This window comes from Klebsiella sp. 2-CIP_Kleb. (assembly GCF_050378715.1).
GTDB classification, from domain to species: domain Bacteria; phylum Pseudomonadota; class Gammaproteobacteria; order Enterobacterales; family Enterobacteriaceae; genus Klebsiella; species Klebsiella quasipneumoniae.
On record NZ_JBNRLG010000004.1, the window covers coordinates 282,417 to 340,087 of the forward strand.

A 57,671-nucleotide genomic window follows, 5' to 3' on the forward strand; every position below is an offset into this window, starting at 1 on the left:
GGATGAAGTCATGTCCCGGCTTGCGCTATGGTTGAAGGTAGTTCATTCACTAAGGACAGCGTTATGACTCTGCACTGCGCATTTATTGGCTTCGGCAAAAGCACCACCCGCTACCATCTTCCTTACGTATTACACCGCCAGGACCGCTGGCAGGTGGCGCACATCTACCGCCGTCGGGCGAAGCCCGAAGAGCAGGCGCCGCAGTATTCCCACATCCATTTCACCAGCGATCTCGATGAAGTATTAAACGACCCGCAGGTCAGGCTGGTGGTGGTCTGCACCCATGCCGACAGCCATTTTGAATATGCGAAAAAGGCGCTGGAGGCGGGGAAAAATGTGCTGGTGGAAAAGCCGTTCACCCCGACGCTGGAGGAAGCCAAAACCCTGTTTGCGCTGGCGAACAGCAAAGGCCTGACGGTGACGCCCTACCAGAACCGCCGCTTCGATTCCTGCTTCCTGACCACCAAGAAGGTGATTGAGAGCGGCAAGCTTGGCGAACTGGTGGAGATCGAAAGCCATTTTGACAACTACCGCCCGCTGGCGGAGACCAACCCTGGCGGTCCGCAAAACGGCGAGTTCTATGGCCTTGGCGTACATACCCTGGACCAGATTATTTCGCTGTTCGGCCGCCCGGACCATGTTGCTTACGATCTGCGCTCGCTGCGCAACAAAGCTAACCCGGACGATACCTTTGAGGCCCAGCTGTTCTACGGCGATCTGAAGGCTATCGTTAAGACCAGCCATCTGGTGCAGATCGACTACCCGAAATTCATCGTCCACGGCCATAAAGGCTCGTTTGTGAAATATGGTATCGACCAGCAGGAAACCAGCCTGAAAGCCAATATCATGCCGGGCGAGCCGGGCTTTGGCGCGGATGACAGCGTCGGCGAGCTGGTGTATGTCAACGACGCGGGGGAGACGGTGCGCGAAGCGGTCCCGCTGGAGAGCGGCGACTATGGCCGGGTATACGACGCGCTGTACGATACCCTCGTCAACGGCCAGCCAAATTACGTCAAGGAATCTGACGTTCTTACCAATATGGAGATCCTGCAGCGCGGCTTTGAGCAGCCATCACCGGCCACTATTACCCTGGTGAAATAAGCCCAATCGGCTCCTCTGCGCTTGTTCATATTTTTTGAACAGAGGAGTCAATTTTCACCCTCTATGATCGTTGGCGAAATGGGTCCACACTGACTCCATCGAAAACATATGGGGGTGCAACATGATCTACTTACGCAAAGCGAACGAACGTGGCCATGCTAACCATGGCTGGCTGGATTCCTGGCATACTTTCTCTTTCGCCAACTATTACGACCCGAACTTTATGGGCTTCTCCGCCCTGCGGGTGATTAACGATGACGTCATCGACGCCGGTCAGGGCTTCGGTACCCACCCGCACAAAGACATGGAGATCCTGACCTATGTGCTGGAAGGGGCGGTGGAGCACCAGGACAGCATGGGCAACAAAGAGCAGGTGCCGGCGGGCGAGTTTCAGATCATGAGCGCGGGTACCGGGGTGCGTCACTCTGAGTACAATCCGAGCAAAACCGATCGTCTGCGTCTGTACCAGATCTGGATTATTCCGGAAGAAACCGGCATTACCCCGCGCTACGAGCAGCGCCGCTTCGACGCCGCCCAGGGCAAACAGCTGGTGCTGTCGCCGGATGCGCGAGATGGCTCGCTGAAGGTGTACCAGGATATGGAACTGTATCGCTGGGCGCTGCTGAAAGATGAGCAGTCGGTTCACCAGATTGCTGCGGAACGCCGCGTCTGGATCCAGGTCGTCAAAGGCGAAGTGACCATCAACGGTACCAAAGCTACCACCAGCGATGGTCTGGCCATCTGGGATGAGCAGGCGATTTCGGTTCATGCCGACAGCGATAGCGAAATCCTGCTGTTCGATCTGCCGCCGGTTTGATAGTTATCTGAGGTAGTCTATACCCAAAATAATGCGAGTTGCAGGAAGGCGGCGACGCAGCGAATCCCCAGGAGCTTACATAAGTAAGTGACTGGGGTGAGCGAGGAAAGCCAACGCGCATGCAACTTGAACTATGATGGGTATAAATAAATTGCGCAACCTTCCCTAACATGAGGGAAGGTTGCGCTTTGTCCGTGATAAACTGAGAAAATGTTTCCCCGTTGATCACAGTCAGGACGATGAAAAAGAAAAGACCCGTACTTCAGGATGTAGCCGATCTTGTCGGCGTGACCAAAATGACGGTCAGTCGCTATTTACGCAACCCGGAGCAGGTCTCCGAAGCGCTGCGTGGCAAGATTGCCGTTGCCCTCGATGAACTGGGTTATATTCCCAATCGCGCCCCTGACATTCTCTCCAACGCCACCAGCCGCGCGATTGGCGTGCTGCTGCCATCGTTAACCAACCAGGTGTTCTCGGAAGTGCTGCGCGGTATTGAAAGCGTCACCGACGCCTTCGGCTATCAAACCATGCTGGCGCACTACGGCTACAAGCCGGAAATGGAAGAGAAACGCCTCGAATCAATGCTCTCCTGGAACATTGACGGCCTGATCCTCACCGAACGCACCCATACGCCCCGCACCCTGAAGATGATTGAAGTCGCCGGCATTCCGGTGGTGGAGCTGATGGACAGCCGGTCGCCATGCCTCGATATTGCGGTCGGGTTTGATAACTTTGAAGCTGCCCGGCAGATGACCGCGGCGATCATCGCCCGCGGCCACCGCCACGTCGCCTATCTGGGGGCGCGTCTTGATGAACGTACTATCATCAAACAGAAGGGGTACGAGCAGGCGATGCTCGACGCCGGTATGACGCCCTACAGCGTGATGGTGGAGCAGTCCTCGTCCTATTCATCCGGGATTGAGCTGATGCGCCAGGCGCGTCGCGAATACCCGCAGCTTGACGGCATCTTTTGCACCAACGATGACCTCGCGGTCGGCGCGGCCTTTGAGTGCCAGCGCCTGGGGCTGAAGATCCCCGATGATATGGCAATTGCCGGTTTCCACGGCCACGATATCGGCCAGGTGATGGAGCCGCGGCTGGCCAGCGTCCTGACTCCGCGTGAGCGGATGGGGCGCATCGGCGCCGAACGTCTGCTGGCGCGCATTCGTGGCGAAGCGATTACCCCTAAGATGTTAGATTTAGGTTTCACATTGTCACCGGGCGGATCAATTTAAACTGACAAGTTTGAAGTAGATCACACATATTCACATCTGGCACGAATGGATATTGCTTCTCCACAGGTCCGGCATGACAATGTTACCGATAACAGTTACCCGTAACAATTAACCGATACGCCGCCTTCGCGCTCAATGAGTCTCAGCCACGGCGCGGCGTACCTGTCCGGTGGGAGGATGCTTTGAGCACGACTAATCATGATCACCACGTCTACGTTCTGATGGGCGTTTCCGGCAGCGGAAAATCCGCTGTCGCCAGCGAAGTGGCGCATCAGCTGCATGCCGCGTTTCTCGACGGCGACTTTCTGCATCCGCGCAGCAATATCACCAAGATGGCTTCCGGTGAGCCGCTCAACGATGACGACCGTACCCCGTGGCTGCAGGCGTTAAATGACGCCGCGTTTGCCATGCAGCGTACCAATAAGGTGTCGCTGATCGTCTGCTCGGCGCTGAAGAAGAGCTATCGCGACATTCTGCGCAAGGGCAACCCGAACCTCTCCTTCATCTACCTGAAAGGCGACTTCGAGGTGATCGAAAACCGTCTGAAGGCGCGTAAAGGGCACTTCTTCAAAACCCAAATGTTGGTGACGCAGTTTGAAACGCTGCAGGAACCAGGCGCCGACGAGAGCGATGTGCTTATCGTCGATATCGACCAGCCGCTGGAAGGCGTGGTGGCCAGCACCATTGAGGTGATCAACAAAGGCAGTCACTAGTGAGTACTTTAACGCTTGTTTTAACAGCTGTCGGCTCGGTATTGCTGCTGCTGTTTTTAGTCATGAAGGCGCGGATGCACGCCTTCGTGGCTTTGATGGTGGTTTCTATTGGTGCAGGTCTCTTCTCCGGCATGCCGCTGGATAAAATCGCGGCGACGATGGAGAAGGGGATGGGCGGTACGCTGGGCTTCCTGGCGATCGTCGTCGCGCTGGGCGCGATGTTCGGTAAGATCCTGCATGAAACGGGGGCGGTCGATCAGATTGCCGTCAAGATGCTCAAATCCTTCGGCCACAATCGCGCGCACTATGCGATTGGTCTCGCCGGCCTCATCTGCGCGCTGCCGCTGTTTTTCGAAGTGGCGATCGTACTACTGATCAGCGTCGCCTTCTCGATGGCGCGCCATACCGGCACTAACCTCGTGAAGCTGGTGATCCCGCTGTTTGCCGGGGTGGCCGCCGCCGCAGCGTTCCTGCTGCCGGGACCGGCGCCGATGCTGCTGGCGTCGCAAATGCACGCCGACTTTGGCTGGATGATCCTGATTGGCCTGTGCGCGGCAATTCCGGGGATGATTATCGCCGGGCCGCTGTGGGGCAACTTCATCAGCCGCTACGTTGAGCTGCATATTCCTGACGACGTGACCGAGCCGCATCTCGGCGAAGGCAAAATGCCCTCCTTCGGCTTCAGCCTGTCGCTGATCCTGCTACCGCTGGTGCTGGTAGGCCTGAAAACCATCGCCGCGCGCTTTGTACCGGTGGGGTCTACCGCTTACGAATGGTTCGAATTTATCGGTCACCCGTTCACCGCGATCCTGGTGGCCTGCCTGGTGGCGATCTACGGCCTGGCGGTACGTCAGGGGATGGCGAAAGACCGGGTAATGGAGATCTGCGGCCATGCGCTGCAGCCGGCGGGAATTATCCTGCTGGTGATCGGGGCTGGCGGCGTCTTCAAGCAGGTGCTGGTTGACTCCGGCGTCGGCCCGGCGCTTGGTGAAGCGCTGACCGGCATGGGGCTGCCGATCGCCATTACCTGCTTCGTGCTGGCGGCGGCGGTGCGTATCATCCAGGGATCTGCCACCGTGGCGTGCCTGACGGCTGTCGGCCTGGTGATGCCGGTGATTGAGCAGCTGAACTACAGCGGCGCGCAGATGGCGGCATTATCTATCTGTATCGCCGGCGGCTCGATTGTGGTGAGCCACGTGAACGACGCCGGCTTCTGGTTGTTCGGTAAATTTACCGGCGCCACCGAAGCCCAGACGCTGAAAACCTGGACGATGATGGAAACCATCCTCGGCACCACCGGGGCGATTGTCGGCATGATTGCCTTCCAGCTGCTGAGCTAAGTCTGTTCGTCACCCGCTCGCGGGAGACCAAAAGCCAGGGTAACGCCGTTTACCCTGGCTTCCCGGCAATAAGCCGCGCTTTTTCCCTCTTTTCTCTTCCGGCTCCTCGCCCTTATTAGCGCTACGACGATGCTCGTATCCTTCAGCAAGCCTTGCTGCACCTGGGTTTGTTGCTTCTTTTTGGCAAGGGGAAAATCAGCCGATTTCGTGCTTAATCCATAATCAGGATCAATAAAATCGCAACGGAAAATGTTCCATTCCCTGGGTGATTTCCCCGATAATCATTGCGATTTTGACGACTACCAGCGACGGTGGACAATGCGCAGGATAAGTTGCTTTTCTGATTGTTCAGCAATCATTGATTAATTTCACTTGCGACTTTAGCTGCATTTTGTAAGGTGAGGGATAATCCAGTTGGAAACTGGTCAGGCACAAACAGCACACACCTCGCAGGAATACGTTATGAAAAATGTTGGTTTTATCGGCTGGCGCGGAATGGTCGGCTCTGTTCTCATGCAACGCATGGTTGAAGAGCGCGATTTCGACGCCATTCGCCCGGTGTTCTTCTCTACCTCCCAGCTGGGACAGCCAGCGCCGTCATTCGGCGGTAGCACCGGTGGCACGCTTCAGGATGCGTTCGATCTGGACGCGCTGAAGGCACTGGACATTATTGTCACGTGCCAGGGCGGCGATTACACCAACGAGATTTACCCGAAGCTGCGCGAAAGCGGCTGGCAGGGTTACTGGATTGACGCGGCCTCTTCGCTGCGCATGAAGGACGATGCGATCATTATCCTCGACCCGGTTAACCAGGACGTGATCACCGCCGGCCTGAACAACGGCGTAAAAACCTTTGTCGGCGGCAACTGTACCGTCAGCCTGATGCTGATGTCCCTCGGCGGCCTGTTTGCCCAGGATCTGGTGGAGTGGGTCAGCGTGGCGACATACCAGGCGGCTTCCGGCGGCGGCGCGCGTCATATGCGCGAACTGCTGAGCCAGATGGGCCAGCTGCACAACCACGTCGCGACAGAGCTGGCGGACCCGGCTTCCGCCATTCTGGAAATCGAGCGCAAAGTGACGTCGCTGACCCGCAGCGGCGAGCTGCCGGTGGATAACTTCGGCGTTCCGCTGGCGGGCAGCCTGATCCCGTGGATCGACAAACAACTGGATAACGGCCAGAGCCGCGAAGAGTGGAAAGGCCAGGCGGAGACCAACAAGATCCTCGCCACCTCGTCCGTTATCCCTGTAGACGGCCTGTGCGTCCGCGTTGGCGCGCTGCGCTGCCACAGCCAGGCGTTCACCATCAAGCTGAAAAAAGATGTCTCTATCCCGACCGTTGAGGAGCTACTGGCCGCGCACAACCCGTGGGCCAAAGTGGTACCGAACGATCGCGACATTACCATGCGCGAGCTGACCCCAGCCGCGGTGACTGGCACCCTGACCACCCCGGTCGGACGCCTGCGTAAACTGAATATGGGACCGGAATACCTGTCGGCCTTTACCGTTGGCGACCAGCTGCTGTGGGGCGCCGCCGAGCCGCTGCGCCGGATGCTTCGCCAGCTGGCGTAAGCGCAGGATGAACAGAAAGGGGGTCTTCGAGCCCCCTTTTTTTTTGCGTAATACAAGGAGTAAACGCGGATGTTAGATTTTTCCCCACGGAGGTAACTCAGCCTTGGCTATGCTTTAAGTAAGGAATTCCTTACCTGAAGGTGGGACGGAGCAGAAGGATGCAAAAAGCGCTGCGCCGTTCAGGTCAAAAAAGTCGCCAGTTACAGGAATGAGCGACACTTACAACAGGATGAAAGCATGTCTAATCATATCGATAGAGACGTGATTAATGCGCTAATCGCCGGTCATTTCGCGGACCCTTTTTCCGTGCTCGGCATGCACCGTACCGACGCCGGGCTGGAAGTGCGCGCATTATTACCCGATGCCACCGATGTGTGGGTTATTGAACCAAAAACCGGACGCAAAGTCGGCAAGCTCGAATGCCTCGACTCGCGTGGTTTTTTCAGCGGCGTTCTGCCGCGGCGTAAAAACGCCTTTCGCTATCAGCTGGCCGTCACCTGGCACGGACAGCAGAATCTGATTGATGACCCTTATCGCTTTGGTCCGCTGCTGCAGGATCTTGACGTCTGGCTGCTGTCGGAAGGGACCCACCTGCGCCCTTACGAAACGCTGGGCGCGCATGCCGCCACCATGGACGGCGTTACCGGCACCCGTTTCTCGGTGTGGGCGCCGAACGCCCGCCGTGTCTCGGTGGTGGGGCAGTTTAACTACTGGGACGGTCGACGCCACCCGATGCGATTCCGCAAAGAGTCCGGGATCTGGGAGCTGTTCGTTCCCGGCGCGCACAATGGCCAGCTGTATAAATTCGAACTGATTGACGCCCATGGCCACCTGCGGGTCAAAGCCGACCCTTACGCCTTTGAGTCGCAAATGCGTCCGGAAAGCGCCTCGCTTATCTGCGACCTGCCGCCCAAAGTGGAACAGCCGGCGGACCGCAGAGCGGCGAACCAGTTTGATGCCCCGATCTCTATCTATGAAGTGCATCTCGGCTCCTGGCGTCGCCATACCGACAATAATTTCTGGCTGAGCTACCGCGAGCTGGCCGACCAGCTGGTCCCCTACGCGAAATGGATGGGCTTCACCCATCTCGAGCTGCTGCCGGTTAACGAGCACCCGTTCGACGGCAGCTGGGGCTATCAACCTACCGGCCTCTATGCACCGACCCGCCGTTTCGGCACTCGTGACGATTTCCGTTACTTTATCAACGCCGCGCACGCCGCCGGGCTGAACGTCATTCTTGACTGGGTGCCCGGCCACTTTCCGGCGGATGATTTTGCCCTTGCCTCGTTTGACGGCACTTCGCTGTATGAGCACAGCGATCCGCGCGAGGGATATCACCAGGACTGGAATACCCTGATCTACAACTACGGACGTCGGGAAGTCAGCAACTACCTGGTGGGTAACGCGCTGTACTGGATCGAACGCTTCGGCATCGATGCGCTGCGCGTCGACGCGGTGGCCTCGATGATCTATCGCGACTACAGCCGCAAGGCGGGGGAGTGGATCCCTAACGAATACGGCGGCCGGGAAAATCTGGAAGCCATTGAGTTTCTGCGCAACACCAACCGCATCCTTGGCGAACAGACGCCGGGCGCGGTCACCATGGCGGAAGAGTCCACCGATTTCGCCGGGGTAACCCGTCCGCCAGCCGGCGGCGGCCTCGGTTTCTGGTTCAAATGGAACCTCGGCTGGATGCATGACACCCTGGATTACATGAAGCTCGATCCGGTGCATCGCCGCTACCATCACGACAAAATGACCTTCGGCATGCTCTACAACTACACCGAGAACTTTGTGCTGCCGCTCTCCCACGATGAAGTGGTGCACGGCAAAAAATCGATTCTCGACCGCATGCCGGGGGATGCCTGGCAGAAGTTCGCTAACCTGCGCGCCTACTACGGCTGGCTGTTCGCCTTCCCGGGGAAAAAGCTGCTGTTTATGGGCAATGAGTTCGCTCAGGGCCGCGAGTGGAACCACGACGGCAGCCTCGACTGGCATCTGCTGGAGGGCGGCGACAACTGGCACCACGGCGTTCAGCGGCTGGTGCGCGACCTGAACCATACCTATCGCCACCATAAGGCGCTGCACGAGCTGGATTTCGACCCGTACGGCTTCGAATGGCTGGTGGTCGACGACCATGAGCGCTCGGTGTTTGTCTTTGTGCGCCGCGACCGGGCCGGGAACGAGATTATCGTCGCCAGCAACTTCACGCCGGTACCGCGCCATGACTACCGCTTCGGCATCAACCAGCCGGGCCGCTGGCGCGAGGCGTTGAATACCGACTCAATGCACTATCACGGCAGCAACCAGGGCAACGGCGGCGTGGTGGAAAGCGATGCTATCCCCAGCCACGGTCGCGAACATTCGCTGTCCCTGACCCTGCCGCCGCTGGCGACGATCTGGCTGGTCCGGGAGGCGCAATGACCACCCTCGCGGCAGGCAAACCTGCGCCGTTGGGCGCCAGCTATGACGGCAAAGGGGTGAACTTCGCCCTCTTCTCCGCCCACGCGGAGCGGGTGGAGCTGTGCGTGTTCGACGAGCAGGGCAACGAGCAACGCTTCGATCTCCCGGCGCGCAGCGGCGACATCTGGCACGGCTGGCTGGCTGGCGTCGGGCCGGGCCTGCGCTACGGCTACCGGGTGCATGGTCCCTGGGATCCGGCGCAGGGACACCGCTTTAACCCGGCCAAGCTGCTGCTCGATCCCTGCGCGCACCGGGTGGAAGGCGAGCTGCCGGACGACGAACGCCTGCACGGCGGAATGTGGCAGCCGGATCATCGCGACAGCGCCGCGATAGCGCCAAAATCGCAGGTCGTGGATCTGCATTACGACTGGCTGGGCGATCAACCGCCGCGTACCCCGTGGGGGGAAACGGTGATTTATGAAGCGCACGTGAAAGGGCTCACCCTGCTTAATCCGCAGCTGCCGGAAGCTATTCGCGGAACTTATAAGGCGCTGGGCCACCCGGTAATGATCGCTTACTTCAAATCGCTGGGCATTAGCGCCCTTGAGCTGTTGCCGGTGGCGCAGTTCGCCAGCGAGCCGCGACTGCAGCGGATGGGGTTGAGTAACTACTGGGGCTACAACCCGCTGGCATGGTTCGCGCTGGATCCGCGCTATGCCAGCGACCCGACGCGCGCCCTGGATGAGTTTCGCGATGCGGTTAAGGCGCTGCACGCCGCCGGTATCGAAGTGATACTGGATATCGTGCTCAACCATAGCGCGGAAATCGATCTTGAAGGTCCCACCGTCTCCCTGCGCGGAATCGACAACCGTAGCTATTATTGGGTAAGGGAAGATGGTGATTATCACAACTGGACCGGGTGCGGGAATACGCTCAATCTCAGCCACCCGGGGGTAGTGGAACTGGCGCGCCAGTGTTTGCGCTTCTGGGTGGATGAGTGCCATGTCGACGGTTTTCGCTTCGATCTCGCCTCAGTGATGGGGCGGACACCGGAATTCCGCCAGGATGCGCCACTGTTCGAGGCTATCCGCCACGACAGCGTGCTGTCGCAGGTGAAACTGATCGCCGAACCCTGGGATATCGGCCCGGGGGGCTACCAGGTGGGCAATTTTCCCCCGCTGTTCGCCGAGTGGAACGACCATTTTCGCGATAGCGCCCGCCGCTTCTGGCTGCAGCAAAACGTCTCCCTGGGGGATTTCGCGCAACGCTTCGCGGCCTCCAGCGATCTCTTTGCCCGTGATGGCAAGCCGCCATCGGCGACGGTCAACCTGGTGACGGCCCACGATGGCTTCACGCTGCGCGACTGCGTTTGTTTCAATCAGAAACACAATGAGGCAAACGGGGAGGAGAATCGCGATGGGACTAACAATAACTACAGCAACAATCATGGTATAGAAGGATTAGAAGCTAATTTTGCGGTGATTGAACGGCGACGCGCCAGCGTGCATGCGCTGCTGACGACGCTGCTGCTGGCTCAGGGGACGCCGATGCTGCTGGCGGGCGATGAGCAAGGCCACAGCCAGCACGGCAACAATAATGCTTACTGCCAGGACAATGCCCTGACGTGGCTGGACTGGCGCCAGGCGAACCCGGGATTAACCGCCTTTACCGCGGCGCTGATCCACCTGCGCCGGCGCATTCCGGCGCTCACCCGCAACCGCTGGTGGCAGGAGGGGGATGGTAGCGTCCGTTGGCTTAATCGCAATGCCCAGCCGCTGACTGCCGGGGAGTGGCAGCAGGGGGCAGCGTGTATGCAAATCCAGTTGTCGGATCGCTGGCTGCTCACGCTGAACGCCACCGCAGAGGTGGTCGATATGGTTTTACCCGAGGGGGAATGGCGCGCCGTTCCTCCATTCGCCGGAGAGGATAATCCGGTCATCATGGCTGTCTGGCATGGGCCCGCGCACGGAGTGTGCGTATTTCAAAGGTCGTAAGCCCTGAAGCTTCCGGTAAACCCGTGGCGGCGGCGCGGCGGGATGAGCAGGAAAGCGGGGGTGTAAAAAGGAGTTAATCATGGTTAGGCTTGAAAAAAACGATCCGCTGATGCTGGCGCGTCAATTACCCATCAAATCCGTGGCGTTGATCCTCGCGGGCGGCCGTGGCACCCGGCTTAAGGATCTCACCATTAAGCGTGCGAAACCTGCCGTTCACTTCGGCGGCAAGTTCCGTATTATCGATTTCGCATTATCTAACTGCATTAACTCAGGGATCCGCCGCATCGGCGTTATTACCCAGTATCAGTCGCATACGCTGGTGCAGCACATCCAGCGCGGCTGGTCTTTCTTCAGCGAAGAGATGAACGAGTTTGTCGATCTGCTGCCGGCTCAACAGCGCGTACACGGCGAAAACTGGTATCGCGGCACGGCGGATGCGGTGACGCAGAACCTGGATATCATCAGCCGCTACAAGGCCGAGTACGTGGTGATCCTCGCGGGCGACCATATTTATAAGCAGGACTACTCGCGCATGCTGATCGACCATGTCGAAAAAGGGGCGCGTTGCACCGTGGCCTGCATGCCGGTGCCCATTGAAGAGGCATCCGCCTTCGGCGTCATGGCGGTCGACGAAAACGAAAAGATCATTGAGTTTGTCGAGAAACCCGCCAACCCGCCGGCGATGCCGACCGACCCGACCAAATCGCTGGCCAGCATGGGCATTTATGTCTTTGACGCCGCCTATCTTTATGAGCTGCTGGAAGAAGACGATCGCAACGAGAACTCCAGCCATGATTTCGGCAAAGACATCATTCCGAAGATCACTGAAGCTGGCATGGCTTATGCACATCCTTTCCCGCTCTCCTGCGTGCAGTCCGACCCGAACGCCGAGCCGTACTGGCGCGACGTGGGGACGCTGGAAGCCTACTGGAAGGCCAACCTCGATCTGGCGTCAGTCACGCCGGAGCTGGATATGTACGACCAGAACTGGCCGATCCGTACCCATATGGAATCGCTGCCGCCGGCGAAGTTCGTGCAGGACCGCTCCGGTAGCCACGGCATGACCCTGAACTCGCTGGTTTCCGGGGGGTGCATTATCTCCGGGTCGGTGGTGGTGCAGTCGGTGCTGTTCCCGCGCGTGCGGGTGAACTCATTCTGTAACATTGATTCGGCAGTCTTGTTGCCAGATGTCTGGGTGGGGCGCTCATGCCGCCTGCGTCGCTGCGTGATTGACCGCGCCTGCGTCATCCCGGAAGGTATGGTGATTGGTGAGAACGCGGAAGAGGATGCACGCCGCTTCTATCGCGCAGAGGAAGGTATCGTGCTGGTGACCCGCGACATGCTGCGGAAATTGGGGCACAAACAGGAGCGCTAATGCAGGTCTTACATGTATGTTCTGAGATGTTCCCGCTGTTAAAGACGGGCGGTCTGGCGGACGTCATCGGCGCGCTGCCGGCGGCGCAAATCGCGGAGGGTATCGATACGCGCGTGCTGTTGCCGGCGTTTCCTGATATCCGCCGCGGCGTGGTGGATGCCCAGGTGGTGACCCGCCGGGATACGTTCGCCGGGCGGATCACGCTGCTGTACGGCCACTTTAACGGCGTGGGGATCTATCTGATAGACGCCCCGCATCTCTATGACCGGCCGGGGAGCCCTTACCACGATACCAACCAGCACGCTTATACCGACAACGTTCTGCGCTTTGCGCTGCTGGGCTGGGTGGGAAGCGAAATGGCCAGCGGACTGGATCCATTCTGGCGACCGGATGTGGTCCATGCCCACGACTGGCACGCCGGCCTGACGCCGGCCTACCTGGCGGCGCGCGGCCGCCCGGCTAAATCGGTCTTTACCGTGCATAACCTGGCGTACCAGGGGATGTTTTACTCCTGGCATATGAATGATATCGAACTGCCGTGGTCGTTTTACAACATGCATGGCCTCGAGTTTAACGGCCAGATCTCGTTTCTGAAGGCCGGTCTTTACTACGCCGATCATATTACGGCGGTGAGCCCGACCTACGCGCGCGAGATCACCGAGCCGCAGTACGCCTACGGCATGGAGGGGCTGCTGCGTCAGCGCCATCATGAAGGACGGCTGTCGGGAATTCTCAACGGCGTTGACGACGGTATCTGGAGCCCGCAAAACGACCTCCTGCTGCCGATGCGCTACGATCGCGACACGCTGGAGGAGAAGGCGGAGAACAAGCGTCAGCTGCAGATCGCCATGGGCCTGAAGGTCGATGATAAAGCGCCGCTGTTTGCTGTCGTCAGCCGTCTCACCAGCCAGAAAGGGCTGGATCTGGTGCTCGAAGCGCTGCCGGGCCTGCTTGAGCAGGGCGGCCAGCTGGCGCTGCTGGGCGCCGGCGATCCGGTGCTGCAGGAAGGGTTCCTCGCCGCCGCCGCCGAACATCCAGGCAAAGTGGGCGTGCAGATTGGCTACCATGAGGCCTTCTCCCACCGCATTATGGGGGGCGCCGACGTCATTCTGGTCCCGAGCCGCTTTGAACCCTGCGGCCTGACCCAGCTGTACGGTCTGAAGTACGGTACGCTGCCGCTGGTGCGCCGCACCGGCGGTCTGGCGGACACGGTCTCAGACAGTTCGCTGGAGAACCTTGCCGATGGTCTGGCGACAGGTTTTGTCTTTGAGGACAGCAATGCGCTGTCATTGCTGCGCGCTATTCGTCGCGCCTTTGTCCTCTGGTCGCGCCCATCGCTCTGGCGCTATGTGCAGCGTCAGGCGATGAATATGGATTTTAGCTGGCAGGTTGCCGCGAACTCCTATCGCGAACTTTATCAACGCTTGATGTAACCACTGGAGTCATTGTTATGAATGTACCCTTTAGCTATGCATCACCGACGCTGAGCGTTGAGGCGTTAAAGCATTCTATTGCCTATAAGCTGATGTTTATCATCGGCAAAGATCCGGCCATCGCCAACAAGCATGAATGGCTTAACGCCACGCTGTTTGCCGTTCGCGATCGCATGGTGGAGCGCTGGTTGCGCTCCAACCGCGCGCAGCTCTCGCAGGAAGTGCGCCAGGTATACTATCTGTCGATGGAGTTCCTGATCGGCCGTACCCTCTCGAATGCCCTGCTGTCGCTCGGCATCTATGACGATGTGAGCAGCGCGCTGGCGGAGATGGGGCTCGATCTCGAAGAGCTGATCGATGAAGAGAACGACCCCGGGCTTGGCAACGGCGGTCTGGGCCGCCTGGCGGCCTGCTTCCTTGACTCCCTGGCGGCGCTAGGCCTGCCGGGACGCGGCTATGGGATCCGCTACGACTACGGGATGTTTAAACAGAATATCGTCGATGGCCGGCAAAAAGAGTCCCCTGACTATTGGCTGGAGTACGGTAACCCGTGGGAGTTTGAGCGCCACAATACCCGCTATAAAGTGCGCTTCGGCGGCCGCATTCAGCAGGAGGGGAAGAAAACCCGTTGGATTGAGACGGAAGAGATCATCGCTGAAGCCTACGACCAGATTATCCCCGGCTTTGACACTGACGCCACCAACACGCTGCGTCTATGGAGCGCACAGGCCAGTAGCGAAATAAACCTCGGTAAGTTCAATCAGGGTGACTATTTCGCCGCGGTAGAGGATAAGAACCACTCCGAAAACGTCTCCCGCGTGCTCTATCCGGACGACTCAACCTACTCCGGCCGCGAGCTGCGCCTACGCCAGGAGTATTTCCTCGTCTCGGCCACGGTGCAGGATATCCTGAGCCGCCATTACATGTTGCATAAGACCTATGACAACCTGGCGGACAAGATTGCCATTCACCTGAATGATACCCACCCGGTGCTATCGATACCGGAGCTGATGCGCCTGCTTATCGATGAGCATAAATTCAGCTGGGACGAGGCGTTCGAGGTGACCTGCCAGGTCTTCTCCTATACTAACCATACCCTGATGAGCGAAGCGCTCGAGACCTGGCCGGTGGATATGCTGGGTAAAATTCTCCCGCGCCATCTGCAGATTATCTTTGAGATTAACGACTACTTTCTCAAGACTCTGCAGGAGCAGTATCCCAACGATACCGCGCTGCTCAGCCGTACCTCGATCATTGACGAGTCCAACGGCCGTCGCGTGCGGATGGCCTGGCTGGCGGTGGTGGTCAGCCACAAAGTCAACGGGGTGTCGGAGCTCCATTCCCGGTTGATGGTGGAGTCGCTGTTTGCCGAATTCGCTAAAATTTTCCCGATGCGCTTTACCAACGTGACCAACGGCGTCACGCCGCGCCGCTGGCTGGCGCTGGCCAACCCGCCGCTGTCGAAAGTGCTGGATGAGCATATCGGCCGCACCTGGCGGACCGATCTGAGCCAGCTTGACGAGCTGAAGCAGCATATCGACTATCCGACGGTCAACCAGGCGGTGCGTCAGGCTAAACTGGAAAACAAACAGCGGCTGGCCAGCTATATTGCGCAGCAGCTCAATGTGGTGGTGAATCCGAAGGCGCTGTTTGATGTGCAGATCAAACGCATTCACGAGTACAAACGCCAGCTGATGAATGTGCTGCACGTTATTACCCGCTATAACCGGATCAAAGCCGATCCGCAGGCCGAGTGGGTGCCGCGGGTGAATATTTTCGCCGGTAAGGCGGCTTCAGCCTACTACATGGCCAAGCATATTATTCACCTGATCAACGATGTGGCAGCGGTAATCAATAACGATCCGCAGATTGGCGACAAGCTGAAGGTGGTCTTTATCCCCAACTACAGCGTCAGCCTGGCGCAGCTGATCATTCCGGCAGCAGACCTGTCGGAACAGATCTCCCTCGCAGGCACGGAAGCTTCCGGCACCAGTAATATGAAGTTTGCCCTTAACGGCGCGCTGACTATCGGCACCCTCGACGGGGCGAACGTGGAGATGCAGGAGCACGTGGGCGAAGAGAATATCTTTATCTTCGGTAACACCGCGGAAGAGGTGGAGGAGCTGCGTCGCAGTGGCTATAAACCGCGCGAATACTACGAGCAGGATGAAGAGCTTCACCAGGCGCTGACGCAGATCGGTACCGGCGTTTTCAGCCCGTCGGAACCGGGGCGCTACCGCGACCTGCTGGATTCGCTGATTAACTTTGGCGACCACTACCAGGTGCTGGCGGACTATCGCAGCTATGTGGACTGCCAGGATCGCGTCGACGAGCTGTATCAACATCCGGAAGAGTGGGCCTATAAGGCGATGCTGAATATTGCCAACATGGGCTACTTCTCTTCCGACCGGACGATCCAGGAGTACGCGAAATATATCTGGCATATCGACCCGGTAAGGCTGTAAGCCAGTCAACGCAACACAACGGGGCCATTTGGCCCCGTTGTTTCATTATTGCGGTTGAACCTGGCCTCAGGCGTTTCCGCCGGGCAGCGTTACGACGCTAACGACAGCTCAGACTTTCCCGCATGCTGCGCCAGCCATTCGCTGATGCGCGCCTGCTGCTCGCCATTCAGCCACATGCCCTGTTTGGTACGGCGCCAGATGGCGTCATCCAGGCTGCGCACCCATTCATGCTCAACCAGATACTTCAGCTCGGCTTCATAAAACTCATGGCCAAAATCTTCTCCCAGATCGCTCAGGGCGCTGGCTTCCTTCAGGATCCACTCGCTGTTGCTCCCGTAGGTGCGGGCATAATGGCGGGCCAGTGATTCGCTGATGAACGGGAAGCGACGGCGCAGTTTTGCCGCGTAGTCGTCGCGGTCGCCGCCGATATCGCCGCCGGGGAGCACCGCGGTTTTGGTCCATGCCGGGCCGATCCCTTTGTAATAAGGGGTCAGTTTTTCCAGCGCGTGCTCGGCCAGTTTGCGATAGGTGGTCAGCTTCCCGCCGAAGACGGAGAGCAGCGGCGCCTGGCCGTTCTCATCGTGAATATTCAGCGTGTAGTCGCGGGTGATCGCCTGCGGCGAATCCGACTCGTCGTCGCACAGCGGACGGACGCCGGAGTAGGTCCAGACGATATCGTCCCGGCTGAGGGTCTTTTTAAAGTGCGCGTTATAGACGTTCAGCAGGTAGTTAATCTCTTTATCATCAATGGCCACCGCTTTCGGATCGCCCTTATACTCGACGTCCGTCGTGCCGATGATGGAGAACTCATCCATCCACGGGATAACAAACACAATACGTTTATCTTCGTTTTGCAGAATGTAGGCCTGCTTCTGGGTATGTACCCGCGGCACCACGATGTGGCTGCCCTTAATCAGGCGGATACCGTAAGGCGAGCGCAGATGCATCCCTTCGTCGAAGAACTGTTTGACCCATGGACCGGTGGCATTAACCAGACCGCGCGCCTTCCAGGTAAACTTCTCGCCGCTATCAATATCTTCCGCTTCCACCACCCACAGGCCATTCTCTCGTTTTGCCGAGATGGCGCGAGTGCGGGTGCGTACTTCGCCGCCTTTGCGGACGACCATCTGCGCGTTGGCCAGCACCAGGCGGGCATCGTCGACCCAGCAGTCGGAATATTCGAAACCGCGCACAATTTCCGGCTTAAGTACCGACTCTGCGCCAAAACGCAAGCCGGTGGATCCCGGCAGGCTGGTGCGTTTGCCCAGATGATCGTACATAAATAAGCCGATACGGATCATCCATGCCGGACGCAGATGCGGGCGATGCGGGAGACGAAAGCGCATCGGGAAGGCGATATGCGGGGCCATTTTTAACAGCACTTCGCGTTCAGCCAGCGCTTCGCTGACCAGGCGGAACTCATAGTGTTCGAGGTAGCGTAGCCCGCCGTGGATCAGTTTGGAACTGGCGCTGGAGGTGGCGCAGGCGAGATCGCGCGCTTCCAGCATCAGTACGGATAAACCACGCCCGGCGGCATCTGCCGCGATACCGGCACCGTTGATGCCTCCGCCTATCACAATCAGATCTTTGGTTTCCACGTTCTTACCCTCTCACACTTTCGTTTAAGCTCACAAATGCTCGATATCGCTCACTATAGCAAACAAACGCGCTTTTGGTAACATCAAAAAAACATTTTGGAGTGATGGGTGTAACATATTGGCGTTTCTTTACCGCCTGACGGTACACTACAGGGTAAAATTGGGCCGGCCATCGCCCGTCATGACGAGTAAGAGAAGAGAACCATGGAACAGTTTGAATGTATCAACGTTGAAGAAGCGCACCAGAAACTGCATCAGCAGACGGCGGTTTTGGTCGATATCCGCGATCCGCAAAGCTATGCGATGGGCCATACGCCGGGCGCGTTTCATCTGACCAACGATACGCTGGGCGCGTTTATGCGTGACCACGACTTTGACACGGCGGTGATGGTGATGTGCTATCACGGCAACAGCAGCAAGGGCGCCGCGCAATATCTGCTGCAGCAGGGGTTTGATAAGGTCTACAGCGTTGACGGCGGGTTCGACGCCTGGCATCGCCATTTCCCGGCGGAAGTGGCGCACGGGACGTTTTAACGACTGGCAGGTATACTATCTCCCTTTGTGTGGAATAAGCGATTCGCTGCATGTTAATGATTACCTCTTTTGCCAACCCGCGCGTGGCCCAGGCGTTTGTCGATTATATGGCGACGCAGGGGATTATCCTGACTATCCAGCAGCACACCCAGAGCGACGTCTGGTTGGCTGATGAGAGCCAGGCCGGGCGCGTCAGGGCTGAGCTGGCGCGTTTTCTCGAAAACCCGGCGGACCCGCGCTATCTGGCGGCGAGCTGGCAGTCCGGACAGACCAATAGCGGGTTGCGCTATCAGCGCTTTCCTTTCTTTGCCACGCTGCGGCATAACGCCGGCCCGTTCACCTGGGCGATTCTGCTAATCTGCATCGCGGTGTTCATCCTGCAAAATCTGGTGGGCGATCAGCCGGTGATGATTTGGCTGGCCTGGCCCTACGATCCTTCGCTGCAGTTCGAAGCCTGGCGCTATTTCAGCCATGCTTTCATGCATTTCTCGCTGATGCATATTCTCTTCAACCTGCTATGGTGGTGGTATCTCGGCGGCGCGGTGGAAAAGCGCATCGGCAGCGGCAAGCTGGTGGTGATCACCGTCATCAGCGCCCTGCTGAGCGGCTTTGTGCAGCACCAGTTTAGCGGCCCGTGGTTTGGCGGCCTGTCGGGTGTGGTCTACGCGCTGATGGGATATGTCTGGCTGCGGGGCGAGCGCGATCCGCAGAGCGGTATTTATCTGCAGCGCGGGTTAATACTCTTCTCTTTAGTGTGGTTAATTGCTGGCTGGTTTGATGTTTTCGGCATGGCGATCGCCAACGGCGCGCACGTGGCTGGTCTGGCGACCGGTCTGGCGATGGCGTTTGTCGATACCTTGCATGGGCGAAAACGCGCATAAAGACTTACCGACAGGGGTCGGGTAGGCGACATTTTTCCAGGGATATTTCATGAAACAAACACAACGTCATGACGCCATTATCGAGCTGGTAAAAAAACAGGGTTACGTCAGCACGGAAGAGCTGGTTGAGCAGTTTGCGGTCAGCCCGCAGACCATCCGCCGCGACCTGAACGATTTAGCCGAACAGAAAATGATCCTCCGCCACCACGGCGGCGCGGCGCTGCCCTCCAGCTCGGTGAACACCTCCTGGCACGATCGCAAAGCGACCCAGACGGCGGAGAAAGAGCGTATCGCCCGGCGGGTGGCCAGCGAGATCCCGGACGGGGCGACGCTGTTTATCGATATCGGCACCACGCCGGAAGCGGTGGCGCACGCCCTGCTCGATCACAACGATCTGCGGATTGTGACCAATAACCTTAACGTCGCCAACACGCTGATGGTGAAAGAGGACTTCCGCATTATTCTTGCCGGCGGCGAACTGCGCAGCCGCGACGGCGGGATCATCGGGGAAGCCACCCTCGACTTTATCTCGCAGTTCCGTCTCGACTTCGGCATTCTCGGCATCAGCGGTGTCGACAGCGATGGCTCGCTGCTGGAGTTTGATTATCATGAAGTGCGCACCAAGCGCGCGATCATTGAGAATTCACGCCACGTGATGCTGGTGGTGGACCATACTAAGTTTGGCCGTAACGCGATGGTCAACATGGGCAGCATCAGCATGGTCGATGCGGTCTATACCGACGTGCTGCCCCCGGCGGGCGTGCTGAAGGTCATTACCGATAACAACCTCCAGCTCGAGCTGTGCTAAACGACAACGGCGTCGTCAGACGCCGTATCCCATCATCTTAAGCAGCTGCTGGGCATGCTGCACCGCGTCCTGACGGTGGGCGACGCCCAGTTTCTGATACAGATTGCGAATGTGGGTCTTGATGGTGGTGGCCGCCACGTCAAGCTCGCCGGCAATCTGCTCGTTGCTGTAGCCGGAATAGATTAAGCCAAGCACCTGCCATTCGCGCTGGGTCAGCGGGCTGGTGCGGATAAGCTCCGGCACCTCCGGGTGATTCAGCAGCCGCTCGACGAACCCTTCGTCAAAGTGGGCGAATTTGTGGCGATGATGTTGGTTAATGTCGCGCAGAATACGCTGGGCGCGGTGTTGCTCCAGCTCCGGCAGGGTGTTCAGCTGGATCAGCTGGCGCAGCTGCTGGGCCATCGCCTCGCCCTCAATCACAAAGTGGTTGATAAAGCCGGTGCGGTTGGCGAGCGTCAGGGCTTCCAGCAGGGCTTTCTGCGCTTCGCTCTTGCGTCCTGCCTGCCAGTACAGCTGGTTGAGCAGCAGCAGGTTGCGGTTGAGATCGCTCATCAAACGCAGCGAACGCGCATTTTCGTTCAGCTCTTCCAGCACCATTTCCGCGGGTTCGAAATCGCCCAGCAGGATCTGCGCGCGGGCAATATTGCGCCATTGGCTCTGCAGGAAGTGGTTATTGGCGAATTCCGGCTTCGGCGTCTGGCGCAGCCAGTTGGCCGCCGCGGTTTTATCGCCGGTCATCTGCCAGTAGATCACCCGCACCTTGTCGGCGTTGGAGACCCAGTCGCTGTGATAGTGACCATTACCGAGCAGGTTTTCCAGTCGGTTCAGGTGGCTGCGGGCATTATCCAGATCGCCGCGCGCCAGCGAGCATTGCACCATGAGCGCCAGGCACTGAAGCTGCTGCTGTGGTTGATAAGTTGAGAGGACCTCCATCCCCTGACGGGCGCAGGCTTCAGCTTCGTCGAGGCGCGCCCATGCCCACAGCAGCTGAGAGCGGATGCGCAACAGGAACTCATGCATCGGCAGCTGCTCAAGATGCTGTTCGCGTACCAGCTGGAAGGCTTTCTCCTGGCTCTCCCAGGCGGCCTGCAGGAAGCCCTGGGCGAACAGAATTTCGCTTTGCTGAATGATGCTCCACAGGGCGTAATGCCACACGTCGTGACGGCGGGCCATCTGTTCGGTCTGCTGCATCACGGCGAGAGATTTGGTCAGTTTACCCTTACAGTGGAGGACTTCGCCATGTACCGAGGTGGCGACGATGCGGCTGTAATAGTTGGCCAGCGGCAGTTCTTCCAGAGCCACCATCGACAGACGTTCCGCTTCGTCCTGGTCGCCGTCGTTAATCGCCACCTGCGCGCGCAGGGCGTTAAAGTCGCCATGCATCGCGGTATCCATTTCGACGCTCATCTCCTGCTCGGCGCGCGCCAGCAGGGTGTTGACTTCGCTGTAGCGATGCTGGCTCTGCATCAGCCAGGCCTGCAGCAGGATCAGGCGTGGATTTTCCAGCAGATTTGACCAGGGCAGCGCCGACAGCGACTGCTCCAGCAGACCCAGTTCGCTATGGTTAAACATGCCCCAGGCGTGATTGAGCAAGATATCGCGCAGCATTTTGGCATCGCCGGCTGCCAGCGCATGGTGGATAGCCTCGCTGGGGAAGCCTTGCGCCATCCAGCTCTCCGCCGCGGCGCGGTGGATCTCCGGCAGTTCAACCGCCAGCTCCCACTGACAGCGCTGGCGCAGGAAACTGCCAAACAGCGGGTGATAGCGGAACCATTCGCCGGAATCATCCATCCGCTGCAGGAACAGCCCCTGACGTTCGATCTCCTCCAGTTGCATCTGGCCATTCTCTTCGCCGGTGACGCGAACGATTAACGCGTCGTTCATTGAGCGCAGCAGCGAACTCTTCAGCAAAAAGTTGCGCGTGCGGGCGTCGACGTTATCCAGCACTTCATCCACCAGATAATCCGACAGATGGCTGGCGTTAATCCCGGCGAGTCGGCGGGCGGAGTGTTGGGCGGAGGAGTTATTCTGGCGGGCGGAGAGGGCGATGAGCTGCAGCGCGGTGGCCCACCCGGCGACGTCGTCGCACAGCCGGCTGCTGTCGTCGGCTTCGATAGGCGACGTCAGACGGCAGTCGAAAAATTGTTTCGCTTCCTGGTGGGTAAAGGCCAGCTGCTGGCTGCCAATCTCCAGCAGCTGATCGCGGACGCGCAGGTTGGCAATCCCCAGCTGTGGCAGGTTCCGCGACAGGACCACGAGGGTCATATTCTCCGGCTGATGGCGGAGGAAAAAGCGCATCGCGTCATGGATCACCGGATTATTGATCAGATGGTAATCATCAATGACGAGGTACAGCGGGCGCTGCCAGTCGGCGAGTTCAATAAACAGCTGCGCAAAAAGAGAGGAGAGGCTGGCGTACTGGCGCTTTTGCACCATCGCTTCACTGGCCGCGCAGTGGTTGCCGGTGGCCTGCTGGATCGCCGCGATCAGATAACTGGCAAAACGCTCCTGCTGGTTGTCGCCTTCGTCCAGCGAAAACCACCCAAGATCGTTTTTACCTGCGGCCCACTGAGAAATGAGCGTTGTTTTACCGTACCCGGCAGGACTGGTGATCAGCACGAGACGATAATTGTTCGCGCCGGAAAGTTTCGCCAGTAAACGCTCACGAACCACGGTGTGTTCAAGGCGGACCGGACGACTTAATTTGGACGGAATCAACATAGTTCTACATTTCGCTGTGCAAGAGAGAGGTTGCGATTTTTTTTGCGCTTCGTAATTAATATCTAATAAGGTCGGTGATTATGAAATTTATTGCAAGTTATGTCCGAAGTTTATGCTCTTGAATTTGCTCTATGTCACAAATTTCGACATTGGTTGCGAATGGGGAAAAATCGCAGGCAGGACTCGTCATCAGCGGTTTTTAGCCGGTGGTGAGCGGAGCGGGGAGAGATTAATTTTATGTCTGAAGTAGTTGTTTGTTTTTATTAAATTATTGTCAGTGATTTCTTAGAAGTAATCTTTTTTGCGGGTTAATGTGATGAAATGTGCTTATTTTCCCGGAGGTCTCTATTTATTTTTTTAATAACCCTGCGAAGGGCGGGAAAATTTTTGCCGCGTATTGGCCTGTAACAAATTTTTGGTCGGCAGAAATGGCATCTCGACTGTCATACTGTGGTGATTTTTACAGCATATTTTGGCCTTCTCACCCACACTATAGTGGTCAGGATCACACTTTTCGCTCATCCCCGGCACTCCTCCCTGTCTAATCCCCGTCGGGATGAGGACGATGAATCGGGAGGTCGGCACACTAGCGCCATCGTTTTAGTAAAGGACCCGGATCTCATTATGTCACAGACTTCATTTAACAAAGCTCAGTTTCAGGCTGCACTGACGCGTCAGTGGCAGCGTTTTGGTTTACAGTCCGCTTCCGAGATGACGCAGCGTCAATGGTGGCGCGCCGTCAGCGGAGCGCTGGCGGAACTTCTGTCGGCGCAGCCGGTGGCAAAACCAGCGCAAGGACAGCGTCACGTTAACTACATCTCGATGGAGTTTCTGATTGGCCGCCTGACCGGCAACAACCTGCTCAACCTGGGCTGGTACGAGGGCGTGAGCGACGCGCTGAAAGGCTATGACGTCAACCTCACCGATCTGCTGGAAGAAGAGACCGACCCGGCGCTGGGTAACGGCGGCCTGGGCCGTCTGGCAGCCTGCTTCCTCGACTCCATGGCGACCGTGGGGCAGTCGGCGACCGGTTACGGCCTCAATTACCAGTATGGTCTGTTCCGCCAGTCCTTTGACGACGGCCAGCAGAAGGAAGCTCCGGACGACTGGGGCCGCAGCAGCTACCCGTGGTTCCGCCATAACGACGCGCTGGATGTCCAGGTCGGTATCGGCGGCAAAGTCAGTAAAAACGGCGAGTGGCAGCCGGCGTTCGTCATTACCGGCGAAGCCTGGGACCTGCCGGTGCTAGGCTATCGCAACAACGTCGCCCAGCCGCTGCGTCTGTGGCAGGCCAAACATGCTCATCCGTTTAACCTGACCAAATTCAACGACGGCGATTTCCTGCGCGCCGAGCAGCAGGGCATCGACGCGGAAAAACTGACCAAGGTGCTGTACCCGAACGACAACCATCAGGCCGGTAAAAAACTGCGCCTGATGCAGCAGTACTTCCAGTGCGCTTGCTCAGTGGCCGATATCCTGCGTCGTCATCATCTGGCAGGCCGCAAGCTGGCCGAGCTGGCGGATTACGAAGTGATCCAGCTGAACGATACGCACCCGACCATCGCCATCCCGGAGCTGCTGCGCGTGCTGATCGACGAGCACCAGTTGAGCTGGGATGACGCCTGGGCGATCACCAGCAAAACCTTTGCTTACACCAACCATACCCTGATGCCGGAAGCGCTGGAGTGCTGGGATGAGAAGCTGGTGAAAGCGCTGCTGCCGCGCCATATGCAGATCATTAAAGAGATTAACGACCGCTTTAAACTGCTGGTGGACAAAACCTGGCCGGGCGATAAGCAGGTCTGGGCGAAACTGGCGGTGGTGCATAACAAGCAGGTGCGGATGGCCAACATGTGCGTGGTGGGCGGTTTTGCCGTCAACGGCGTAGCGGCGCTGCACTCGGACCTGGTGGTGAAAGATCTGTTCCCGGAATATAACCAGCTGTGGCCGAACAAATTCCATAACGTGACCAACGGCATCACACCGCGCCGCTGGATCAAGCAGTGCAACCCGGCGCTGGCCACGCTGCTGGATGAGACGCTGAAAAAAGAGTGGGCCAATGACCTTGACCAGCTGATCAATCTGGAAAAATACGCTGACGATGCGGCATTCCGTCAGACCTATCGCGATATTAAGCAGGCCAACAAAGTTCATCTGGCCGAGTTTGTGAAGCAGCGTACCGGGATTGAGATCAACCCGCAGGCGATTTTCGACATTCAGATCAAACGTCTGCACGAGTACAAGCGTCAGCACCTCAACCTGCTGCATATCCTTGCGCTGTACAAAGAGATCCGCGAAAACCCGCAGGCCGATCGCGTACCGCGCGTCTTCCTGTTCGGCGCGAAAGCGGCGCCGGGCTACTATCTGGCGAAGAACATTATTTTCGCCATCAACAAGGTAGCGGAAGCGATCAACAACGACCCGAAAGTCGGCGATAAGCTGAAAGTGGTCTTCCTGCCGGACTACTGTGTTTCGGCTGCGGAAAAACTGATCCCGGCGGCAGATATCTCCGAGCAGATCTCCACCGCGGGCAAAGAAGCCTCTGGCACCGGCAACATGAAACTGGCGCTGAATGGCGCGCTGACCGTCGGGACGCTGGATGGCGCCAACGTGGAAATCGCCGAGCAGGTCGGTGAAGAGAACATCTTTATCTTCGGCCACACGGTAGAAGAAGTGAAAGCCCTGAAAGCGAAAGGCTACGATCCGCTGAAATGGCGTAAAAAAGACAAACTGCTTGATGCGGTGCTTAAGGAGCTGGAGAACGGCACCTATAGCAACGGCGACAAGCATGCCTTCGACCAGATGCTGCACAGCCTGCTGCAGGGCGGCGACCCGTATCTGGTGCTGGCCGATTTCGAAGCCTACGTGGCGGCGCAAAAACGGGTAGATGAGCTGTATCGCGACCAGGAGGCCTGGACCCGCGCGACAATTCTCAACACCGCGCGCTGCGGCATGTTCAGCTCCGACCGCTCGATCCGCGATTATCAGCAACGTATCTGGCAGGCGAAACGCTAAAGGAAGGCCTATGGAGAGTAAACGCCTCGATAATGCCGCGCTGGCGGCGGGCATCAGCCCCAGCTATATCAACGCGCACGGCAAGCCGCAGTCTATCGCGGCTGTCACCAAACAGCGTCTACTGGATGCGATGCATCGCTCAACCGCCGCCACGAAAGTGGCGGTTAACCCGCTGCCGAACGTGAAGATCTTCACCCACGGCAAAAAAATGTCGCTGCCGGTGGCAGGACGCGGTGAGTATCAGTGGATCCTGACCACTGAGGACGGTAAGCAGTATCAGGGTAAAACCCGCGGCGGCGAGACGCTGCCGCTGCCGGCCAAACTGCCGGAGGGGTATCACTCCCTGACGCTCACCCAGGAGGGGGAGCGCTGGCACTGCCGGACCATCGTCGCTCCGGCCCGCTGCTATGAGCCGCAGCCGCTGAAAGAGGGGAAAAAGCTGTGGGGCACCTGCGTGCAGCTGTATACCCTGCGTTCGGAGAAAAACTGGGGGATCGGCGATTTTGGCGATCTGCGCGCCATGCTGCCGGAAATCGCCCGCCGCGGCGGGTCGTTTATTGGTCTCAACCCGATCCATGCCCTCTATCCGGCGAACCCGGAGAGCGCCAGCCCCTATAGCCCGTCTTCACGTCGCTGGCTGAACGTTATCTACATCGACGTCAATGCGGTTGACGATTTCCAGCATAGCGAAGAGGCGCAGGCGTGGTGGCAGTCCGCAGCGACGCAGCAGGCCTTGCAGGCGGCGCGGCAAACGGATGATGTGGACTATACCGCGGTCACCACGCTGAAAATGACCGCGCTGCGTATGGCGTGGCAACGATTCTCTCGTCGTGAAGATGAGCAGATGACGGCGTTCCGCGAGTTTGTTCTGCGTGAAGGGGAAAGCCTTTACTGGCAGGCCGCTTTCGATGCGCTGCACGCCTGGCAGGTTCAACAGGACCCGCTGCGTTGGGGCTGGCCGGCCTGGCCGAAGGCCTTTCAGGATATCGACAGCCCGGAGGTGAAAGCCTTCTGCGTCGAGCATGAGGACGACGTCAGTTTCTATCTCTGGCTGCAGTGGCTGGCCTGGAGCCAGTTTGCCGCCTGCTGGGAAACCAGCCAGCGCGATGGGATGCCGATCGGCCTCTACCGCGATCTGGCGGTGGGCGTCGCCGAAGGCGGCTCGGAGACCTGGTGCGACCGTGAGCTGTACTGCCTGAAAGCGTCCGTGGGCGCGCCGCCGGATATTCTGGGTCCGCTGGGCCAGAACTGGGGCCTGCCGCCGATGGATCCGCATATTATTGCCGCTCGCGCCTATGAGCCGTTTATCGACCTGCTGCGCGCCAATATGCAGAACTGCGGCGCGTTGCGCATCGATCACGTGATGTCGGTGCTGCGTCTGTGGTGGATCCCCTATGGTGAAACCGCCGACCATGGCGCTTACGTTCAGTATCCCGTCGACGATCTGCTGTCGCTTCTGGCGCTGGAAAGCCAGCGTCATCGCTGCATGGTGATCGGCGAAGATCTGGGCACGGTACCGGTGGAGATCGTCAGCAAGTTACGCAACAGCGGCGTCTATTCTTATAAGGTGCTCTATTTTGAGAGCGATGCAGAGAAAACGTTCCGCGCGCCTGCGCTGTACCCGGAGCAATCAATGGCTGTGGCGACGACGCACGACCTGCCCACCCTCCGCGGCTACTGGGAAAGCGGCGATCTGACGTTAGGTAAAGCGCTGGGTCTCTATCCTGATGAGGTGGTGCTGCGCGGGCTGTACCAGGACCGTGAGCTGGCGAAACAAGGGCTGCTGGATGCGCTGCATAAGTACGGCTGTCTGCCCAAGCGTGCCGGTCATAAGGCCTCCCTGATGAGCATGACGGGGATCCTCAACCGGGGGATGCAACGTTATATTGCCGACAGCAACAGCGCCCTGCTGGGCCTGCAGCCGGAAGACTGGCTGGAGATGGCGTCGCCGGTCAATATTCCGGGCACCAGCACCGAGTACCCGAACTGGCGCCGGAAGCTTTCCGTCACCCTTGAGCAGATGTTTGCCGATGAACAGGTCAATAAGCTGATTAAGGATCTGGATAAACGGCGCAAGGCGGCGAGCAAAAAAGCCGCCTCCTGATGACTCCCCGCCGCGCGCTCCTCTGCGCGGCGAAGAGGATGTCCGATAAAAAAGGCCGGTCCGCATCATGCGGACCGGCCTTTTTCTGTGGCGGGAGTAACCTTAGACCACCATCCCCAGCAGCAGACAGCCTACCAGGCCGCAGACCGAGATAATGGTTTCCAGCACCGACCAGGACCTGATGGTCTCGCCGATGGTCAGGTTAAAGTACTCTTTGAACAGCCAGAAGCCCGGATCGTTCACGTGGGAGAAGATAACGCTGCCGGAGCCGACCGCGATAACCATCAGCTCCGGGCTGACACCGGTGGTGGCGATCAGCGGCGCGGCGATCCCGCCCGCGGTGATGGCGGCAACGGTCGCCGAACCCAGCGCGATACGCAGTACCGCGGCGATGGACCATGCCATAAACAGCGGAGACATATTCGATTCGTGCATGATAGAAGCGATGTATTTATCCATGCCGCTATCCACCAGCACCTGTTTGAAGGCGCCGCCGCCGCCGATGATCAACAGCATCATGGCGATGATTTTAATAGAAGAGGTCAGGGTATCGTTGATCTGCTCCATGGAGCGGCCGCGGTTCAAACCGAAGGTGAACAGGGCGATCAGTACCGCAATCAGGGTGGCCATCACCGGGTCGCCGAAGAATTCGGCAATCGGCAGGAAGGCGTGGCCCTTCGGCAGGATCATCTCGGCCACGGCGCGCATCGCCATCAGGATCACCGGAACCAGCGAGGTCCAGACGCTGACGCCAAAGCCAGGCATCTCTTCTTCAGTGAACACTTTCGGGTTATGCAGGCCTTCCGGGATCGGCTTATCAATGCCTTTCAGGAAACGGGCGAAAACCGGACCGGCGAGAATAACCGTCGGGATAGCCAGAATGGTGCCATAGAGCAGCGTCTTACCCATATCGGCGTGGAAGATGGTGGCGATCGCGGTCGGACCCGGGTGCGGCGGCAGGAAGCCATGGGTGACGGAGAGCGCGGCGGCCATCGGTACGCCGACGTACAGCAGCGGAATACGGGCCGAGGCGGCGATGGTAAACACCAGCGGCAGCATCAGTACGAAGCCCACTTCATAGAACAGGGCGAAACCGACGGTGAAGCCGGTCAGGACCACCGCCCATTGAATATGCTTCTTACCGAACTTATTGATAAGCGTGGTGGCGATACGCTGAGCGCCGCCGCAGTCTGCCAGCAGCTTACCGAGCATAGCGCCGAAGCCCATGATCAGCGCGAGGCTGCCAAGGGTGCCGCCAACGCCGTTTTTGATGGAAACGATCACTTTATCCAGTGGCATACCCTGCATTAATCCGACGGCGAGCGCCACCAGAACCAGCGCAATGAAGCCGTTCATTTTGAAACGGATCATTAACAGCAATAACAGGGCAACCCCGATAGCAACGATGACTAATGGCATGATTTACCTGGCCTTAATTTGTTATGGGTAACGTCAAAGTTTGAACCTGTAGAGCATCCGCTCCGTCAGGGAGCAAAATAGTCTGGCACCGTAAACGCTTGCATTATCCTTACCCAGAGAAAGGATAGCTGGCTATTTTTTTGCCGGTGGTGCCTGAAGGGGATGATACGGGTAACATGTGAGGGTTGAGAATCACCTGACCGGGGAAAATGTTAAATATGAGACTTAAGTCATACTCTTTCCCCGGTTTTTGCCGGTCGTTTAGTGGGAGATGTTGCGCGGTAACACAGAAAGGAGAAAGGAGAGCCGGCGACAGGGTGCCGCCGGAGGAAAGGCTTAGTAGTAGGAGTGCTCGCCGCGCTGGTGCTCGGTCAGATCGCGAACCCCTTTCAGCTCTGGAAACTCGTTCAGCAGCTGTTTTTCAATACCTTCTTTCAGGGTTACGTCGACCATCGAGCAGCCATTGCATCCGCCGCCGAACTGCAGGATAGCCAGACCGTCGTCGGTGATCTCCATCAGCGACACGCGACCGCCGTGGCCGGCCAGCTGCGGGTTAATCTGCGACTGCAGCAGGTACTCGACGCGCTCCATCAGCGGGGCATCGTCAGCGACTTTGCGCATTTTGGCGTTCGGCGCTTTCAGGGTCAGCTGCGAGCCAAGCTGGTCGGTGACGAAATCAATTTCAGCGTCTTCCAGATAGGGCGCGCTGAGCTCATCGACATAGGCGGTCAGCTGTTCAAATTTCAGCGCCGTGTCGGTGTCTTCCACCGCATCCGGTGGGCAGTAGGATACGCCGCACTCAGCGTTTGGGGTGCCGGGATTAATCACAAATACGCGAATTTGCGTCCCTTCTTCCTGATTTGCCAGCAGTTTGGCAAAGTGCGCTTGTGCAGCATCGGAAATACGGATCATAGCGTTGGCCTAATAGTTGACTATTTTACTGGGTTATAATACGCCCATCAGCGGGGGTCTACAAGGTACGGCATATACACCATACCTGAACCGTCGCGGCGCCGTTTCGCAAAAGCAGGCGGGATATCTCGGCGACGGTGCTGCCGGTCGTGACGACATCATCCACCAGAGCGATATGGAGTCCCTGGACGGCAAATTCAAGCTGAAAGGCATTTTTCAGGTTCTGCCTGCGCAGGCGGGCATTGAGCGAATGCTGCACGGCGCCCGCTCGCTGGCGCGTCAGGCCGTCGCGACGCCAGACGCACCCACGCCAGCGGGCCAACGGTCGGCACAGCTCATCGCACTGATTATAACCCCGGCGCCAGCGGCGGCGATGCCACAGCGGCACGCCGACCAGCGCGTCTACCGGCGGCAAATCGTCGCGCTGTTTAAGGCGCAGCAGCAGCAGGCGCGCCAGGGCGGGGCCCAGTTCCGGACGATGGTGAAACTTCAGCTGCCGCACCAGGTCGCTCAGCGGCGAACGATAGTCATTGACCGCCACCATTCGATGCCAGGGCGGCGGCTTTTGCAGGCAGCGGCCGCAGGGATGCCGGGACATTGCCGCCGGCAGGCCGCACTGCGGGCAGAGCGGGGGGCAGGCGAGCAGGGCGCGGCTGCAGCGAGAGCAGATCCCCCAGCGGGCGACCGCCAGCGGCATTTGGCATAGCCAGCATAAGCTGTGTGCTGTTAGCATATTTGGCCTTCTGTCCAGTAAAAAAGAGAACGGTAACGGATGAACGACATCTGGTGGCAAACAATCGGCGAAGGTGATTGTCATCTTGTGCTGCTGCACGGTTGGGGACTGAACGCTCAGGTCTGGGATTGCATCACGCCGCAGCTGGCTTCGCATTTTACCCTTCACCTGGTGGACCTGCCTGGCTATGGCCGTAGCGGCGGGTTTGGGGCGATGTCGCTGGAGGCGATGGCGCAGCGGGTGCTGGAGCAGGCTCCGCCTCAGGCGGTGTGGCTGGGCTGGAGCCTGGGCGGGCTGGTGGCCAGCCAGGTCGCGATTATGCGTCCGCAACGGGTGCAGGCGCTGGTAACGGTTGCCTCTTCCCCCTGTTTCGCGGCTCATGAGGACTGGCCCGGCATCAAGCCGGAGGTGCTGGCCGGATTTCAGCAGCAGCTGAGCGAGGATTTCCAGCGCACCGTCGAGCGGTTCCTCGCACTGCAAACCATGGGAACGGAGAGCGCCCGTCAGGATGCGCGGGCGTTAAAGCAGGCGGTGCTCTCGCTGCCGATGCCTTCCGCTGAGGCGCTGAACGGCGGTCTGGAGATCCTCAGAACCGTTGATCTGCGCCAGGCGCTGGTCGGGCTGCCGATGCCGTTTCTGCGGCTGTACGGTCGACTGGACGGGTTGGTGCCGCGCAAGATTGTCCCGCTGCTGGATAAGCTATGGCCGGAAAGCGAGTCAATTCTCTTTGACAAGGCAGCGCATGCGCCGTTTGTTTCCCATCCCGCAGCCTTTTGCGAGCCGCTGATGGCGCTGAAAAAACGGCTGGAGTAATTTTTTTTGCAGCGCCATGGTAAAAGGGCCATTCACAGCAATACTTAGGTTGTTACGGTGGTTGATTATTTCATTCCGCCACCGTGACCTACAATAACAACCTAATGGAGAGTAGAGGCTATGAAACTTGTTACAGGAATGGTTGCATCTCTGGTGATTGGCTGTCTGTCTTTTGGCGCATTCGCAGCGAAAGAGATCCAAAAAGAGGACGTGGCGAAGATGAATCTGACCAAGGTCGGCAGCATTACGACCTCAAGGACGACCTCGCCGATGGACGCCCGACGCGATCTGTCGAAAAAAGCTGATGAGCTGGGTGGAAAATACTTTGTGGTGATTGCCGGGCAGAAAAACGAAAAAACCGTTCACGCTAACGCTGACGTGTATAAATAATCCAGTCATAAAAAACGGGCCTGTTGGCCCGTTTTTCTCTGCTGTCACACTCGTTTTACCCCATGGCGCTGGCTGGCCTTACTCCCTTCATCGCAGCGCCCACCACTCCTGCTGGCACGCCGCTTTCCCTTCAGGACAGCTTTTACAGCTGCCGGAGAGGCAGCCCTCGCTCGTTTCGCTGATCCGTACCACCTTGCCCATGGCTTCCATGCGTTCGAGCATGGCGTCAATCAGCGGCTGAGGCGTCCGCAGGCGGGCGCTGAGCTGTTTCGCCTCCATGCGGCCCTGCAGGGCCAGCATATCGCGGACTTCCATTAACGACGCCACCGCTCCTCCTTAGTGGCAATCGCCAGCCGGGCTGGAACAGCAGGAGGTCGGCGTTTTCCGGGTGGCCAGCAGCGAGACGTCAACCCGGCTGCGCGCCCGACGCAGCAGACCGAAGAGCACCACGTTGAACAATACCACCGCCAGGATACACGCCAGGCTGTAGCGCGGATGGTCGCTAAAGCTGACGGTCTGGTAGTAGAGCGTCGAGAGCGAATAGGCGATATTCAGTCCCCACAGAATGGAGAAGGTCATCCAGCCGCGGCTCGATTCGCGGGCGATGGCGCCCATCACCGAGATGCAGGGGATGTAGAGCAGAACGAAGATCAGGTAGCTGTAAGCCGCCGCGGCGCTGCCAAATTTACTGCCCATCACGCCCATCGCGCCGGTGGCCATTTCGCCATCGCCTTTGCTGGCTTCGATGGGGTTGGCCAGGACGCTGAGGCTGAAGGTGTCTTTCAGTCCCTGCCATGTCTCGTCGACGGCCGCCAGCAGTTCTTCGCCGAGGCTGAAGGTCTGCGGATTGAACTCCTCGTTCTGGATATCTTCGGCGGTATAGAGGGTGTTCAGCGTACCGACCACCACCTCCTTCGCCATCGCGCCGGTAAACAGGCCCACGGTGGCCTGCCAGTTATCTTCATGTACGCCGATCGGTTTAAACACCGGAGTAATGACCCGGCTCACCGAGGCCAGCGCGGAGTCGTTGATGTTGTCGACGACCTTACCGCTCAGCGAGAAGCTGTTCAGCGCGCTGAGGAAGATGCTGACAATGACGATCACCTTCCCGGCGCGCAGCACAAAGCCTTTCAGGCGCTGCCAGGTCTGGATAATCAGGCTCTTGATATGCGGGACGTGGTACACCGGCAGCTCCATCACGAACGGCGAGGCTTCGCCGCGCATAATGGTGTGCTTCAGCATCAGGCCGGTGAGAATGGCCATCACAATGCCCAGCACGTAGAGCGAGAAGACCGCCAGCGCGCCGTTCTGACCAAAGAACGCGGCCGCGAAGACGGCGAAGATCGCCAGCCGCGCGCCGCAGGACATAAACGGCGCCATCATAATGGTCATCAGACGTTCGCGCGGGGCGTCGAGGGTGCGGGCGCCCATCACCGACGGCACGTTACAGCCGAAACCGACAATCAACGGGACAAAGGATTTTCCCGGCAGGCCGAGGGCTTGCATCAGGCGGTCCATGACAAAGGCGGCGCGCGCCATGTAGCCGGAGTCCTCAAGGAAAGAGAGGAACAGATACATCATGCCGATCTGCGGCACCAGCGGCAGCACGGTGTTGATACCGCCGCCGATCCCCTGGGCGAGGAACACGGTCAGCCAGTCCGGGAAGTGCAGGGTGTAGCCCAGCCATTGAATACCGTGAATAAAGACCGCGACCGAGCCGGCGTCAAAAATCGGCTGCAGCGCGCCGCCGATGTTGATCGCCAGCAGGAACATCAGATACATGACAAAGAGAAAAATCGGCAACCCGAGGAAGCGGTTGAGGATCACCTTGTCCATCGCCGCGGTAAAGCGGCTTGGCTCGGCGGTCAGGGTGTTACTGACGGCGTCGCAAATGGCGGCGATGGTCTGATAGCGCGCGTCAGCGATATGCAGCGCCGGGTCGTCGATCTCGTCGCTAAGATTCGCCAGGGCGATATCCAGTTTATCGGCGGCGTCGCCGGCATAGGCCCGGCTGTAGATGTCGCCCTCCAGCATCTGCAGACCGAGCCAGCGCCGTTGCTTGACCGGGATCTGCGCTGACATCTGCTGCGCCAGCAGGTCAGCTTCGCGCAGCAGCGGCTGCGGATAATGGACCAGCTCAATATCGCTGTTCGCCTGATGACGGTCGAGGGCAATCTTCAGCGCTTCGATCCCGCGTCCGCGGGTCGAAACCAGCGGAATGACCGGGCAGCCGAGGCGCGCGGCGAGGGCATCGATATCGATACGCACCTGCTGCTTTTCGGCAATATCCAGCATGTTCAGCGCCACGACGCAGGGGATCCCCAGCTCAAGCAGCTGCAGCGTCAAATAGAGGTTTCGCTCGAGGTTGGAGGCGTCGACCACGTTAATCAGCATGTCGGCCTCGCCGCTGAGGATGTAGTGGCAGGCGATCTGCTCGTCCAGCGAGGTCTGCGAAGAGATGGTGGTCAGAGAGTAGGTCCCGGGGAGGTCAACCAGCGTGACCTGGTGGTCAGTGGTGGCGAATACGCCCTCTTTACGCTCAACGGTGACCCCGGCCCAGTTGCCCACGCGCTGGCGGGCGCCGGTCAGTTGATTAAATAAAGTGGTCTTGCCGGAATTAGGATTACCAATTAAACCAACGGTTAATTTTTTCATATTTCAGACTCTTGTGCCGGGCCAGCCGTTATTGTGCAACCGCTTCCAGTTCGATTAAGGCGAGATCTTTTTTGCGTAATACCAAACTGACGCGTCGGGTTTCAATATGAACAGGATCGCCGAGCGGCGCCACGCGCACCACATGAAAAGAGGATCCGGGCAGCATGCCGAGGGAGAGCAATTTCTGACGGTATGCTGGGCTAATATCGCGGGAGAATCCAATGATTTTCCACGCACTATCAGGTGTGAATTGCATAGGGCCTACTTGTCTATCGCTAACCGAAGATGAATTGACCGGGCGTCGGGATGTCACCGCGCCGGATACCATAGCCAACGAAAAAAGAAAAAATCATTCTGAAAGTGATGATAATGAGAATGGTTTTTATCATCAATACATATGATGCGATCAACGCTATTTTTAAAGCGGAAATCACTTTTTTATTGATGTGCCGCAAAATCTGTCTGTGATCGAAAATGCACGAAATATTATTTCGGCGATCTAATGTTTAATTAAGGTTTCTTAAGTTAACGAAATGAAAATATTAATTTCGCTGTCTTCAGGCGTGGAATAAAAACAGGTTATCAGAAACAACTGAACCTGTTTTGCGCGTGATGGCGATGGCCTGGTCATGAAAAGAAAACTGCCCCTGAAAAGGGGCAGGGTGGGATTAGCGTTTTTTACCCATCGCCGCCGCGAGGGCATCCATCATCGCGCTGTTGCCGGCAGGCTGCGCGTCGCGACCGCGAGGTTTGGCGGCTTTCGCGGCCGGGCGGTTGCCCTGCGGGCGATCCTGACCGCCGCCGCGGCGGGCGTTGCTGTCGCCCGGCTGCTCGTCGAGACGCATGGTCAGGGCGATACGCTTACGCGGCAGATCGACTTCCATGACCTTGACCTTCACGATGTCGCCCGCTTTCACCACGGTGTGCGGATCTTCAACAAACTTGTCAGAAAGCGACGAAATGTGGACCAGTCCGTCCTGATGGACGCCGATATCGACAAATGCGCCGAAGTTGGTGACGTTGGTGACGGCCCCTTCCAGAATCATCCCCGGCAGCAGATCGTTCATGGTCTCTACGCCGTCTGCGAACTTCGCTGTCTTAAACTCCGGACGCGGGTCGCGGCCCGGTTTTTCCAGCTCTTTGATGATGTCGGTCACGGTCGGTACGCCGAACTTCTCATCGGTGAAATCCACGGCCTTCAGGTGGCGCAGCGCACTGCTATTGCCCATCAGATCTTTCAGCGCCTGCTGGGTAGCGGCCAGAATGCGTTCGACCACCGGGTAGGCTTCCGGGTGAACGGTGGAGGCATCCAGCGGGTTGTCGCCGTGGTTGATACGCAGGAAGCCGGCGCACTGTTCAAAGGCTTTCGGCCCCAGGCGGCTGACCTTCAGCAGCTGCTGGCGGTTCTGGAACTGGCCGTTCTCGTCGCGCCAGGCGACGATGTTCTGCGCCATCATGCGGGTCAGGCCGGCCACGCGGGTCAGCAGCGGCACGGAGGCGGTGTTCAGGTCAACGCCAACGGCGTTCACGCAGTCTTCCACCACCGCGTCCAGCTTACGCGCCAGCTGGGTCTGGCTGACATCGTGCTGATACTGGCCGACGCCAATGGATTTCGGGTCGATTTTCACCAGCTCGGCCAGGGGATCCTGCAGACGGCGGGCAATGGAGACCGCGCCGCGCAGCGACACGTCGAGGTCAGGGAACTCCTGCGCCGCCAGCTCGGAGGCGGAGTAAACGGAAGCCCCGGCTTCGCTGACGATCACCTTCTGGGCGGTGACCTTCGGGAACTGTTTCTGCACGTCGAGGAAGAAACGCTCGGTTTCACGCGAGGCGGTGCCGTTGCCGATCGCCACCAGCTCGACGTTGTGCTTCTCGCACAGCGCCGCCACGACAATCGCCGCTTTAGCCGCCTGGCCGGTGTGGGGGTAGATGGTATCGGTGGCCACCAGTTTGCCGGTACCGTCAACCACGGCCACTTTCACCCCGGTGCGCAGGCCCGGGTCAAGGCCCATGGTAGCGCGCAGCCCGGCGGGCGCAGCCATCAGCAGGTCGTGCAGGTTGCGGGCGAAGACGTTAATAGCTTCGTCTTCGGCGCGCTCGCGCACGGTACCCATCAGCTCGGTTTCGAGATGCATCAGGACTTTGATCCGCCAGGTCCAACTGACGACGCCTTTACGCCAGCTGTCCGCCGGGGCGTTATTCAGGCGCAGGCCCAGATGGTCGATAATAATCTGCTCGCAGTGGCTCTCTTTCGGCGGCTCGTCAAACTGCGGGTCAGCGTTTAAAGAGAGCTGCAGGACGCCTTCGTTGCGACCGCGGAACATCGCCAGCGCGCGATGCGACGGCACGGTGGCGATCGGTTCATGGTGATCGAAGTAGTCGCGGAATTTGGCGCCTTCCTCTTCTTTGCCGCTGACGACGGTGGAGACCAGGTGGGCGTTTTTCCACAGATAGTCACGGACCTTCGCCAGCAGCGCGGCGTCTTCGGCAAAACGCTCCATCAGGATATAGCGCGCGCCATCCAGCGCCGCTTTGCTGTCGGCCACGCCTTTATCGGCATCAATATATTTTGCGGCTTCCGTTTCCGGATCGTGGGACGGTTCGTTCCACAGCAGGTCAGCCAGCGGCTCCAGCCCCGCTTCGATAGCGATTTGCCCGCGGGTGCGGCGCTTCGGTTTATACGGCAGGTAGAGATCTTCCAGTTCAGTTTTGCTGAGCGTGGTGTTGATGGCTTTTTCCAGCGCGTCGGTCAGTTTGCCCTGTTCAGCGATGGATTTGAGGATCGCCTGACGACGGTCTTCCAGTTCGCGCAGATAGCCGAGGCGGGTTTCCAGATTACGCAGCTGCGTGTCATCCAGACCGCCGGTGACTTCTTTACGATAACGTGCAATAAACGGCACGGTGTTCCCTTCATCAAGCAGGCGAACGGCAGCTTCTACCTGTTCGGCTCTGGCCTGAAGTTCACCCGCAATAATGCGGCAGAGCGAATCATTCATCATGGCTTTTAATTCATCTTTAGGGTCAAAAATCAGGGACTAGTTATACGGACTGACGGCTGAAAATGCCAGTCGCGCCGGGCGTCTCTCGGAAAGTTCTTGTCTATTTAACGTATTCGATCTCGTTGACATACCAGCTGGCTTCGCCCGCCGGCGTGTTGACGATGGCCAGATCGCCAACCTCTTTTTTTAACAGTGCGCGCGCCATCGGCGAGTCGATGGAGATATAGTCTTTGCGGCCAAAAATTTCATCGTAACCGACGATGCGAAAGCGCTTGATATCGCCTTCATCGTTTTCAATCTCTACCCAGGCGCCGAAGAAGACTTTACCTTCCTGTTGCGGCGAGTAATCGACAATTTTCAACTGTTCCAGACATTTGGTCAGATAGCGGACCCGGCGATCGATCTCGCGCAGGCGCTTTTTGTTGTACTGGTAATCCGCGTTCTCGCTGCGGTCGCCAAGGCTGGCGGCCCAGGTCACCTTTTTGGTCACTTCCGGGCGCTCCTGGCGCCACAGGTAGTCCATCTCCTGCTTCAGTTTTTCATATCCCTCGCGGGTGATCAGCGGCGTTTTCATCGTGAGTTCAACCTTCTGACAGTCTGTCGTTGCGCACAATTTGTAGCGCGTAATAATACCGACAGGATAAATACTGTGTCTTATGATTAAATGTATACTTAACCTGCTGTTAAATATGCTTTGTAACAATTTAGCCTGGAATATATACCAGATTTAGCTGGTGAGCGCGCCGGGCTTTTTTGAGAATACGCACTGACTATTGCAGTGAACCTTTGGGAGTACAAACAATGCAAGAGAATTATAAGATTCTGGTTGTGGATGACGACATGCGCCTGCGTGCGCTGCTCGAACGTTATCTGACCGAGCAGGGCTTCCAGGTTCGTAGCGTGGCGAACGCCGAACAGATGGATCGTCTGTTAACCCGCGAATCCTTCCACCTGATGGTGCTGGATCTGATGCTGCCTGGGGAAGATGGTCTCTCGATTTGCCGCCGTCTGCGCAGCCAGAGCAACCCGATGCCGATCATTATGGTGACGGCGAAAGGCGAAGAGGTTGATCGTATTGTGGGCCTGGAGATCGGGGCCGACGACTACATTCCGAAGCCGTTCAACCCGCGTGAACTGCTGGCCCGCATCCGGGCGGTGCTGCGCCGTCAGGCGAACGAGCTGCCGGGCGCGCCGTCGCAGGAAGAGGCGGTTATCGCCTTTGGTAAATTCAAACTGAACCTGGGCACCCGCGAGATGTTCCGTGAAGACGAGCCGATGCCGTTGACCAGCGGCGAGTTTGCGGTCCTGAAGGCGCTGGTAAGCCATCCTCGTGAGCCGCTGTCGCGCGATAAGTTAATGAACCTCGCTCGCGGCCGCGAATACTCTGCGATGGAGCGTTCCATCGACGTACAGATCTCCCGCCTGCGCCGCATGGTGGAAGAGGACCCGGCGCATCCGCGCTATATCCAGACCGTCTGGGGTCTGGGCTACGTCTTCGTCCCGGACGGTTCTAAGGCATGAAACGCGTGCGCTTTTCGCCGCGCAGCTCCTTTGCTCGCACGCTGCTCCTGATCGTCACCTTGCTGTTCGTCAGCCTGGTGACGACCTATCTGGTAGTACTGAATTTCGCGATCCTGCCAAGTCTCCAGCAGTTTAATAAAGTATTGGCCTACGAAGTGCGTATGCTGATGACTGATAAGCTGCAGCTGGAGGATGGCACCCAGCTGGTGGTGCCCCCGGCGTTTCGCCGTGAAATTTATCGCGAGCTGGGGATTTCGCTCTATTCCAATGAAGCGGCGGAAGACGCAGGCCTGCGCTGGGCGCAGCATTATGAATTCTTGAGCCAACAGATGGCTCATCAGCTTGGCGGCCCCACTGAGGTGCGGGTGGAGGTCAATAAAAGCTCCCCCGTGGTGTGGCTGAAGACCTGGCTGTCGCCCAATATTTGGGTGCGGGTGCCGCTGACCGAGATCCATCAGGGCGACTTCTCGCCGCTGTTCCGCTATACCCTGGCGATCATGCTGCTGGCGATAGGCGGCGCCTGGCTGTTTATCCGTATTCAGAACCGCCCGCTGGTGGATCTGGAGCATGCGGCGCTGCAGGTCGGGCGCGGCATTATTCCGCCGCCGCTGCGCGAGTATGGCGCCTCCGAAGTGCGTTCGGTGACGCGCGCCTTCAACCACATGGCCGCGGGCGTGAAGCAGCTGGCCGACGACCGTACGCTGCTGATGGCTGGGGTCAGCCATGATTTACGGACTCCGCTGACCCGCATTCGTCTGGCCACCGAGATGATGGGCGAGCAGGACGGCTATCTCGCGGAGTCGATCAACAAAGATATCGAAGAGTGCAACGCCATCATCGAGCAGTTTATCGACTATCTGCGCACCGGGCAGGAGATGCCGATGGAGCTGGCGGATCTGAATGCGGTGCTGGGGGAAGTGATCGCTGCGGAGAGCGGCTATGAGCGGGAGATCGCCACCGCCCTGCAGGCCGGCGAAATTCCGGTACGCATGCATCCTCTGTCTATCAAGCGCGCGCTGGCGAATATGGTGGTCAACGCGGCCCGCTATGGCAATGGCTGGATCAAGGTCAGCAGCGGCAGCGAAGCGAGCCGGGCCTGGTTCCAGGTAGAAGATGACGGACCGGGGATTAAACCTGAGCAGCGAGAGCACCTGTTTCAGCCGTTTGTACGCGGCGACAGCGCCCGCAGCACCAGCGGCACCGGGCTGGGGTTGGCGATTGTTCAGCGTATTATCGATAATCACAACGGGCGGCTGGAGATTGGCTCCAGCGAACGCGGCGGGTTACTGATCCGCGCCTGGCTGCCGGTGCACCGGGTGCTGGCGCCGATGAAACCGGCCAAAGAGAGCTGATCGCGCCCGCGGTTGGTTGGTCAGAACGTTGCACAATAAAAAGCCGGGCAAGCCCGGCTTTTTCATCTTTGCGCCCGTTAGCGCTGCGGCCCTGCCGCCACCAGCGCGGCGCCCGCTGGCGTATCGGTATACTTCTCAAAGTTCTCAATAAACAGCTTCGCCAGCTGGTCGGCTTTTTCCTGCCACTGCTCCGGGGAACCATAGGTGCTGCGCGGATCGAGGATCTGGGGATCCACGCCCGGGAGGGCCGTCGGGATCTGCAGGTTAAACATCGGCAGGGTAAAGGTCTCCGCGTTGTCCAGCGAGCCATTGAGGATGGCGTCGATGATGGCGCGGGTATCTTTAATCGAGATGCGCTTGCCGGTGCCGTTCCAGCCGGTATTGACCAGATAAGCCTGCGCGCCGGCCGCCTGCATGCGTTTGACCAGCACTTCGGCGTACTGTGTCGGGTGCAGCGACAGGAAGGCGGCGCCGAAGCAGGCGGAAAAAGTTGGCGTGGGTTCGGTCACGCCGCGCTCGGTGCCGGCCAGTTTGGCGGTAAACCCGGACAGGAAATGGTACTGCGTCTGATCGGCGGTCAGGCGGGAGACCGGCGGCAGTACGCCGAACGCATCGGCCGTCAGGAAGATCACTTTGGTGGCGTGACCCGCTTTGGAGACCGGTTTGACGATATTATCGATATGGTCGATGGGGTAGGAGACGCGGGTGTTTTCGGTCTTTGAGCCGTCATCGAAATCGATTGTCCCGTCGGCGCGCACCACCACGTTTTCCAGCAGGGCGTTGCGGCGAATGGCGTGATAGATATCCGGCTCGGCCGCTTCAGAGAGCTTGATGGTCTTGGCGTAGCAGCCCCCTTCGAAGTTAAACACCCCGTCGTCATCCCAGCCATGTTCGTCATCGCCAATCAGGCGGCGTTTCGGGTCGGTGGAGAGGGTGGTTTTGCCGGTGCCTGAGAGGCCGAAGAAAATGGCGACATCGCCTTTCTCGCCCACGTTGGCAGAACAGTGCATGGAGGCGATGCCCTTCAGCGGCAGCAGGTAGTTCATGATCGAGAACATCCCTTTCTTCATCTCGCCGCCGTACCAGGTGCCGCCGATCAACTGAATGCGCTCGGTGAGGTTGAAAGCGATGAAGTTTTCCGAGTTCAGGCCCTGCTCTTTCCACTGCGGGTTGGTGCACTTCGCGCCGTTCATCACGATGAAGTCGGGCGTGAATTCCGCCAGCTCTTCGTCGCTCGGGCGGATGAACATGTTTTTAACGAAGTGCGCCTGCCAGGCCACTTCGGTAATGAAACGTACGCTGAGACGGGTATCGGCGTTAGCGCCGCAGAAGGCGTCGACGATAAACAGGCGTTTACCGGACAGCTGCTGTGTTACCAGCCCTTTCAGATGCTGCCAGGTTTCCTGCGAAAGCGGCTTGTTGTCGTTTTTACCCTTGCCTTTATCGGACCACCAGACGGTATCGCGGGTGGTGTCGTCGCGCACGAGGTACTTATCTTTCGGAGAACGACCGGTAAAAATGCCCGTGTCGACGGCGATAGCACCGAGACTGGTTAATACGCCACGTTCGTAGCCTTCCAGGTTGGGGTCGAGCTCTTCCTGAAACAACATGTCGTAGCTGGGATTGTGGACGATATCCTGAACGTCATTGATACCATAAGCCTTGAGATCCTGCGGGGTTAAACCATGATTAACGCGCATGTCACTGCTCCTTAGCCAAGATGTACTGCTGTAAATTGTAGGGTTTATTACCGGGTATTGACCGCGACCAGGCTCATAGATTTACGTATCTCGACATTCTTCAGAATGACGAAAAAAACGGTGACTCCTGTCACGAAGTGAAGTGGATTATCTCAGGAAATGGCTGGATGGTGGGGTTAGATGTTTCTCAATGGTTAAAAAGTAATTAAAAAAACTACTGAAATGTGAATGTAATCGCTTTCCTGGAATAAAATTACGTAACTCTTTCAGCGAAAATCGATTCAACTCGTGAATAAATAAAAGTCAGACACCGGGCGACAAACCACATCGCCGCCCGGTGCCTGCAAAAGAGGTGAGGATTAATGGACCTGCGGATCGGCCGGAGAGGCGTTATTACGGATCTCGGCGATGTCCATGGCGTTGAAGATATAGTGGTTACCGCAGTAGTCGCAGTGCATATCAATCTCGCCTTCGTCGGCAAGGATGCTATCTATCTCTTCGTCCGGCAGGGTTTTCAGCGCGCCGGCGCAGCGTTCGCGGGAGCAGGTGCACTTGAACTCCACGCTCTGCGGATCGTAGACCGTGACTTCTTCTTCATGGTACAGACGCCACAGCACATCGTTCGCCGGCAGGGTGAACAGCTCTTCCGCCTTGATGGTCTCGGTGAGCGTCGCCAGGTGCTCAAAGTCGGCAGTCTGGGCATCCTGCGCCGGCATCACCTGCAGCAGCATCCCGCCCGCCATCGGCTGACCTTCATGTTCGCCGGTGCGGATAATAAGGCGCGTCGGCAGCTGCTCTGAACGCTGGAAGTAATCTTCCAGGCAGGCGGCCAGCGTATCGCCTTCCAGACCGACCACGCCCTGATAACGCTCACCCTCTTCCGGGGAGATGGTGATGACCAGATAGCCGTTGCCGACCATCGCTTTCAGATCCGCATCGTCCGCAATCTCGCCCTGCACACGCGCGACGCCGCGCAGCTGCTGCTGGTTATTGCCGTTGATCACCGCCAGCTGTAAAGGCCCATCGCCCTGCAGCTGCACGGTGATGTCGCCGGCAAATTTCAGCGTCGCAGTCAGCAGACTGGTGGCGACCAGCAGCTCCGCCAGCACCGTTTTCACCGGCTGGGGATAAGTGTGATTTGCCAGAATCTGTTCCAGGGTTTCCGACACCGTCACCAGCTCGCCGCGCACGGCATAGTTTTCAAACAGATAACGATGTAATTGATCGTGTTGAGTCATAATCATCTCTCTTTCTGGCGCGAGTTACTCACTCTCGCCGTGTTTAAATCTCATCAGGTCGCGGCGCTCTTTCTTGTCCGGACGTCTGTCAGGGTGCGGCATGGTCAGGGCGTTCATTTTGCGCGCCAGGGCCATTTTTTCACGCTTCTCGATACTCTCAGCCGTCTCTTCATACAGGGTGACGGCTTCGCTTGCCGGGCGGCGCTGTTCGGTGATACCGACGATGCGCACCGTCCGCTCGTCGTTGCCCTGACGCAGCGTTAGCATGGCGTCCAGTTCGACGATTTTCCCGGGCTTGCTGCGTTGTCCGTTGTAATGCACCTTGCCGCCTTCAATCATCTCTCGCGCCAGCGCGCGGGTCTTGTAAAAGCGGGCGGCCCAAAGCCATTTGTCCAGTCTGACGGTTTCGGTAGGCTTCTCTTTCATCGCCTCTCCTTCGGGGTAAGCGAAGGGATCAGTCGTCGGTAATCATTCAGCCCCGGATGGCGCAGATACTGCTTTTCCGCCAGTCCGGAGTCGGGATTGGTAATGCCCAGGCAGTAACGAATGCCAAACTCCCTCGCGGCATCCAGAATTGCCTCGCTGTCGTCGACAAACAGCGTTTTATGCGCCTCAAGGCCGGTTTCCTCCGCCACGGCGCGCCACAGACGCTGATCCTCTTTCGGATAACCAAATGTGTGGGTGGAAAGTAATAAATCAAGGTGCGCATCCAGGCCGGTGTGTTTGAGTTTCACCGCCAGATTGTGGGGATGGGCATTGGTCAACAGAATACGTCGCTTACCGCTGGCCTTGAGCGCATCAAGGAACGGCACGGTATCCTCACGCAGCGTGGCGCGCGGACCCTGTTCGCTGGTCATCGCACAAATATCCAAACCCAGGCGCTCGCTCCAGTAATCCAGACAGTACCAGTTTAGCGTATGCTGCACGGCGTGATACTCCTGGTGCATGGCCTCTTTCGCCTGTTGCAGATTGAGGCCGCGGGCGGCCCCCCAGGTTTCCGGCACCAGCGTTTGCCAGAAATAGTTGTCGAAAGCCAGATCCAGGAGCGTGCCGTCCATATCCAGCAGAACGGTATCGACCTCCTGCCAGGCGATATCAAAATGCATGATGACTCTCCAGCGAGCGGGAAATGGGCGACAGGGTATCACACCCTGTCGCCGGGAAAATTAATCTTGCGGGTCAGACGAGGGGAGCAGCACCGGGTTCAGGCAGCTTTCGTAATATTTCTGAATCTCTTCCATACGCTGGCGATGGCGTTGATAACGACGCAGCGCCTGCACCCCGTGGTAAGCCATGCATCCCACCATCGACAGCAGCAGCAGGGTGATGCCCAGATAGCGCCACAGGCCGCTGCGGTCAGGAATGCGGTGCAGGTTGATATGCTGAGTGCCGTTGGCGTCAGTAAACAGATTGGTGACTATCCCTTCGGCATGGAAGGGGGTATGCATCAGCATACCGGCCAGCCGCCGCAGTTCCCCCCACTGCTCATGCGCCGGGTAATCATACAGGCTCACCGCCGGCCACGGCTGATTGACCAGCACGCTGCCCTCGTCGCTGGCGATGACGAAGCCGCCCGGGGCCGGGCTGTTGAGCGCCTGCGCCGCCCGCGAGGTTTCACGCATGACAAAGGGGGCGGTTGAGGTGGTCACCAGATTCTCCAGCGACTCGGCGCTGACTGGCCGCAGCAGCACGTTCACGCCATCCAGTTTCCCGGCGGACGCACGCTTGGTTAACGTCTCCCAGTTACGGGTATTGCCGAGATTAACCAGCGCATTCTTCAGCCGCAGGCAATCATCGGCAGCGGAACAGAGATCGTTGGTTTTCTGAACGATATCGCCGAAATCATCCAGTAGCACCATGCCAGATTTCTGAATGGCGGAGCGCAGCGCCGGGCTGACGCGGGAGTCGTCGTCGGTTTCCGGGTGCAGCTGACGCTGGACGGACTGCATCAGAGCGGTCGCTTTGCTGACAATGTCAGACTCCGGCAGCGGCAGAGGAGGGGCATCGTTCCACACAATCTGCGAACAATCGAAAGGCAGGAACGGCGAATCCTCTTTGGCCGTCCAGCTGCCCGGCGTGCGGATGTTGCACATCCCGGTGCCGGTCAGGCGCAGCGTATCGCCAATGCGCACATGGGCCTTTTCCAGCTGGCTGACGGTCGTGGCTTCAATGGTCTGCGCCCCCTTCAGCCACGACAGGGTGAACTTAAACGGCATATTCAGCGGTACGCTGGCCCATAGCATGATTACCATCACCAGGGAGCCGGCGGCGATAATCGCGCTGCGCAGCCAGTACTGCAGCGGGAAGTTTTTCACTTCATCATGAAGCGACAAGTAGCGTCCCTGACGGGCTACATGGCGGTTGAGATAGATATCAATATCGGTCTGCTGTCCGAGGTCCTGGGCGATCCAGGGCTGCCAGTGGCGCGGATAGATGAGATCGATAATGCCCAGCGAGATATTATTGATATGCTCCTGATCGTTTTCGCCAAACAGCCCCCAGCGCTTAGGGACGCCGCGCAGACAATGGATTTCGCGCAGCGAGGCGCGGCGCGGCGGGGCATAGATCCCCAATAGGCCGGCGGCGAGCAGCAGCAAACCGGCAGCCACCAGCCATGGGGTAAAGACGGCAGGCCCAATCAGACTGAAATAAAAGAACAGGAAAGAGGCGACGATCAGGATCGCTTCGCGCAGACCATCCGGGCGGTTCAGGGCGTGTTCTTCCGGGCTTTCCCGACGGATCTGCCGCAACTCTACCTGTTCGCTCTCTTCGCCGCGAATTGAGGCCTGGGTGGCCGAGGCGCGTTCCAGCGCGTAGCTTTGCGCTTCCTGACGATAGTCGCTCAGGGTATGGCCGTTAAGGGTGATAACCAGCGGCAGGCTGTCGGTGGGGATCAGCTCGACGCTGTTTTCATCGTTGATATGCTGTTCCCAGAACGGCGGCAGATGTACCTCCACCGAATCGAGAAAATAGCGCCATTTATTCGGCGCGTCGGTAGTGATCCCGTAGCGGGTGATGGCTCGCGTCACCCCATAGACGGTATCGCTCTGTTCGTTTAGCGCCAGAGCGACGGGCGCGCTGGTGGCGCCGGACGCGGGAACCTGCTGGGCGCGGCTCAGTTCGGCAAGATACTTTTCGATGGCCTGGCGCTCATCGGCCGCGATCGGCCGCGTGGTGGCATCGCTAAAGGCGTGCAGTAGAGGGAGCCGGCGGCGTCTGGCGTGCGTGCGATACCACCATCCAATGAGCAATACGCAGATTAGCAGAGCTGTAAGGAATATCAGAAAGGTGCCCATGCCCATCCCATCATAGTTATATTTTTCTTACGAAATCGTCGGTGAACGTGAAGACTAACGTCAAGCTGCAGTGTTAGCGGCGCACCTGCTTGCAGGGTAGTAAATATGTCATGCAGCAGCGTATTAGCTTACCAAAAACGTTAAAGGCCAGAAATCGGTAAATTCTCAAAGAGAATTCAAGCTATTGACTTTTTTATCTTTATTACTTTTCCCTTTGCAGGGAAAAGGTTACAACTCTGTAAATAAGTAGCGATTTGGATTGCCGAAAGCGTGTTGCGTATCGCACAATGACTGCTTAATCACAGCATAGACCGATGACAATGAGCAAATCATTACAAAAACCCACCATTCTCAATGTTGAAACTGTCGCCCGTTCGCGCCTCTTTAATGTCGAAAGCGTCGATCTGGAATTCAGCAACGGTGTGCGTCGCGTTTATGAACGTATGCGGCCTTCCACCCGCGAAGCGGTGATGATTGTGCCGATTGTTGATGATCATATTATTTTGATTCGCGAGTATGCCGTCGGGACGGAGTCCTACGAGCTGGGCTTCTCCAAAGGGCTGATTGATCCGGGTGAAACCGTGGATGAAGCGGCCAATCGCGAGCTGAAAGAAGAGGTTGGCTTCGGCGCCAATAAGCTGACGTTTCTGAAGAAGCTCAGTATGGCTCCCTCTTACTTCTCCAGCAAAATGAACATCCTGGTGGCGGAAGATCTCTATCCGGAGTCGCTGCCGGGCGATGAGCCCGAGCCGCTGCCGCAGGTGCGCTGGCCGCTGGCGCAGTTGATGTCGCTGCTGGATGAAGAAGATTTTAACGAGGCCCGCAACGTTAGTGCGCTGTTTTTAGTGCGGGAATGGTTGCAGGCCCAGGGCCGACTCTGAACGAGCGTTTACGCTAAGCAGCAATAAAAAAGCGCCCGCAGGCGCTTTTTTTGTCAGAACAGCTCGTGGGTTTCACCGCCGCCGTCAGTCAGGGTGGTGCCCACCTCATGGACCGCCTGCTGCGTGGGCTGGGTACCCTCAATAAAGTATTCCGCCCGGCTGTTGCCACCGTTCGCCAACTGACCGGTGCTGCGGTCAATATTCACCGTGACGATACCCGGCGGCGGCGTTAATGGCTCTTCCGGAACGCCTTCCAGCACGCTCTTCATAAAGCTGTCCCAGGCCGGCTGGGCGCTTTTGGCGCCGCCTTCGTAGCCGGAGATCTGATCTTTAATCGCCCCCGATGCGGTGGTCCGGCCAAGATCGCGACGATGATCGTCAAAGCCGATCCAAACCGAGGTCACCACGCCCGGTCCGTAGCCTGAGAACCAGGCGTCCTTCGAGCTGTTGGTGGTCCCGGTTTTGCCGCCGATGTCATGCCGCTGAAGGTCACGTCCGGCGCGCCAGCCGGTTCCCATCCAGCCCGGTTCGCCAAAGATGTTGCTGTTCAGCGCGCTCTTGATCAGGAAGGCCAGCGGGGTGTTGATCACATGCGGCGCGTATTCCTGGGCGCCGCTCTGCGCCACCAGTGACTGATTGGCCTGCTCCAGCTGCGGCTGCGGCGGCACGGTGCCATTCTGCGGTTCCGTCGAGGTGGCGACATCTTCCACATCTTTGTTTTCCAGCACGTTGGATTTTGGCGTATCGCCGTAAATCACCGGTAAATCACACTGCGGGCAGGCGATTTTCGGACGCTCTTCGAAGAGGACCCCGCCCTGATCGTTCTCAATCTTACTGATAAAGAACGGGTTCACCAGGAAGCCGCCGTTGGCCATCACCGAATAACCGCGGGCGACCTGCAGAGGCGTAAAGGAGGCGGAGCCCAGCGCCAGCGATTCGGTGTGGACAATGTTTTGCGCCGGGAAGCCAAAGCGCTGCAAATACTCGGCGGCATAGTCAACGCCCATGGCGCGCATGGCGCGCACCATGACCACGTTTTTCGACTGCCCCAGGCCCTGGCGTAAACGAATCGGACCAGCATACTGCGGCGGCGAGTTTTTCGGCCGCCAGTCGGAACCGGCTCCGGCGTCCCAGCGCGAGATTGGCACATCGTTGAGCATGCTTGCCAGAGTTAAGCCTTTATCCATCGCAGCCGTGTAGAGGAATGGCTTGATGTTGGAGCCGACCTGGCGCAGCGCCTGAGTGGCGCGGTTGAACTTGCTCTGGTTAAAGTCAAACCCACCGACAAGGGCGATAATCGCGCCGTTTTGCGGGTTAATGGAGACCAATGCCGAGTTGACGTCCGGGACCTGCGACAGCCACCAGCTGTCTCCCACTTTGCGAACCCAGATCTGCTGCCCGGCCTGCACGACGTCGTTGACTTTACGCGGGGTCGCCCCCTGCTGCGTATCGGAGATAAAGCGGCGAGCCCAGCGCACGCCGTCCATCGTCAGCGAAACGGAGTCGCCGTTAGCCAACAGCGCGACGGCCTCCTGGGCATTCGCGGAGGTGACCACCGCAGGAGAAAGCGGGCCAAAGCCAGGCTGGCGCTTCAGGGCGTCAACGATCTTTTTCGCCTCCCACGGCGTTTCGCCGACCTTCCACAGCACGCTGGCCGGGCCGCGGTAGCCGTGACGCATATCGTAATCCAGCACGTTATTGCGGACCGCCTGCTGGGCCGCCTGCTGGTTTTTGCGGGTAATCGTGGTGTACACCCGGTAGCCATCTTCGTAGGCCTGCTCGCCGTAGCGATTCACCATCTCCTGGCGCACCATTTCGCTCAGATAGGGCGCGGAGAAGGCGATTTTTGGCGCGTGGTAGCTGGCGTCGATGGGTTCGCTGCGCGCCTCATCGTATTGCGCCTGGGTGATGTACCCCTCGCTCAGCATACGCGACAGCACCACGTTGCGCCGGGCTGTGGCGCGATCCATCGAATAGAGCGGGTTAAAAGTGGACGGGGCTTTCGGCAGACCGGCAATCACCGCCATTTCGCTGAGGGTCAGCTGGTCGATAGGTTTGCCAAAATAGACCTGCGCCGCGGCGCCGACGCCATAGGCGCGGTAGCCGAGGTAAATCTTGTTCAGGTACAGCTCAAGGATTTCATCTTTGTTCAGCAGCTGCTCGATGCGGATAGCCAGAAAGGCCTCTTTAATCTTACGCATCAACGTCTTCTCGGGGCTGAGGAAGAAGTTACGCGCTAACTGCTGGGTGATGGTGCTGGCGCCCTGCGAGGCGTGGCCTGAAAACATCGCCACGCTGGCGGCGCGGAAAATACCCACCGGATCGACGCCGTGATGCTCATAGAAACGACTGTCTTCGGTAGCGATAAACGCTTTCACCAGCTCGGGGGGAATTTGCTGCAACGTGACAGGGATACGGCGCTTTTCGCCGTACTGCGCAATAAGCTCACCGTCGGCGCTATAGACCTGCATCGGGATCTGCAAACGCACATCCTTCAGGGTTGCGACGTCGGGGAGTTGCGGCTCTATGTATTTGTAGAGGCCAAAAATCGAGCCTGCTCCCAGCAGTACGCAACAGACTGCAAGGATCAATAGATACTTTACGAACTTCACCGGTGTTTTCCCATTTAGTTTTATTTGGGCAGTTTATAAACAAACGCGCGGTAGTATAAAGGCAAGCCAGGTGCATTGATATAGCCGGACAGTTTTGCCGGATAAGGAGATCATAAGCATGGCTTTCAGAAACTGGCGGATCGGAATGCATATCCAACAAGATAGCATTGCCATTGTCGCGCTACTGTTTGAGCGCTCACACTGGGCGCTGCGCCGCTGGTGGCGCATTCCGTTGCCGCCAGGCCTGGTGCGGCAGGGGATGGTGGCGGACGTCAGCGCCCTCGGCTCACGGCTGGCCGCCTGGCGGCGGGAGCTACCGGTACAGCATCAGATCAATATCGCCTTCCCCGCAGCTCGCACGCTGCAAAAACGCGTGCCTTATCCCCAGTTCGCCCTGCGAGAGCGGGAACAGGCGACGTGGATAGCCAGCGCCATGACCCAGCAGCTGGCGATGCCCGCCTCCTCTCTCTGTATTGATTATGCGCCCACCTCGCGAAATGACGGCTGGCAGGTTACGGCGGCGCAGCGGCTGGATATCAATGTTCTGCGGGAGCTGGCAGGGCGGCTGCGCCTGCGGGTAACTGCCATCGTACCGGATGCCAGTGCGCTCGGCGCTTTTTTCCCCTGGGTGACGGCAGCAGAGCAAGGCCTGGCGTGGCGGGATGAAAAGCACTGGCTATGGGCGACCCATGAGGCCTGGGGCTGTGACGCCTGCGATGCGATAGGGTCCTTGAGCCAGCTGGCGGGGCAGCTTCAGGTTCCTCTGCGCTTGTGCGCTGACGCGGGCGACGAGGCCAGTCGTTTTGATGTCTGGCAGGTGGTTCACCGCCGGCAGCCTCCGCTGCCAGCCGATGGCGATCGCTACGCCATTGCCCTTGGGCTGGCGCTGGGGGGGCGGGCGCCATGACGCATGTCGTTAATCTTCTCCCCTGGCGTGACCTGCGTCGCCGCCAGCGCCTGCGCTACACCCTGTTGTTAGCCATCGGTATCGTGCTGCTGGCGGGGATGACCCTGCAGGTGGGGCGAACGGCTGGTCTACAGCGCGACGCCCTGGCGAGGCTCCACGCGACGGCCGACGCAGCGCTGCTCGCCTCGCTCAAACAACGTGAACAGGCGATGCGCGAAGCGTGGCAGCAGCATCAACGCCAGCGCGAGCAGCTCCAGCGCAGATCGACGATCGCTGCCTGGCAACCCCGACTAATGGCGCTCGCGGCGGACCTGCCCGCTCAGGCATGGCTGACGCGGCTGGAGTACCAGGGGGCGCGTCTGACGCTGGATGGCCTGGCCCTCAACCTGCAGGCGCTGGCCGGAGTGGAGGCTTCTCTGGCCAGCGTCACGGGATTCGCGCCGGCTAAAGCCGGCGGAACGCAGCGCGACGCCGAGGGGCGCTGGCGGTTCAGTTTCACCCTGTCGGGAGCGCGCGCCGATGAGGATTAATACCCTGCGTACCCGGGCGGGGCTGCTGATCCTGCTCGCGATGGGGCTGACGGGGGGCGGCGTGGCGCTTTGGCGCGATGCCCGGCCGCCGCTGGCGGCGCTGTCCCGCGATGGCGCTCTGCAAACGCAGTGGCGGCGGATCATGGCGCTGCGCATCCCTGACGGTGAAAGAGCCGGGGAGCGCATCGACAAGCAGCCGTTCTCGCCCATAGCCATTCCGCTCGCCGGGGCGAAGCTAATCGCCTGGCATCCGCAGGGGAGCGGCGGAGAGATGGAGCTGGCTCTCTCCTGGCCGACGGTACCCGCTCTGTTTTCATGGCTGGCGCGCAGCGGGATGAACCCGCGTTCGTTCTCGCTGGAGCGCGAGGGGCAGGCGCTGCGCATGCGGCTGCAGCTGGAGGCGGAAGATGGTCGGTAAATGCTGGGTTTTGCTGTGGTTGCCGCTGTCGCTGCTGGCGGCCGAGCGCGATCCTTTTCAGCCGGTTGAGGATCCCTGCCACGCGGCGCAGCTGTCGCAATGGCGTTATGGTGGCGCGGCCAGCGATGGCGCAGGCTGGATGGGTTTTTTGCAGGACGGAAGCGGCACGTGGCGACGGGTGCGCCTGGATGAGCAATTGCCCACGGGCTGGCGGGTGAACCGGCTGACGGACAGTGAACTGGACATCGTCACGCCTCCGGGATGTGAACCGCCAGCGTGGCGCTGGCAACGTAAAGGAAAACAAGATGATGCGATGGATAAGCCTGCTTTTGCTGCTACCGCTGGCGGTGGTCGCCGCGCGAAATGATAAGCCGGTTTCGCTGGTCGTTGACGACGCGCCAGTGGCCCAGGTGCTGCAAGCCCTGGCCGAAATGAACCAGAAGAATCTCGTTGTCGCACCGGACGTCAGCGGCACGCTCTCCCTGCGCCTGCAGAAGGTTCCCTGGACCCAGGCGCTGCGGGCAGTGGCGGATAGCGCAGGCCTCTCTTTGCAACAGCAGGGAACGGTCATCTACGCACATACGCAGGCCTGGCAAAAGGCCAACCTGGCGCAGCGCGAAGCGGAACAGGCGAAACGTCTGCAGAACCTGCCGCTGCGGGCGGAGAGCGTGACCCTGCACTATGCCGATGCCGAGGAGCTGGCTAAAAGCGGCGGTAAGTTGCTTAGCGCCCGGGGAAACCTGATGGCGGACAAGCGGACCAATCGGCTGCTGATCCGCGATGATGCCCGCCATCTGCCGGCGCTGAAGGCCTGGGCGCAGGAGATGGATCTGCCGGTCGGACAGGTGGAGCTGGCCGCCCATATCGTGTCAATGAGCGAAACCAGCCTGCGTGAACTGGGGGTGAAATGGCGGCTGGCGGAGGCTGAAAGCACGCCAGGATCCGGGCGCATTACCACCCTAAGCAGCGATCTGTCAGTCAACGACGCCAGCACCCGCGCAGGCTTTAACATCGGCAAAATTAACGGGCGCTTGCTTGAGCTGGAGCTTTCCGCGCTGGAGCGCAAGCAGCAGGTCGAGATTATCGCCAGTCCTCGTTTGCTCGCCTCTCATATGCAGCCCGCCAGCATCAAGCAGGGGAGCGAGATCCCCTATCAGGTCTCCAGCGGTGAAAGCGGCGCCACGTCGGTGGAGTTTAAAGAGGCGGTGCTGGGCATGGAGGTGACGCCGACGGTGCTGCAGCAGGGGAGAGTGCGGTTGAAGCTGCGAATAAGCGAGAACACGCCAGGCCAGGTGCTGAAGCAGGATAACGGCGAGGCGCTGGCCATTGATAAACAGGAGATCGAGACCCTGGTGGAAGTCCGCAGCGGCGAGACCCTGGCGTTGGGCGGCATCTTTTCGCAGAAAAACAAAACCGCCCGCGACAGCGTCCCGCTGCTTGGCGATATCCCGGTGCTGGGGCGTCTGTTTCGCCGCGACGGGAAAGATAATGAACGCCGTGAACTGGTTGTCTTTATTACGCCACGGATTCTGGCAGTACGTTAAGCAGGTTTTTCATGCTAAACACGTTTCAGGTGTTTGACGTGAGGACGGATTTAGCATACAAGGGGTACCGATTTGAGAGTCGGGTACGACATCAATCCTCCCTTTATTGTCCGGCGATTTTATTCAGTTGCCAAACCAGCCGGAGTATTGAGATAATTTTTAGTCTGACTCTCGCTCTATTGCATATGAGGTTTCAGTTCATGCCCTGCGGCGCTGGGTGTCTGCGAAGCGGGTTTATCATTAACGAATAGTCTTAGTAGTACCGAAAAAATGGCAGAGAAACGCAATATCTTTCTGGTTGGGCCTATGGGTGCCGGCAAAAGCACTATTGGGCGCCAGTTAGCCCAACAGCTCAACATGGAATTTTACGATTCCGATCAAGAGATTGAGAAACGCACTGGCGCTGATGTGGGCTGGGTCTTCGATGTTGAAGGCGAAGAAGGCTTCCGCGACCGTGAAGAAAAAATTATCAATGAGTTGACGGAAAAACAGGGAATTGTGCTGGCGACTGGCGGCGGCTCTGTAAAATCCCGTGAAACGCGTAACCGTCTCTCCGCCCGCGGCGTGGTGGTCTACCTGGAAACAACGATCGAGAAGCAGTTGGCCCGTACGCAGCGCGATAAAAAGCGTCCTTTGCTACAAGTCGATGCGCCGCCTCGTGAAGTACTGGAAGCGCTGGCTGACGAGCGTAACCCGCTGTATGAAGAGATCGCCGATGTGACTATCCGCACAGACGATCAGAGTGCGAAAGTCGTCGCGAACCAGATTATTCATATGCTGGAAAGCAACTGATTCTGGCTTAATAAAAGTGCGTCAGAGTAAAAGTCACTGAGGTGGATGTCGCGTTATGGAGAGGCTTACTGTTACCCTCGGGGAACGTAGTTACCCGATTACCATCGCGGCTGGTTTGTTCAACGATCCAGCTTCCTTCCTGCCACTTAAGTCGGGCGACCAGGCTATGCTGGTCACCAACGAAACGCTGGCGCCGCTTTATCTGGATACCGTCCGCTCTGCGCTTGAGCAGGCAGGGGTCAACGTTGACAGCGTAGTCCTGCCCGACGGCGAGCAGTATAAAAGCCTGGCGGTGATGGATACCGTATTTACCGCGCTGTTGCAAAAACCCCATGGCCGCGACACCACGCTGGTGGCGCTCGGCGGCGGTGTTATCGGTGATTTAACCGGTTTCGCCGCGGCAAGCTATCAGCGCGGCGTGCGTTTTATCCAGGTCCCTACCACCCTGCTGTCGCAGGTCGACTCGTCGGTCGGCGGCAAAACCGCAGTGAACCACCCTCTCGGCAAAAACATGATTGGCGCCTTCTGGCAGCCGGTTTCCGTGGTGGTTGATCTTAACTGTCTGAAGACGCTGCCGAAGCGCGAACTCGCTTCCGGACTGGCTGAGGTCATCAAGTATGGGGTGATCCTCGACGGCGCCTTCTTCAGCTGGCTGGAAAACAACATTGATGCCTTGCTGGCGTTGGATGAAAAGGCCATGGCGTACTGCATTCGCCGCTGCTGTGAGCTGAAAGCGGAAGTTGTGGCTGCCGACGAGCGTGAAACCGGGTTACGTGCTTTACTCAATCTTGGACATACCTTCGGCCATGCTATCGAAGCGGAAATGGGCTACGGTAACTGGCTGCACGGCGAAGCGGTGGCGGCAGGTATGGTGATGGCGGCGCATACGTCCGAACAGCTGGGGCAGTTCCGCGCGCAGGATACTCAGCGCCTTATCGATCTGCTCAAGCGTGCAGGCTTACCGGTACGCGGCCCGCAGGAAATGCGTGCGCAGGCGTATTTGCCCCATATGATGCGCGATAAGAAAGTACTGGCTGGCGAAATGCGGCTGGTGCTCCCGCTCGCAATAGGAAGCAGCGAGCTGCGCGGCGGAGTGCCGCACGATGTGGTTCTTGGCGCGATTGCTGACACTCAGCAGGCGCAACAATAAGAAGGTCTGGCCGCGTTCGCGCGGCGTTATCATTTCGGGTGATGTGCAATAATCGTGAGCATAAGCCTTTTAGTGGGGTGTTAAATGGATGATTTCAAACCAGAAGACGATATGAAAGCCGATCGCAACGATCGTCGTGCTGGTCGTTCCCGTCAGTCTTCCGAGCGTGATGCCGATCCGCAGATCAATTTTGACGATGTCGATCTTGATGCCGATGAAGGCCGTCCGACGCGCGCCGGCAAGGCCCGTCGTGAGCGTGAAGAGGAAGAATTCGAAGAAGAACTGGATGCGGAAGATGAGGAGATGCTCGAAGAGCAGCCTGTAGAGCGTCGTCCGCGTAAGCGTAAAAAAGCGCCGGCGAAACCCGCTTCCCGCCAGTACATCATGATGGGCGTGGGCATTCTGGTACTGTTGCTGTTAATCGTGGGTATCGGTTCCGCGCTGAAATCGCCATCTTCTTCCAGCCAGCAGACCGCTTCCGGCGAGAAGAGCATTAATCTGTCTGACGACCAGTCCACCAGCACGCCAGCTGCCGGCCAGGATCAGACTGCCGCCAATACCACCACACAGCAGGACGTCACGGTACCGCCTATTGCCGCGAACCCGACCCAGGGCCAGGCCGCGGCAGAGCCGCAGGGCCAGCAGCGCGTTGAAGTTCAGGGCGATCTGAATAATGCGTTGACCCAGCAGCAGGGCCAGCTGGACGGCGCCGTAGCTAACTCGACGCTGCCAACTGAACCGGCAACCGTCGCGCCGATCCGTAATGGCGCCAGTGGCACCGCGGCGCCGCGCCAGACGACCGAACGTCAGACGGCGGCAACGCCGCGTCCGGCTGAGCGTAAGCACACCGTCATCGAAGCGAAGCCGCAGCCGAAACCACAGGCGGTGGCAAAAGCGCCGGTAGAAACGAAGCCGGTTCAGCCGAAGCATGTTGAAAGCGCGGCGACCACTGCCCCGGCGAAAACGACCGTCGCGGAAAGCAAACCGGTAGCCACCGCGCAGAGTAAACCTGCAGCACCAGCAACCACCACCACTGCTGCGCCAGCCGCAACGGCGGCCGCGGCAGCGCCGGCGGCGAAGAGCGGTAAAACGGCAGGCGACGTCAGCTCGATGAAATCTGCGCCGTCGGGTAACTATACCCTGCAGCTCAGCAGCTCCTCTAACTATGAAAACCTGAACAACTGGGCGAAGAAAGAGAAGCTGGACAGATATGTTGTCTATGAAACATCGCGTAACGGCCAACCGTGGTACGTGCTGGTGAGCGGTATCTATTCATCGAAAGATGAAGCGAAACGCGCGGTCACCTCGCTGCCGCCGGACGTGCAGGCGAAAAATCCATGGGCAAAACCACTGCATCAGGTTCAGGCTGATCTGAAATAATGCCGTGGGGTAGTCTTAAGCGCAGGATGCTGTCGGAGCTTTCTCCACAGCCGGAGAACGTGTAATTAGTTAGGCAGCATGAAAAAGAATCGCGCTTTTCTAAAGTGGGCAGGGGGGAAGTACCCCCTGCTTGACGATATTAAAAAGCATTTGCCGGAAGGTGAGTGCTTAATCGAGCCCTTTGTGGGCGCCGGGTCGGTATTTCTCAATACCGACTTTTCTCGTTATATCCTCGCGGATATCAACAGTGATTTAATCGGCCTGTACAACATCGTCAAATTGCGCACCGACGAGTACGTCGCTGCCGCCCGCGAGATGTTTAC

At 58.6% G+C, this 57,671-nt stretch carries 45 protein-coding genes and 2 pseudogenes (1 of these 47 only partly in view); 30 read left to right on the plus strand and 17 right to left on the minus strand.

Features of this window, described 5'->3' with window-relative positions:
- Positions 1-63 precede the first annotated feature (63 nt).
- From ACQUTP_RS16450 to gntU, 5 genes are all read left to right on the plus strand, one after another.
- Positions 64-1,101, plus strand: coding sequence for an oxidoreductase (locus ACQUTP_RS16450; protein ID WP_049004487.1), 1,038 nt, complete (start codon positions 64-66; stop codon positions 1,099-1,101).
- Positions 1,102-1,222: 121 nt separating this feature from the next.
- Positions 1,223-1,918 (plus strand): pirin family protein, encoded by a 696-nt coding sequence (locus ACQUTP_RS16455; RefSeq protein ID WP_002920779.1) that lies wholly within the window; start codon positions 1,223-1,225, stop codon positions 1,916-1,918.
- 239 nt (positions 1,919-2,157) lie between these two features.
- Positions 2,158-3,153: a gluconate operon transcriptional repressor GntR gene (gntR, locus tag ACQUTP_RS16460; RefSeq protein ID WP_002920777.1), complete on the plus strand. Its 996-nt coding sequence runs from the start codon at positions 2,158-2,160 to the stop codon at positions 3,151-3,153.
- A 182-nt stretch (positions 3,154-3,335) separates the two neighbouring features.
- Positions 3,336-3,866, plus strand: a complete 531-nt coding sequence (gene gntK, locus ACQUTP_RS16465; protein WP_004202126.1) for a gluconokinase — start codon at positions 3,336-3,338, stop codon at positions 3,864-3,866.
- Positions 3,866-5,206: a gluconate transporter gene (gntU, locus tag ACQUTP_RS16470; RefSeq protein WP_004202127.1), complete on the plus strand. Its 1,341-nt coding sequence runs from the start codon at positions 3,866-3,868 to the stop codon at positions 5,204-5,206. Before gntK ends, gntU begins: the two co-directional genes overlap by 1 nt.
- Here the strand turns inward: gntU and ACQUTP_RS16475 are convergent.
- Positions 5,203-5,565: pseudogene (locus ACQUTP_RS16475) on the minus strand (hypothetical protein). The gene gntU and the pseudogene ACQUTP_RS16475 sit on opposite strands and share 4 nt — an antisense overlap.
- Before the next feature lie 103 nt (positions 5,566-5,668).
- On the opposite strand from ACQUTP_RS16475, the gene asd reads away from it, so the two are divergent.
- The 6 genes from asd (at position 5,669) to glgP (ending at position 16,445) form a co-directional block, all read left to right on the plus strand.
- Positions 5,669-6,775 carry an aspartate-semialdehyde dehydrogenase gene (gene asd / locus ACQUTP_RS16480; RefSeq protein ID WP_017899971.1) on the plus strand — a complete coding sequence of 369 codons (1,107 nt, stop codon included), beginning with the start codon at positions 5,669-5,671 and terminating at the stop codon, positions 6,773-6,775.
- Positions 6,776-7,012: 237 nt separating this feature from the next.
- On the plus strand, positions 7,013-9,199 hold the full coding sequence (gene glgB / locus ACQUTP_RS16485) for a 1,4-alpha-glucan branching enzyme (RefSeq protein WP_017899970.1): 2,187 nt from the start codon (positions 7,013-7,015) through the stop codon (positions 9,197-9,199).
- Positions 9,196-11,172 carry a glycogen debranching protein GlgX gene (gene glgX / locus ACQUTP_RS16490; protein WP_049004489.1) on the plus strand — a complete coding sequence of 659 codons (1,977 nt, stop codon included), beginning with the start codon at positions 9,196-9,198 and terminating at the stop codon, positions 11,170-11,172. The genes glgB and glgX overlap by 4 nt, the downstream gene beginning before the upstream one ends.
- A 79-nt stretch (positions 11,173-11,251) precedes the next feature.
- Positions 11,252-12,547, plus strand: a complete 1,296-nt coding sequence (gene glgC / locus ACQUTP_RS16495) for a glucose-1-phosphate adenylyltransferase (protein WP_428902455.1) — start codon at positions 11,252-11,254, stop codon at positions 12,545-12,547.
- Positions 12,547-13,980: a glycogen synthase GlgA gene (gene glgA / locus ACQUTP_RS16500; RefSeq protein WP_004202133.1), complete on the plus strand. Its 1,434-nt coding sequence runs from the start codon at positions 12,547-12,549 to the stop codon at positions 13,978-13,980. Before glgC ends, glgA begins: the two co-directional genes overlap by 1 nt.
- Positions 13,981-13,997: 17 nt before the next feature.
- Positions 13,998-16,445: a glycogen phosphorylase gene (glgP, locus tag ACQUTP_RS16505; RefSeq protein WP_004202135.1), complete on the plus strand. Its 2,448-nt coding sequence runs from the start codon at positions 13,998-14,000 to the stop codon at positions 16,443-16,445.
- An 89-nt stretch (positions 16,446-16,534) separates the two neighbouring features.
- Here glgP and glpD read toward each other — a convergent pair whose 3' ends face one another.
- Positions 16,535-18,043: a glycerol-3-phosphate dehydrogenase gene (gene glpD / locus ACQUTP_RS16510; RefSeq protein WP_428902456.1), complete on the minus strand. Its 1,509-nt coding sequence runs from the start codon at positions 18,041-18,043 to the stop codon at positions 16,535-16,537.
- 204 nt (positions 18,044-18,247) lie between these two features.
- Here glpD and glpE point away from each other — a divergent pair, with 204 nt between their 5' ends.
- From glpE to ACQUTP_RS16525, 3 genes are read left to right on the plus strand one after another with little or no spacing between them, the layout of a single operon-like run.
- The gene (gene glpE / locus ACQUTP_RS16515) at positions 18,248-18,577 is read left to right on the plus strand and encodes a thiosulfate sulfurtransferase GlpE (protein WP_004202138.1); all 330 of its coding nucleotides are present in this window, start codon (positions 18,248-18,250) and stop codon (positions 18,575-18,577) included.
- A 50-nt stretch (positions 18,578-18,627) separates the two neighbouring features.
- Positions 18,628-19,458: a rhomboid family intramembrane serine protease GlpG gene (gene glpG, locus ACQUTP_RS16520; RefSeq protein ID WP_017899968.1), complete on the plus strand. Its 831-nt coding sequence runs from the start codon at positions 18,628-18,630 to the stop codon at positions 19,456-19,458.
- 49 nt (positions 19,459-19,507) lie between these two features.
- Positions 19,508-20,266, plus strand: coding sequence for a DeoR/GlpR family transcriptional regulator (locus ACQUTP_RS16525; RefSeq protein WP_002920548.1), 759 nt, complete (start codon positions 19,508-19,510; stop codon positions 20,264-20,266).
- Between the two features lie 15 nt (positions 20,267-20,281).
- Here ACQUTP_RS16525 and malT read toward each other — a convergent pair whose 3' ends face one another.
- Entirely contained in the window at positions 20,282-22,987 is a 2,706-nt protein-coding gene (gene malT / locus ACQUTP_RS16530) for an HTH-type transcriptional regulator MalT (RefSeq protein ID WP_004202139.1), read from the minus strand.
- A 624-nt stretch (positions 22,988-23,611) separates the two neighbouring features.
- Here malT and malP point away from each other — a divergent pair.
- Both malP and malQ read left to right on the plus strand, forming a co-directional pair.
- Entirely contained in the window at positions 23,612-26,002 is a 2,391-nt protein-coding gene (malP, locus tag ACQUTP_RS16535) for a maltodextrin phosphorylase (RefSeq protein WP_004202140.1), read from the plus strand.
- Between the two features lie 10 nt (positions 26,003-26,012).
- A complete protein-coding gene (malQ, locus tag ACQUTP_RS16540; RefSeq protein ID WP_004202141.1) occupies positions 26,013-28,106 on the plus strand; it encodes a 4-alpha-glucanotransferase in 2,094 nt (697 codons plus the stop codon).
- A gap of 102 nt (positions 28,107-28,208) precedes the next feature.
- On the opposite strand, the gene gntT is transcribed toward malQ, so the two are convergent.
- The 3 genes from gntT to gntX form a co-directional block, all read right to left on the minus strand.
- Positions 28,209-29,525 (minus strand): gluconate transporter, encoded by a 1,317-nt coding sequence (gene gntT / locus ACQUTP_RS16545; protein WP_004202142.1) that lies wholly within the window; start codon positions 29,523-29,525, stop codon positions 28,209-28,211.
- Positions 29,526-29,861: 336 nt separating this feature from the next.
- Complete coding sequence (nfuA, locus tag ACQUTP_RS16550) at positions 29,862-30,437, minus strand: Fe-S biogenesis protein NfuA (protein WP_004202143.1); 576 nt, start codon at positions 30,435-30,437, stop codon at positions 29,862-29,864.
- A 58-nt stretch (positions 30,438-30,495) separates the two neighbouring features.
- Positions 30,496-31,170, minus strand: coding sequence for a DNA utilization protein GntX (gntX, locus tag ACQUTP_RS16555; protein WP_048295667.1), 675 nt, complete (start codon positions 31,168-31,170; stop codon positions 30,496-30,498).
- A gap of 39 nt (positions 31,171-31,209) precedes the next feature.
- On the opposite strand from gntX, the gene bioH reads away from it, so the two are divergent.
- Both bioH and ACQUTP_RS16565 read left to right on the plus strand, forming a co-directional pair.
- Entirely contained in the window at positions 31,210-31,983 is a 774-nt protein-coding gene (gene bioH / locus ACQUTP_RS16560; RefSeq protein WP_017899964.1) for a pimeloyl-ACP methyl ester esterase BioH, read from the plus strand.
- 120 nt (positions 31,984-32,103) lie between these two features.
- Complete coding sequence (locus ACQUTP_RS16565; protein WP_004202149.1) at positions 32,104-32,373, plus strand: YdgH/BhsA/McbA-like domain containing protein; 270 nt, start codon at positions 32,104-32,106, stop codon at positions 32,371-32,373.
- Positions 32,374-32,460: 87 nt separating this feature from the next.
- Here the strand turns inward: ACQUTP_RS16565 and feoC are convergent, their stop codons facing one another.
- The 5 genes from feoC to greB all read right to left on the minus strand — a co-directional run bounded on the left by feoC (position 32,461) and on the right by greB (position 38,601).
- The gene (gene feoC / locus ACQUTP_RS16570) at positions 32,461-32,700 is read right to left on the minus strand and encodes a [Fe-S]-dependent transcriptional repressor FeoC (protein ID WP_004202151.1); all 240 of its coding nucleotides are present in this window, start codon (positions 32,698-32,700) and stop codon (positions 32,461-32,463) included.
- A gap of 9 nt (positions 32,701-32,709) precedes the next feature.
- Positions 32,710-35,028, minus strand: coding sequence for a Fe(2+) transporter permease subunit FeoB (gene feoB, locus ACQUTP_RS16575; protein WP_023319253.1), 2,319 nt, complete (start codon positions 35,026-35,028; stop codon positions 32,710-32,712).
- Positions 35,029-35,056: 28 nt separating this feature from the next.
- Positions 35,057-35,284, minus strand: coding sequence for a ferrous iron transporter A (feoA, locus tag ACQUTP_RS16580; protein ID WP_004202154.1), 228 nt, complete (start codon positions 35,282-35,284; stop codon positions 35,057-35,059).
- Between the two features lie 412 nt (positions 35,285-35,696).
- Entirely contained in the window at positions 35,697-38,027 is a 2,331-nt protein-coding gene (locus ACQUTP_RS16585) for a Tex family protein (RefSeq protein ID WP_004202157.1), read from the minus strand.
- A 100-nt stretch (positions 38,028-38,127) separates the two neighbouring features.
- Positions 38,128-38,601 (minus strand): transcription elongation factor GreB, encoded by a 474-nt coding sequence (gene greB, locus ACQUTP_RS16590; protein WP_002920503.1) that lies wholly within the window; start codon positions 38,599-38,601, stop codon positions 38,128-38,130.
- Between the two features lie 227 nt (positions 38,602-38,828).
- Here greB and ompR point away from each other — a divergent pair, with 227 nt between their 5' ends.
- Both ompR and envZ read left to right on the plus strand, forming a co-directional pair.
- Positions 38,829-39,548: a two-component system response regulator OmpR gene (ompR, locus tag ACQUTP_RS16595; RefSeq protein WP_001157751.1), complete on the plus strand. Its 720-nt coding sequence runs from the start codon at positions 38,829-38,831 to the stop codon at positions 39,546-39,548.
- Complete coding sequence (gene envZ, locus ACQUTP_RS16600; protein ID WP_004202158.1) at positions 39,545-40,900, plus strand: two-component system sensor histidine kinase EnvZ; 1,356 nt, start codon at positions 39,545-39,547, stop codon at positions 40,898-40,900. The genes ompR and envZ overlap by 4 nt, the downstream gene beginning before the upstream one ends.
- A gap of 77 nt (positions 40,901-40,977) precedes the next feature.
- Here the strand turns inward: envZ and pckA are convergent, their stop codons facing one another.
- From pckA to ACQUTP_RS16625, 5 genes are all read right to left on the minus strand, one after another.
- The gene (gene pckA, locus ACQUTP_RS16605) at positions 40,978-42,600 is read right to left on the minus strand and encodes a phosphoenolpyruvate carboxykinase (ATP) (RefSeq protein ID WP_004202159.1); all 1,623 of its coding nucleotides are present in this window, start codon (positions 42,598-42,600) and stop codon (positions 40,978-40,980) included.
- Between the two features lie 359 nt (positions 42,601-42,959).
- Entirely contained in the window at positions 42,960-43,844 is an 885-nt protein-coding gene (gene hslO, locus ACQUTP_RS16610) for an Hsp33 family molecular chaperone HslO (RefSeq protein WP_017899960.1), read from the minus strand.
- A gap of 18 nt (positions 43,845-43,862) precedes the next feature.
- Positions 43,863-44,264 carry a ribosome-associated heat shock protein Hsp15 gene (hslR, locus tag ACQUTP_RS16615; protein ID WP_017899959.1) on the minus strand — a complete coding sequence of 134 codons (402 nt, stop codon included), beginning with the start codon at positions 44,262-44,264 and terminating at the stop codon, positions 43,863-43,865.
- A complete protein-coding gene (yrfG, locus tag ACQUTP_RS16620) occupies positions 44,261-44,944 on the minus strand; it encodes a GMP/IMP nucleotidase (RefSeq protein ID WP_004202162.1) in 684 nt (227 codons plus the stop codon). The genes hslR and yrfG overlap by 4 nt, the downstream gene beginning before the upstream one ends.
- 60 nt (positions 44,945-45,004) lie before the next feature.
- On the minus strand, positions 45,005-47,134 hold the full coding sequence (locus ACQUTP_RS16625) for an intracellular growth attenuator family protein (protein WP_032456684.1): 2,130 nt from the start codon (positions 47,132-47,134) through the stop codon (positions 45,005-45,007).
- A 320-nt stretch (positions 47,135-47,454) separates the two neighbouring features.
- Here ACQUTP_RS16625 and nudE point away from each other — a divergent pair, with 320 nt between their 5' ends.
- Positions 47,455-48,015 carry an ADP compounds hydrolase NudE gene (gene nudE, locus ACQUTP_RS16630; RefSeq protein WP_004202164.1) on the plus strand — a complete coding sequence of 187 codons (561 nt, stop codon included), beginning with the start codon at positions 47,455-47,457 and terminating at the stop codon, positions 48,013-48,015.
- Positions 48,016-48,068: 53 nt separating this feature from the next.
- Here the strand turns inward: nudE and mrcA are convergent, their stop codons facing one another.
- On the minus strand, positions 48,069-50,627 hold the full coding sequence (gene mrcA / locus ACQUTP_RS16635) for a peptidoglycan glycosyltransferase/peptidoglycan DD-transpeptidase MrcA (protein WP_023319249.1): 2,559 nt from the start codon (positions 50,625-50,627) through the stop codon (positions 48,069-48,071).
- 118 nt (positions 50,628-50,745) lie between these two features.
- On the opposite strand from mrcA, the pseudogene ACQUTP_RS16640 reads away from it, so the two are divergent.
- From ACQUTP_RS16640 to dam, 9 genes and pseudogenes are all read left to right on the plus strand, one after another.
- Positions 50,746-51,547: pseudogene (locus tag ACQUTP_RS16640) on the plus strand (pilus assembly protein).
- Positions 51,531-52,064, plus strand: coding sequence for a PilN domain-containing protein (locus ACQUTP_RS16645; RefSeq protein ID WP_032456683.1), 534 nt, complete (start codon positions 51,531-51,533; stop codon positions 52,062-52,064). Before ACQUTP_RS16640 ends, ACQUTP_RS16645 begins: the two are co-directional and overlap by 17 nt.
- Positions 52,054-52,482, plus strand: a complete 429-nt coding sequence (locus ACQUTP_RS16650) for a hypothetical protein (protein ID WP_017899955.1) — start codon at positions 52,054-52,056, stop codon at positions 52,480-52,482. Before ACQUTP_RS16645 ends, ACQUTP_RS16650 begins: the two co-directional genes overlap by 11 nt.
- Complete coding sequence (locus ACQUTP_RS16655; protein WP_264947077.1) at positions 52,472-52,849, plus strand: DUF2531 family protein; 378 nt, start codon at positions 52,472-52,474, stop codon at positions 52,847-52,849. Before ACQUTP_RS16650 ends, ACQUTP_RS16655 begins: the two co-directional genes overlap by 11 nt.
- Positions 52,788-54,026, plus strand: a complete 1,239-nt coding sequence (gene hofQ, locus ACQUTP_RS16660; RefSeq protein ID WP_043522607.1) for a DNA uptake porin HofQ — start codon at positions 52,788-52,790, stop codon at positions 54,024-54,026. The genes ACQUTP_RS16655 and hofQ overlap by 62 nt, the downstream gene beginning before the upstream one ends.
- Positions 54,027-54,296: 270 nt before the next feature.
- The gene (aroK, locus tag ACQUTP_RS16665) at positions 54,297-54,818 is read left to right on the plus strand and encodes a shikimate kinase AroK (protein WP_002920267.1); all 522 of its coding nucleotides are present in this window, start codon (positions 54,297-54,299) and stop codon (positions 54,816-54,818) included.
- A 55-nt stretch (positions 54,819-54,873) separates the two neighbouring features.
- On the plus strand, positions 54,874-55,968 hold the full coding sequence (gene aroB, locus ACQUTP_RS16670; RefSeq protein WP_048325903.1) for a 3-dehydroquinate synthase: 1,095 nt from the start codon (positions 54,874-54,876) through the stop codon (positions 55,966-55,968).
- Between the two features lie 84 nt (positions 55,969-56,052).
- On the plus strand, positions 56,053-57,348 hold the full coding sequence (gene damX / locus ACQUTP_RS16675; RefSeq protein ID WP_004202177.1) for a cell division protein DamX: 1,296 nt from the start codon (positions 56,053-56,055) through the stop codon (positions 57,346-57,348).
- A gap of 78 nt (positions 57,349-57,426) precedes the next feature.
- On the plus strand, positions 57,427-57,671 hold the 5' end (the start) of the coding sequence (gene dam, locus ACQUTP_RS16680; RefSeq protein ID WP_004202178.1) for an adenine-specific DNA-methyltransferase. It continues 583 nt past the right edge of the window; only the first 245 of its 828 coding nucleotides appear in the window; it begins with the start codon at positions 57,427-57,429; the stop codon falls past the right edge of the window.

What these genes read in the sequence shown, in the direction of transcription:
- ACQUTP_RS16525 (WP_002920548.1), top strand. Translation starts at nt 19,508, where the DNA reads ATGAAACAAACACAACGTCATGACGCCATTATCGAGCTGGTAAAAAAA.
- ACQUTP_RS16650 (WP_017899955.1), top strand. Translation starts at nt 52,054, where the DNA reads ATGAGGATTAATACCCTGCGTACCCGGGCGGGGCTGCTGATCCTGCTC.
- malT (WP_004202139.1), bottom strand. Translation starts at nt 22,987, where the DNA reads ATGTTGATTCCGTCCAAATTAAGTCGTCCGGTCCGCCTTGAACACACC.
- nfuA (WP_004202143.1), bottom strand. Translation starts at nt 30,437, where the DNA reads ATGATCCGTATTTCCGATGCTGCACAAGCGCACTTTGCCAAACTGCTG.
- gntT (WP_004202142.1), bottom strand. Translation starts at nt 29,525, where the DNA reads ATGCCATTAGTCATCGTTGCTATCGGGGTTGCCCTGTTATTGCTGTTA.
- ACQUTP_RS16655 (WP_264947077.1), top strand. Translation starts at nt 52,472, where the DNA reads ATGGTCGGTAAATGCTGGGTTTTGCTGTGGTTGCCGCTGTCGCTGCTG.
- glpG (WP_017899968.1), top strand. Translation starts at nt 18,628, where the DNA reads ATGTTAATGATTACCTCTTTTGCCAACCCGCGCGTGGCCCAGGCGTTT.
- pckA (WP_004202159.1), bottom strand. Translation starts at nt 42,600, where the DNA reads ATGCGCGTTAATCATGGTTTAACCCCGCAGGATCTCAAGGCTTATGGT.
- glgX (WP_049004489.1), top strand. Translation starts at nt 9,196, where the DNA reads ATGACCACCCTCGCGGCAGGCAAACCTGCGCCGTTGGGCGCCAGCTAT.
- ACQUTP_RS16645 (WP_032456683.1), top strand. Translation starts at nt 51,531, where the DNA reads ATGACGCATGTCGTTAATCTTCTCCCCTGGCGTGACCTGCGTCGCCGC.
- nudE (WP_004202164.1), top strand. Translation starts at nt 47,455, where the DNA reads ATGAGCAAATCATTACAAAAACCCACCATTCTCAATGTTGAAACTGTC.
- gntR (WP_002920777.1), top strand. Translation starts at nt 2,158, where the DNA reads ATGAAAAAGAAAAGACCCGTACTTCAGGATGTAGCCGATCTTGTCGGC.
- glgA (WP_004202133.1), top strand. Translation starts at nt 12,547, where the DNA reads ATGCAGGTCTTACATGTATGTTCTGAGATGTTCCCGCTGTTAAAGACG.
- greB (WP_002920503.1), bottom strand. Translation starts at nt 38,601, where the DNA reads ATGAAAACGCCGCTGATCACCCGCGAGGGATATGAAAAACTGAAGCAG.
- ACQUTP_RS16585 (WP_004202157.1), bottom strand. Translation starts at nt 38,027, where the DNA reads ATGATGAATGATTCGCTCTGCCGCATTATTGCGGGTGAACTTCAGGCC.
- ACQUTP_RS16450 (WP_049004487.1), top strand. Translation starts at nt 64, where the DNA reads ATGACTCTGCACTGCGCATTTATTGGCTTCGGCAAAAGCACCACCCGC.
- asd (WP_017899971.1), top strand. Translation starts at nt 5,669, where the DNA reads ATGAAAAATGTTGGTTTTATCGGCTGGCGCGGAATGGTCGGCTCTGTT.
- hofQ (WP_043522607.1), top strand. Translation starts at nt 52,788, where the DNA reads ATGATGCGATGGATAAGCCTGCTTTTGCTGCTACCGCTGGCGGTGGTC.
- bioH (WP_017899964.1), top strand. Translation starts at nt 31,210, where the DNA reads ATGAACGACATCTGGTGGCAAACAATCGGCGAAGGTGATTGTCATCTT.
- hslO (WP_017899960.1), bottom strand. Translation starts at nt 43,844, where the DNA reads ATGATTATGACTCAACACGATCAATTACATCGTTATCTGTTTGAAAAC.
- feoA (WP_004202154.1), bottom strand. Translation starts at nt 35,284, where the DNA reads ATGCAATTCACACCTGATAGTGCGTGGAAAATCATTGGATTCTCCCGC.
- ACQUTP_RS16625 (WP_032456684.1), bottom strand. Translation starts at nt 47,134, where the DNA reads ATGGGCACCTTTCTGATATTCCTTACAGCTCTGCTAATCTGCGTATTG.
- glgP (WP_004202135.1), top strand. Translation starts at nt 13,998, where the DNA reads ATGAATGTACCCTTTAGCTATGCATCACCGACGCTGAGCGTTGAGGCG.
- damX (WP_004202177.1), top strand. Translation starts at nt 56,053, where the DNA reads ATGGATGATTTCAAACCAGAAGACGATATGAAAGCCGATCGCAACGAT.
- aroK (WP_002920267.1), top strand. Translation starts at nt 54,297, where the DNA reads ATGGCAGAGAAACGCAATATCTTTCTGGTTGGGCCTATGGGTGCCGGC.
- ompR (WP_001157751.1), top strand. Translation starts at nt 38,829, where the DNA reads ATGCAAGAGAATTATAAGATTCTGGTTGTGGATGACGACATGCGCCTG.
- hslR (WP_017899959.1), bottom strand. Translation starts at nt 44,264, where the DNA reads ATGAAAGAGAAGCCTACCGAAACCGTCAGACTGGACAAATGGCTTTGG.
- ACQUTP_RS16565 (WP_004202149.1), top strand. Translation starts at nt 32,104, where the DNA reads ATGAAACTTGTTACAGGAATGGTTGCATCTCTGGTGATTGGCTGTCTG.
- glpE (WP_004202138.1), top strand. Translation starts at nt 18,248, where the DNA reads ATGGAACAGTTTGAATGTATCAACGTTGAAGAAGCGCACCAGAAACTG.
- glgB (WP_017899970.1), top strand. Translation starts at nt 7,013, where the DNA reads ATGTCTAATCATATCGATAGAGACGTGATTAATGCGCTAATCGCCGGT.
- ACQUTP_RS16455 (WP_002920779.1), top strand. Translation starts at nt 1,223, where the DNA reads ATGATCTACTTACGCAAAGCGAACGAACGTGGCCATGCTAACCATGGC.
- envZ (WP_004202158.1), top strand. Translation starts at nt 39,545, where the DNA reads ATGAAACGCGTGCGCTTTTCGCCGCGCAGCTCCTTTGCTCGCACGCTG.
- malQ (WP_004202141.1), top strand. Translation starts at nt 26,013, where the DNA reads ATGGAGAGTAAACGCCTCGATAATGCCGCGCTGGCGGCGGGCATCAGC.
- aroB (WP_048325903.1), top strand. Translation starts at nt 54,874, where the DNA reads ATGGAGAGGCTTACTGTTACCCTCGGGGAACGTAGTTACCCGATTACC.
- feoB (WP_023319253.1), bottom strand. Translation starts at nt 35,028, where the DNA reads ATGAAAAAATTAACCGTTGGTTTAATTGGTAATCCTAATTCCGGCAAG.
- glgC (WP_428902455.1), top strand. Translation starts at nt 11,252, where the DNA reads ATGGTTAGGCTTGAAAAAAACGATCCGCTGATGCTGGCGCGTCAATTA.
- gntX (WP_048295667.1), bottom strand. Translation starts at nt 31,170, where the DNA reads ATGCTAACAGCACACAGCTTATGCTGGCTATGCCAAATGCCGCTGGCG.
- yrfG (WP_004202162.1), bottom strand. Translation starts at nt 44,944, where the DNA reads ATGCATTTTGATATCGCCTGGCAGGAGGTCGATACCGTTCTGCTGGAT.
- malP (WP_004202140.1), top strand. Translation starts at nt 23,612, where the DNA reads ATGTCACAGACTTCATTTAACAAAGCTCAGTTTCAGGCTGCACTGACG.